The organism is Schaalia sp. lx-100, assembly GCF_021083625.1.
Taxonomy (GTDB): domain Bacteria; phylum Actinomycetota; class Actinomycetes; order Actinomycetales; family Actinomycetaceae; genus Pauljensenia.
Genome location: NZ_JAJNRP010000001.1, coordinates 288,163 through 333,749, shown reverse-complemented (window position 1 = coordinate 333,749; position 45,587 = coordinate 288,163). Strand labels below are relative to the sequence as shown.

41 protein-coding genes, 2 tRNA genes and 1 rRNA gene (1 of these 44 running past the window's edge) are annotated in these 45,587 nt (G+C 49.7%); 34 read left to right on the top strand and 10 right to left on the bottom strand.

Features of this window, described 5'->3' with window-relative positions; genetic code table 11:
- Both rrf and LRP54_RS01420 read left to right on the top strand, forming a co-directional pair.
- A 5S ribosomal RNA gene (gene rrf, locus LRP54_RS01425) occupies positions 1 to 99 on the top strand; the annotation flags it as partial.
- 906 nt (positions 100 to 1,005) lie between these two features.
- The gene (locus LRP54_RS01420) at positions 1,006 to 2,298 is read left to right on the top strand and encodes a threonine/serine ThrE exporter family protein (protein ID WP_231234690.1); all 1,293 of its coding nucleotides are present in this window, start codon (positions 1,006 to 1,008) and stop codon (positions 2,296 to 2,298) included.
- Between the two features lie 510 nt (positions 2,299 to 2,808).
- On the opposite strand, the gene LRP54_RS01415 is transcribed toward LRP54_RS01420, so the two are convergent.
- Positions 2,809 to 4,401, bottom strand: coding sequence for an aspartate:alanine exchanger family transporter (locus LRP54_RS01415; protein WP_231234678.1), 1,593 nt, complete (start codon positions 4,399 to 4,401; stop codon positions 2,809 to 2,811).
- A 326-nt stretch (positions 4,402 to 4,727) separates the two neighbouring features.
- Here LRP54_RS01415 and LRP54_RS01410 point away from each other — a divergent pair, with 326 nt between their 5' ends.
- The 5 genes from LRP54_RS01410 (at position 4,728) to LRP54_RS01390 (ending at position 10,615) form a co-directional block, all read left to right on the top strand.
- The gene (locus LRP54_RS01410) at positions 4,728 to 6,491 is read left to right on the top strand and encodes an acetolactate synthase large subunit (RefSeq protein WP_331274793.1); all 1,764 of its coding nucleotides are present in this window, start codon (positions 4,728 to 4,730) and stop codon (positions 6,489 to 6,491) included.
- Between the two features lie 2 nt (positions 6,492 to 6,493).
- The gene (ilvN, locus tag LRP54_RS01405; RefSeq protein WP_231205541.1) at positions 6,494 to 7,006 is read left to right on the top strand and encodes an acetolactate synthase small subunit; all 513 of its coding nucleotides are present in this window, start codon (positions 6,494 to 6,496) and stop codon (positions 7,004 to 7,006) included.
- A 2-nt stretch (positions 7,007 to 7,008) separates the two neighbouring features.
- Positions 7,009 to 8,034, top strand: a complete 1,026-nt coding sequence (gene ilvC, locus LRP54_RS01400; RefSeq protein ID WP_231234677.1) for a ketol-acid reductoisomerase — start codon at positions 7,009 to 7,011, stop codon at positions 8,032 to 8,034.
- Between the two features lie 190 nt (positions 8,035 to 8,224).
- The gene (locus LRP54_RS01395; RefSeq protein ID WP_231234676.1) at positions 8,225 to 9,283 is read left to right on the top strand and encodes a 3-isopropylmalate dehydrogenase; all 1,059 of its coding nucleotides are present in this window, start codon (positions 8,225 to 8,227) and stop codon (positions 9,281 to 9,283) included.
- Between the two features lie 183 nt (positions 9,284 to 9,466).
- Entirely contained in the window at positions 9,467 to 10,615 is a 1,149-nt protein-coding gene (locus tag LRP54_RS01390; RefSeq protein WP_231234688.1) for a branched-chain amino acid aminotransferase, read from the top strand.
- Positions 10,616 to 10,707: 92 nt separating this feature from the next.
- On the opposite strand, the gene LRP54_RS01385 is transcribed toward LRP54_RS01390, so the two are convergent.
- From LRP54_RS01385 to LRP54_RS01370, 4 genes are read right to left on the bottom strand one after another with little or no spacing between them, the layout of a single operon-like run.
- Positions 10,708 to 11,430 (bottom strand): type 1 glutamine amidotransferase, encoded by a 723-nt coding sequence (locus LRP54_RS01385; RefSeq protein WP_231234675.1) that lies wholly within the window; start codon positions 11,428 to 11,430, stop codon positions 10,708 to 10,710.
- 50 nt (positions 11,431 to 11,480) lie between these two features.
- Complete coding sequence (rsgA, locus tag LRP54_RS01380; protein WP_231234674.1) at positions 11,481 to 12,566, bottom strand: ribosome small subunit-dependent GTPase A; 1,086 nt, start codon at positions 12,564 to 12,566, stop codon at positions 11,481 to 11,483.
- Entirely contained in the window at positions 12,563 to 13,981 is a 1,419-nt protein-coding gene (aroA, locus tag LRP54_RS01375; RefSeq protein WP_231234673.1) for a 3-phosphoshikimate 1-carboxyvinyltransferase, read from the bottom strand. The genes rsgA and aroA overlap by 4 nt, the downstream gene beginning before the upstream one ends.
- A complete protein-coding gene (locus LRP54_RS01370) occupies positions 13,978 to 14,484 on the bottom strand; it encodes a DoxX family membrane protein (protein ID WP_231205535.1) in 507 nt (168 codons plus the stop codon). The genes aroA and LRP54_RS01370 overlap by 4 nt, the downstream gene beginning before the upstream one ends.
- 184 nt (positions 14,485 to 14,668) lie before the next feature.
- Here LRP54_RS01370 and LRP54_RS08505 point away from each other — a divergent pair, with 184 nt between their 5' ends.
- Complete coding sequence (locus LRP54_RS08505) at positions 14,669 to 14,743, top strand: 50S ribosomal protein bL37 (RefSeq protein WP_370465157.1); 75 nt, start codon at positions 14,669 to 14,671, stop codon at positions 14,741 to 14,743.
- Positions 14,744 to 14,883: 140 nt separating this feature from the next.
- Here the strand turns inward: LRP54_RS08505 and LRP54_RS01365 are convergent, their stop codons facing one another.
- Both LRP54_RS01365 and LRP54_RS01360 read right to left on the bottom strand, forming a co-directional pair.
- The gene (locus LRP54_RS01365; RefSeq protein ID WP_231205534.1) at positions 14,884 to 15,378 is read right to left on the bottom strand and encodes an Rv3235 family protein; all 495 of its coding nucleotides are present in this window, start codon (positions 15,376 to 15,378) and stop codon (positions 14,884 to 14,886) included.
- A gap of 506 nt (positions 15,379 to 15,884) precedes the next feature.
- Complete coding sequence (locus LRP54_RS01360) at positions 15,885 to 16,118, bottom strand: RNA-binding S4 domain-containing protein (RefSeq protein ID WP_231205533.1); 234 nt, start codon at positions 16,116 to 16,118, stop codon at positions 15,885 to 15,887.
- Between the two features lie 106 nt (positions 16,119 to 16,224).
- Here LRP54_RS01360 and hisD point away from each other — a divergent pair, with 106 nt between their 5' ends.
- From hisD to LRP54_RS01300, 12 genes are all read left to right on the top strand, one after another.
- Positions 16,225 to 17,541 carry a histidinol dehydrogenase gene (gene hisD, locus LRP54_RS01355; protein WP_231234672.1) on the top strand — a complete coding sequence of 439 codons (1,317 nt, stop codon included), beginning with the start codon at positions 16,225 to 16,227 and terminating at the stop codon, positions 17,539 to 17,541.
- A gap of 98 nt (positions 17,542 to 17,639) precedes the next feature.
- Positions 17,640 to 18,758: a histidinol-phosphate transaminase gene (locus LRP54_RS01350; protein WP_231234671.1), complete on the top strand. Its 1,119-nt coding sequence runs from the start codon at positions 17,640 to 17,642 to the stop codon at positions 18,756 to 18,758.
- Positions 18,759 to 18,804: 46 nt separating this feature from the next.
- On the top strand, positions 18,805 to 19,416 hold the full coding sequence (gene hisB / locus LRP54_RS01345) for an imidazoleglycerol-phosphate dehydratase HisB (RefSeq protein WP_442984579.1): 612 nt from the start codon (positions 18,805 to 18,807) through the stop codon (positions 19,414 to 19,416).
- Positions 19,417 to 19,625: 209 nt separating this feature from the next.
- Positions 19,626 to 20,237, top strand: coding sequence for a hypothetical protein (locus LRP54_RS01340; protein ID WP_231205529.1), 612 nt, complete (start codon positions 19,626 to 19,628; stop codon positions 20,235 to 20,237).
- The gene (gene hisH, locus LRP54_RS01335; RefSeq protein ID WP_231234670.1) at positions 20,237 to 20,878 is read left to right on the top strand and encodes an imidazole glycerol phosphate synthase subunit HisH; all 642 of its coding nucleotides are present in this window, start codon (positions 20,237 to 20,239) and stop codon (positions 20,876 to 20,878) included. Before LRP54_RS01340 ends, hisH begins: the two co-directional genes overlap by 1 nt.
- A 94-nt stretch (positions 20,879 to 20,972) precedes the next feature.
- Entirely contained in the window at positions 20,973 to 21,713 is a 741-nt protein-coding gene (gene priA / locus LRP54_RS01330; protein ID WP_231234669.1) for a bifunctional 1-(5-phosphoribosyl)-5-((5-phosphoribosylamino)methylideneamino)imidazole-4-carboxamide isomerase/phosphoribosylanthranilate isomerase PriA, read from the top strand.
- Entirely contained in the window at positions 21,710 to 22,714 is a 1,005-nt protein-coding gene (locus tag LRP54_RS01325; RefSeq protein ID WP_231205526.1) for an SseB family protein, read from the top strand. The genes priA and LRP54_RS01325 overlap by 4 nt, the downstream gene beginning before the upstream one ends.
- A gap of 297 nt (positions 22,715 to 23,011) precedes the next feature.
- Positions 23,012 to 23,662 carry a translation initiation factor IF-3 gene (gene infC / locus LRP54_RS01320; RefSeq protein ID WP_231205563.1) on the top strand — a complete coding sequence of 217 codons (651 nt, stop codon included), beginning with the start codon at positions 23,012 to 23,014 and terminating at the stop codon, positions 23,660 to 23,662.
- Between the two features lie 46 nt (positions 23,663 to 23,708).
- The gene (gene rpmI / locus LRP54_RS01315) at positions 23,709 to 23,903 is read left to right on the top strand and encodes a 50S ribosomal protein L35 (RefSeq protein ID WP_231205525.1); all 195 of its coding nucleotides are present in this window, start codon (positions 23,709 to 23,711) and stop codon (positions 23,901 to 23,903) included.
- Positions 23,904 to 23,924: 21 nt separating this feature from the next.
- Positions 23,925 to 24,305 (top strand): 50S ribosomal protein L20, encoded by a 381-nt coding sequence (gene rplT, locus LRP54_RS01310; protein ID WP_231205524.1) that lies wholly within the window; start codon positions 23,925 to 23,927, stop codon positions 24,303 to 24,305.
- 24 nt (positions 24,306 to 24,329) lie between these two features.
- Entirely contained in the window at positions 24,330 to 25,181 is an 852-nt protein-coding gene (locus LRP54_RS01305) for a TrmH family RNA methyltransferase (RefSeq protein WP_231234668.1), read from the top strand.
- Positions 25,178 to 26,269 carry a thiamine-phosphate kinase gene (locus tag LRP54_RS01300; protein ID WP_231234667.1) on the top strand — a complete coding sequence of 364 codons (1,092 nt, stop codon included), beginning with the start codon at positions 25,178 to 25,180 and terminating at the stop codon, positions 26,267 to 26,269. Before LRP54_RS01305 ends, LRP54_RS01300 begins: the two co-directional genes overlap by 4 nt.
- A gap of 172 nt (positions 26,270 to 26,441) precedes the next feature.
- On the opposite strand, the gene LRP54_RS01295 is transcribed toward LRP54_RS01300, so the two are convergent.
- Both LRP54_RS01295 and rpmB read right to left on the bottom strand, forming a co-directional pair.
- Complete coding sequence (locus LRP54_RS01295; protein WP_231234666.1) at positions 26,442 to 27,044, bottom strand: hypothetical protein; 603 nt, start codon at positions 27,042 to 27,044, stop codon at positions 26,442 to 26,444.
- Positions 27,045 to 27,312: 268 nt separating this feature from the next.
- On the bottom strand, positions 27,313 to 27,504 hold the full coding sequence (gene rpmB, locus LRP54_RS01290) for a 50S ribosomal protein L28 (protein WP_231205561.1): 192 nt from the start codon (positions 27,502 to 27,504) through the stop codon (positions 27,313 to 27,315).
- A 227-nt stretch (positions 27,505 to 27,731) separates the two neighbouring features.
- On the opposite strand from rpmB, the gene LRP54_RS01285 reads away from it, so the two are divergent.
- The 8 genes from LRP54_RS01285 to LRP54_RS01250 all read left to right on the top strand — a co-directional run bounded on the left by LRP54_RS01285 (position 27,732) and on the right by LRP54_RS01250 (position 35,552).
- The gene (locus tag LRP54_RS01285; protein WP_231234665.1) at positions 27,732 to 29,342 is read left to right on the top strand and encodes a DAK2 domain-containing protein; all 1,611 of its coding nucleotides are present in this window, start codon (positions 27,732 to 27,734) and stop codon (positions 29,340 to 29,342) included.
- On the top strand, positions 29,339 to 31,639 hold the full coding sequence (locus tag LRP54_RS01280; protein WP_231234664.1) for an ATP-dependent DNA helicase RecG: 2,301 nt from the start codon (positions 29,339 to 29,341) through the stop codon (positions 31,637 to 31,639). Before LRP54_RS01285 ends, LRP54_RS01280 begins: the two co-directional genes overlap by 4 nt.
- A 117-nt stretch (positions 31,640 to 31,756) precedes the next feature.
- Positions 31,757 to 32,365, top strand: coding sequence for an RsmD family RNA methyltransferase (locus LRP54_RS01275; RefSeq protein WP_231234663.1), 609 nt, complete (start codon positions 31,757 to 31,759; stop codon positions 32,363 to 32,365).
- Positions 32,362 to 32,850 (top strand): pantetheine-phosphate adenylyltransferase, encoded by a 489-nt coding sequence (gene coaD, locus LRP54_RS01270; RefSeq protein WP_231234662.1) that lies wholly within the window; start codon positions 32,362 to 32,364, stop codon positions 32,848 to 32,850. Before LRP54_RS01275 ends, coaD begins: the two co-directional genes overlap by 4 nt.
- Before the next feature lie 39 nt (positions 32,851 to 32,889).
- Positions 32,890 to 33,588: a hypothetical protein gene (locus LRP54_RS01265; RefSeq protein WP_231234661.1), complete on the top strand. Its 699-nt coding sequence runs from the start codon at positions 32,890 to 32,892 to the stop codon at positions 33,586 to 33,588.
- Positions 33,581 to 34,138: a YceD family protein gene (locus LRP54_RS01260; protein ID WP_231234660.1), complete on the top strand. Its 558-nt coding sequence runs from the start codon at positions 33,581 to 33,583 to the stop codon at positions 34,136 to 34,138. Before LRP54_RS01265 ends, LRP54_RS01260 begins: the two co-directional genes overlap by 8 nt.
- On the top strand, positions 34,135 to 34,872 hold the full coding sequence (gene rnc / locus LRP54_RS01255; protein ID WP_231234659.1) for a ribonuclease III: 738 nt from the start codon (positions 34,135 to 34,137) through the stop codon (positions 34,870 to 34,872). Before LRP54_RS01260 ends, rnc begins: the two co-directional genes overlap by 4 nt.
- 65 nt (positions 34,873 to 34,937) lie before the next feature.
- A complete protein-coding gene (locus LRP54_RS01250) occupies positions 34,938 to 35,552 on the top strand; it encodes a response regulator (protein ID WP_231205560.1) in 615 nt (204 codons plus the stop codon).
- 304 nt (positions 35,553 to 35,856) lie between these two features.
- Here the strand turns inward: LRP54_RS01250 and LRP54_RS01245 are convergent.
- A tRNA-Ile gene (locus tag LRP54_RS01245) sits at positions 35,857 to 35,933 on the bottom strand.
- Positions 35,934 to 36,152: 219 nt separating this feature from the next.
- Between LRP54_RS01245 and LRP54_RS01240 the strand changes: the two genes are divergently transcribed.
- From LRP54_RS01240 to fusA, 6 genes are all read left to right on the top strand, one after another.
- Positions 36,153 to 36,224, top strand: a tRNA-Asn gene (locus LRP54_RS01240).
- Between the two features lie 228 nt (positions 36,225 to 36,452).
- A complete protein-coding gene (gene rpoB / locus LRP54_RS01235) occupies positions 36,453 to 39,989 on the top strand; it encodes a DNA-directed RNA polymerase subunit beta (protein WP_442984576.1) in 3,537 nt (1,178 codons plus the stop codon).
- Positions 39,990 to 40,011: 22 nt separating this feature from the next.
- The gene (locus LRP54_RS01230) at positions 40,012 to 43,926 is read left to right on the top strand and encodes a DNA-directed RNA polymerase subunit beta' (RefSeq protein ID WP_269212662.1); all 3,915 of its coding nucleotides are present in this window, start codon (positions 40,012 to 40,014) and stop codon (positions 43,924 to 43,926) included.
- Positions 43,927 to 44,348: 422 nt separating this feature from the next.
- Positions 44,349 to 44,723, top strand: a complete 375-nt coding sequence (gene rpsL, locus LRP54_RS01225) for a 30S ribosomal protein S12 (protein ID WP_026460007.1) — start codon at positions 44,349 to 44,351, stop codon at positions 44,721 to 44,723.
- Positions 44,723 to 45,193 carry a 30S ribosomal protein S7 gene (rpsG, locus tag LRP54_RS01220; protein WP_231205513.1) on the top strand — a complete coding sequence of 157 codons (471 nt, stop codon included), beginning with the start codon at positions 44,723 to 44,725 and terminating at the stop codon, positions 45,191 to 45,193. The genes rpsL and rpsG overlap by 1 nt, the downstream gene beginning before the upstream one ends.
- 113 nt (positions 45,194 to 45,306) lie before the next feature.
- Positions 45,307 to 45,587, top strand: partial view of an elongation factor G gene (fusA, locus tag LRP54_RS01215; protein WP_231205512.1) — the 5' end (the start) only. It continues 1,843 nt past the right edge of the window; only the first 281 of its 2,124 coding nucleotides appear in the window; the start codon lies at positions 45,307 to 45,309; the stop codon falls past the right edge of the window.

The following is a 45,587-nucleotide window of genomic DNA, read 5'->3' as shown; positions in this document are numbered from 1 at the left end:
GGGGAAACGCCCGGACCCATTCCGAACCCGGAAGCTAAGCCCTACAGCGCCAATGGTACTGCACTCGACAGAATGTGGGAGAGTAGGACACCACCGCAACCAACCAACAAGAAGGGGGGGCAACCACACTACTGTGGCTGCCCCCCCAACACGCGCACGACAGAGCCCACACACACGCGAGGCAACACAGCCTAGCGTGCGGGAAGCAGTAAACACGCCGAACAGCAAAGAAGCATGGCAGGCGAAGAAGCGAGCACGCGAACAAAACACTGAACAAACACGGTGCCACTGAACAAACGGGCACACGCGGCAAAGACGCAGGGCGCACGCGAACAACACACTGAACAAACACGGTGCCAGTGACCAAACAACCGAGCAACCCGCGCAGGCAGTGAAGAAACACAAGCGAGCGCACAACAGCCTAACAACAGCAAAAAACAACACACTGTACGGCTGGGCACCGGACAAACACGGTGCCACTGAACAAACAACCGAGCAACCCACACAGGCAGCGCACACGCGAACAAACGTGGAACAAACAACGCGCGCGAGGCAACACAGCCTAGCGTGCGGGAAGCAGTAAACACACCGAACAGCAAAGAAGCAGGGCAGGCAGGCTGCTCGTGGGACACTGACACAAACAGCTTCGATGACCAACCCACACGGACAGCACACAAGCGAACAAAACACGCGGCAAAGACGCAGGGCGCACACGAGCACAAACACGCAGACACACGGCAAACACGCAGGGCAGTGCATACGCCAAACAAAACCCGGGAACATAAACCCAAAACAGACACAACCCACACAGGAAAAAACAAAGGTAGTAAACCACACACTCAGAATCAGACTCAAGACCTCGGTTTTTGTAAAAATGCCTGTCATGCTAAAGACATGACACAGAAAGATGACCAATCTGCACCTATGTCTGAACAAACAGACAGCCCCGTATCACAGGCTCCTGCGTCTTCAGGGCATATGGGTACAAGCCTGACAATGCACCGCATGGTCGCTCATGACCGTTTATCGCTGCAATCGGGTGTTGTGCTCAGGCTGGGACAAATGCTCCTTGCAGCCGGTGCAAGTGCCTACCGCGTCAAATACACAATGGCTGCCCTAGCTAAAGCTGTTGGTATTGAAGAACACCGTGCACAAGTCACATACACGGAAATTGTGACAACAGCCTACGCTAACGGTACATTTCGTACAGAGCTTGCAGAACAACGAGTAATGGGAGTAAACGCCGACCGTATTGACCGTCTGGTCAACTACGTATCATCATTGAAAGATCGTAAAGTACAGGTCGAAGAAGTCGCCCGTAGTCTTGACGAAATCGAAAAACACGGCCCACTGTATGGATGGCTTCCAAATGCCCTTGCCAGTGGCCTTGCCTGCGCAAGTTTCGCCTTCCTGAATCATGGGGGATGGGTCGAATGTAGCGTCGTTGCTCTTGCAGCATTTTTTGGCCAATTCTTACGACGTCAAATGCTGCATCGACGTTTTAATCACTTCGGTGTCTGGATGGCCTGCGGCGCTTTTTCAGGCCTCATCTACATTGCGACAGTTGCCTTAGCACAAACCCTTTTTGCTTTGGAACCCACACATCAAGCAGGTTTCATATCCGCAGTCCTTTTCTTAGTTCCAGGATTCCCGCTGGTAACAGGCATTATTGACCTTGTACGACATGATTTCCACGGAGGGATTGCCCGCCTCGTATATGTGGCAATGCTTGTTGTGAGTGCAGGTATGGCCGTATGGACGGTTTCTATTATTTTCAGTTGGTCAGTGACCCCTGCGTATAACTATCATCTTGCGTTGCCAGTTCTGTATCTGCTGCGTGCGATCACCAGTTTTGTTGCCGCCTACGGTTTCGCTATGCTTTTCAATTCTCCGCATAAAGTGTGTGCTGCTGCTGCTGGAATTGGTGCCGTCATTAACACAGGGCGTTTATTCCTGGTCGATGGTGCACATATGCCAGTGCAAGCAGCCGTTGGCTTAGGAGCTTTAGCTGCAGGTTTACTTGCCACAGTAGTTGCAAAGAAAACTCGTTTTTCACGTGTCACCCTGTCAGTTCCAGCAGTGGTAATCATGATTCCAGGTGTGCCTCTGTACCGTTCACTTGCTTACCTGAATAATGGAGACATTTCTGATGCACTCGCGGCGCTTTTCACCGTGGCATTCACCATCACAGCAATCGGTATTGGCTTGGCTATATCACGTATGTTTACAGATCGTAACTGGCTGATGGAGCGTCCCGTGAATGTCCCTATGCTTATCACAGAAACTCAAGAAAAATAGTGCAAGCATGAACAGAATCTTTTGGAAGAGGGTTCACACGAAATAAATAATGTTTCCCTAGAAACAAGCGAGGGAAAACGTCGCCTCCTCCAAATAGAAGAATATTCAGCTTCACCGACCTGATTTAGGGTGTCACATATACACGATGTGGCACCCTATTTCATATTCATATGACTTGAAAAGGTAACGTGCCAATAAAAATGGCTGGTCAGTCTCACATGTAACCATTCACGACACGTTACCAATAGGCATACGTGTGAGGACATAAGAAAGTAACAAATCCTCACGATGGTATACGAGCGCTACGGAAGTCACCAGATACAAAGCTCAGATTCATACTCACAACATACGGCGTCACAGATACGAAGATCCGTGCAAGAAAAATAGGTGCTTTCCACAATGAGTCAAAACAAAAAGCGGGAGGCAACGAAAGAAGCTACCTCCCTATGAAAAACTCCGGAATTTCTCAAAGCGCACCAAAGAAACGGCATATGCGCCGTAGTCCAGAAGCTATAAACCACCAAGGAACTGAGCGATCAAAATTTTAGCGATCATAGCCACCGGATACACAAGCGCGTAACCCAAAGCCACACGCGGGTCGCCATTAGTGCGTGAATTTACGAAAGCCAGAACAGCGGGCTGAGTCTGAACGCCACCAATCAAACCCGACAGCTGAGTTCCACCCATCCTGAAGAACCATCGCATACTCACATACAAACCAATAGCCATGATAGAAGTCATCAGGGCACCCACGATGAAGATATTCAGCCACGCACCTGAAGTGAAAGCCTCACTAATTTGACAACCCGCTTTTGCGCCCGCCTGAGCTAAAAAGATCAACAAACCTAACTCAGACAGCACTTGACATGCCGTAAAAGGCAAAGCCGTGACTACTGGGCCAATACGACCAATACGCCCAAAAACTAACCCCACAATTAAAGTGCCTGCCGCAGAACCGATGGAAAAATACTCACCGGAAGGTGTAAGAATCGGTAACTCGCCAATTGCAATACCTAAAGCCATCCCTAAACCCAAAGCAATTGGATTCAAATCAGATAAACCACGTGCAGAATCACCAAAAAACTTCGTGATCTCACGCATTTTCGCTGTGGGAGCTACAACACGTACACGATCACCTAGCTGTAACACAGTTTCAGGCTGAGCAACCATATCAACATCACCGCGACGTACACGTGAAATGACAGCAGAGAACTGTTTCTCCATATCAAGACTTGACACTGCGCGTCCAGCAACGTGTGGATTAGAAATTGTGACACGCCGGAAGTCCAAATATGAACGATCTTGAGTCAAAGAATGTGAGGAAGAATGACCAAGCTCTGTAGCAACACGAGCAACAAGCTCGCGAGGACCCACAACAGTAACCAAGTCACCCTCATCCAAAGTATCCGACAAAGAAGGATGAGAAATCGGGCCGGTTTCACCACGACGCAGACGTGAGAAAGTAACTTTTGATTCAAGTTTTTCGTACAGATCACCAATTGAAGGATGATCTTCACGCTCCACACGGATAGTTCGGTTTGCAATCGGGCTAGGAGTATCCTTGTCGTTCCTGCCGTAAGATAAAGCAGCCATAGCGGCAGCCATCATCCCAATGACACCGAAAAGGTAAGCAATGGAATACCCTACCGTTGCCCTTTCAAGTAAACCTGAAGCTTCACCTGCAGCAGCCAAAGCAGGAGTATTCGTCATAGAACCTGCAAAAGTCCCTGCAATTAAAGGAATATCCATACCTAAAGCTTGGCCAACAAATAAACCAGTTCCTGCCGCAAGCACATACAGAGCAAGCATTGTCAGTAAAGGCCCAACAGCTGTGCGCAGATTATGGAAGAAAGAAGCTCCCGAGTTAATCCCGATAGCAAAAGTAAAAAGTGTCAAACCAAGTGTTCCAAGCTGAGGTGTCACGCGTAATTCAATGTCATAAACCTCTGCCCACGCCGCTAAAGCAATTGCAAGAAAAAGAACCGCGGCCGCCCCTAATCCGACCCCACGGACCTTGACATGACCGAAAGCCATACCCGCTCCCACAAGGAGGAAAAGAAACAAAATAGGCTGCTCAGCCAGCAATTCAAAGACTGTAACCATGACGGTTCAACTCCATAGTTGATAAACGACATAGACAATGAAATTACATACAGTATGGCAAAAGGGCATCCGAAGAAAACGGTCTATCGTCCTAGTAGGTTACAAAAAGGCTTGAAGTATGAGACATGGACCAAGTATTAGTGTGAGCCCGCTAGGATTATTGTGTGCTCAACATTCACATTGTTAGTCGACTGCGCGTCCTCGTACGTGGGCGTGCGGCGCCTACCGTGTGAAATGGGTGGCTCGCACGCCTCGTCCCCACGCAATAGCTGCGTCAGGGGACTTTTTCATTAAGAACCACCCGAATATATTGAGAGGACCTTGCAGTGAAAGACCCTGTCGAAACCCGCACAATGACTGGCGCAGAAGCGATTGTGGCAACACTAGAGGCGCTAGGAGTTACAGAAGTTTTTGGTATGCCTGGTGGGGCTATCCTCCCTGTTTATGACCCATTGATGCATTCAACAGTGCGCCACATCCTCGTACGCCACGAACAAGGAGCTGGACACGCTGCAGAAGGATACGCCCTAGCTACAGGGAAAGTAGGATGCGCAATCGTTACCTCCGGTCCTGCAGCGACAAATGTTATGACTGCCCTAGCAGATGCAAATGTTGACTCCGTTCCAATCGTTGTGATCTCAGGACAAGTAGGCGCTTCCCTTATTGGCACAGACGCATTCCAAGAAGCTGACATTGTCGGCGCATCAGTTCCTGTCACCAAACATTCTTTCCTCGTAACAGAAGCAGCCGACATCCCCGCTCGCATAGCCGAAGCATTCCATTTAGCCGCCACAGGCCGACCAGGTCCCGTTCTTGTTGACATTACAAAATCAGCACAAAACGCTCACCTTGACTTCATGTGGCCACCAGCGCTGGATTTGCCCGGATATAAACCCGCATGTAAACCCAGCATGAAACAAGTACGCGCAGCTGCCCGTGAAATCATTTCCGCGCAAGCTCCCGTCCTTTATGTCGGTGGAGGGGCTGTCCGCAGCGGAGCCTATGAACAATTACGTCAACTCGTTGAAATTACAGATGCTGCGGTAGTTACCACGCTGCCTGCACGTGGTGTTTTCCCAGACTCAGATCCACACAACCTAGGTATGCCTGGTATGCACGGGACAGTGGCTGCGGTAGGAGCCTTGCAACGCGCAGACCTGATTGTTGCCCTCGGAGTACGATTCGATGACCGAGTGACAGGGAACCTCGATTCTTTTGCTCCCCGCGCTCGCGTTGTCCACGTTGATATTGATGCCGCTGAAATCTCAAAGAACCGTGAAGCAGATGTGCCAATCGTGGCAGACCTTAAACCTGCCTTAGACGCGTTGAACGAAGAGATTCTGCACGCACAAAAAGAAGAAGGACAACCCGACCTTTCTGGATGGTGGCGTTACCTCAACCGTTTACGCGCCCGCTATCCAATGGGATGGGCAGAACCCACAGATGGAATGATGGCACCCCAAGAAGTACTGCAAAAACTATCACGTATTGCAGGGCCTGATTCTATTTACGTCACAGGTGTAGGCCAGCATCAAATGTGGGCCGCACAATTTATCGAATACGAAAAACCACGGCACTTCTTGTCCTCATCTGGATTAGGGACAATGGGCTACTGTATTCCTGCGGCTATGGGCGCTAAAGTAGGCTGCCCCGACACAACCGTTTGGGCGATTGACGGGGATGGTTCTTTCCAAATGACGAACCAAGAACTTGCGACCTGCACAGTAAATAATATTCCCATTAAGGTATGCCTCATCAATAACAGTGTGCTAGGGATGGTCCGCCAATGGCAGTCACTGTTCTACGGAAAACGTTACTCAAATACCACACTCAATCCTGTTGAAGGCGATCAGATACCTAACTTTGAAATGCTTGCGAAAGCTTATGGAATGGAAGCACGAACCATCCGATCTATTGACGAAGTAGATGAAGCAATCGAATGGGCCATGTCCATAAACGATCGCCCGGTTCTTTTAGATTTCCGAGTATCAAAAGATGCAATGGTATGGCCGATGGTCGCTGCAGGTGTATCCAATGATGAGATTCGTTATGCTCAGGGCATGGCTCCTGATTGGGAAGTGGAGGACTGAAAATGAGTCACTTACGTACCATATCGGTGCTTGTAGAAAACAAACCCGGTGTACTGATGCGCGTTGCGTCATTATTTGCTCGCCGCGCATTCAATATCAAGTCCTTAACTGTGGGTGAAACAGAGCATCCTGAAATCTCACGTATGACAATTATTGTTTCGGTTGAGGACTCGCCTTTCGAGCAGGTCACAAAACAACTCAATAAGTTGGTTAACGTACTAAAAGTCGTTGAACTTGACCCCGAGGGCAGTGTTGAACGTCGCCTCTTGCTGCTGAAAGTACACGCAGATGAATCCTGCCGTACCAGTGTCCTGCAAGTCGTTGACTTATTCCGTGCGCATGTGGTGGATGTACAGCCGGATTCGGTTGTTATTGAATCCATTGGTTCTTTGTCAAAATTAGAGGCTCTGGTGCGCGCCCTAGAGCCTTACGGTATTAAAGAAATCGTTCAATCGGGTGCCGTGGCAATTGGACGCGGATCCCGTTCGATTACAGATCAATTGAAGGAGAAATGACAATGGCTGAGATCATTTACGATGAGGGCGCAGACCTCTGCCTCATCCAGTCCAAGAAAGTTGCCATCATCGGGTACGGGTCACAAGGCCATGCGCACGCGCTGAACCTGAAAGATTCTGGTGTAGAAGTTGTTGTGGGTTTACGCCCAGGATCTTCCTCATGGGAAAAAGCTGAAAGTGCTGGCCTTCACGTAAGCGATATTCCTGAAGCTGTGGCCGACGCTGATGTTGTCATGATACTTACCCCAGATCAAGTGCAACGTCACGTATATGCGGAACAAATTGCCCCGAATCTGAAGGAAGGCGCTGCTTTATTCTTTGCTCACGGCTTCAATATCCGCTACGGATACATCACTGCGAGTGAAGATCATGATGTCTGTATGGTTGCCCCCAAAGGCCCAGGCCATACGGTGCGTCGCATGTACGTAGAAGGAAAAGGCGTTCCTGCCCTCGTCTGTGTTGAACATGATGCTTCCGGTCAGGCATTTGAACTGGCTCTATCATACGCAAAAGCAATCGGTGCGACCCGTGCAGGTGTTATTCGCACAACCTTCACTGAAGAAACAGAAACCGACCTCTTTGGTGAACAAGCAGTCCTCTGTGGCGGCGTTTCACGTCTGATCCAGTATGGTTTTGAGACTCTCGTAGAAGCCGGATATCAGCCTGAAATGGCTTATTTTGAAGTCTTACATGAAATGAAACTGATCGTTGACTTGATTAATGAAGGCGGCATTACCAAGCAACGCTGGTCAATTTCTGACACCGCTGAATACGGTGACTACGTTTCCGGTCCTCGTGTGATCGGCCCTCAAGTGAAAGAAGCAATGAAAGAGGTTCTGGCTGATATTCAGAATGGAACTTTTGCTCGTCGTTTCATTGCTGACCAAGATAACGGTGCCCTTGAATTTAAGGCACTGCGAGCCGAAGGTGAATCACATCCAATTGAAGCTACCGGTAAAGAACTGCGCGCAAAATTTGGATGGTCACAAGTAGATGGTGACTACGTGGATGGTAGTGCAGCCCGCTGAAAATCGGGTGCAATAATTCTTGGCATAACACATGGCCGTTCCCAATAGGGGAGCGGCCAATGTGCTTTTACGCTACAACAGATCAAGTCGTCCGCAAACAGAAAAGAGTGATAGTGCGCGACCGTCTGGACAAGAAACCGACATTCGGACATTTCAACGCGAAAGACAACAGATGAGGGAAAGTCAAGATATGACAACGCTGAAACTTGCAGTAATCCCTGGTGACGGTATCGGTCAAGAAGTAGTCCCTGAAGCATTGAAAGTACTTCGTGCAGTTTTTACGCATACCCCTGTCAGTATCAACACCACTCACTACGATCTTGGTGCTCAACGTTGGCACCGTACAGGTGAAACACTGACAGAACACGACCTTGAAACACTAGCCACACATGATGCGCTTCTGCTTGGCGCAGTGGGGGACCCATCAGTTCCTTCCGGCGTGTTAGAACGCGGTTTACTGCTGCGTCTACGTTTTGCTTTTGACCACTACGTGAATCTGCGTCCAGCGAAATATTATGCAGGCGTGCCCAGTCCTTTAGTGAATCCTCACAACGTAGATTTTGTTGTGGTGCGTGAAGGAACAGAAGGACTGTACTGTGGAAATGGTGGTTCAGTTCGTACGGGTACTCCTCAGGAAATTGCTAATGAGGTTTCTGTTAACACCGCCTACGGAATTGAACGTGTCGTCCGTTATGCTTTCGAGCAAGCACAGTCACGCCCCGCGCACCACCTGACACTTGTGCATAAACATAATGTTCTTGTACACGCAGGTGGCTTATGGTCACGTATCGTCCGTGAAATAGGAGCACTCTACCCGCAAGTGAGCGTTGACTATTGTCATATTGATGCTGCCACGATTTACATGGTGACTGACCCACAACGTTTTGATGTCATCGTGACAGATAACCTATTTGGCGATATTTTAACCGACGAGGCTGGCGCTATTACCGGTGGAATTGGACTTGCCGCATCAGGAAACATTAATCCTGACGGCACGTATCCGTCGATGTTTGAACCTGTCCACGGTTCAGCCCCCGACATTGCAGGTCAAGGGAAAGCTGACCCGACAGCAACAATATCCTCACTCGCCCTCATGCTCCACCACTTAGGGTATGACCTGCAAGCTCGTGCCATTGAAACTGCCATTGAAACTGACATGGCTGCTCGTGCCGATAGCGTTACCGCAGGAAAACCTCTGGTGCGATCAACACAGGAAATAGGTGACGCCATCGTTTCTTTGCTTAAGTGACTTTATGTTTCAACTAACCCATCATCTGCCTCAATAAAAGCGTACGGATAAACAAAGTGCGCCAGCTGTCACACAGTCCGTGTGTGTATGGCTTCAAACGAGGGTCATATGATGGAAATACTCGAAAGTGCGTGAATGTGATGCATATTCTCTGTACAGGTCCTGACCATCGAAGGAAAAATGATGAAGCAGAATGAACATGTGCCCACTGAACTTGAAAAATGTGCAGCTGAACCTATCCGACCAGCGGATGAACTTGTATCTCGTTTCCCCGTGACTGCTCACCCACGGCCAGCCAACGATGAACAATACCAGGAATCCATGAAATCTCTGGCTTTCGGGAAAGTGTTCACCGATCATATGGCACATATGCGGTGGACACACGGCCAAGGCTGGCATGATCGCAGCATTATTCCCTTCGGAAATATTGAATTATCACCTGCAGCAGCAGTTTTGCACTACGGGCAGGAAGTATTTGAAGGCATCAAAGCCTATAAGCATACTGACGGATCAATCTGGACTTTCCGTCCCACTTTCAATGCGGCACGTATCAATCACTCAAGTAACCGTATGGCTATGCCCGCCATCGACCGTGAAGATTTTGTGGCTTCTCTTGCAGCATATGTTCGTGCCGATCATCGCTGGGTTCCATCCCAAGAAGGATCTTCCCTGTACTTGCGGCCTTTCGTTATTGCTACAGAACCTTTCCTTGGAGTTCATTCAGCACATCAGTTTGATTACTACGTGATCGGCTCGCCTGCGGGAAGCTACTTTGCTTCAGGTGTTGCAGGTATTTCAATTTGGGTCGTGAAAGGCTACCATCGAGCAGGACCAGGCGGTACAGGCTCAGCAAAAGCTGGGGGTAATTATGCTGCTTCGTTGCTCCCCCAAATGGAGGCAGCTTCACGTGGCTTTGATCAGATTTGTTTCCTGGACACCTACGAAGAACGCTACCTTGAAGAACTCGGTGGTATGAATACCTTCGTTGTGATGGCTGATGGGAGCGTGCGAACACCTGAACTATCCGGTGTCATCTTGGAAGGGGGAACTCGTTCAGCGATTTGCCGATTACTACGTGACCGTGGGATAAACGTGACAGAAGAAAAAATCGCTATTGATGAGATCGTCACAGGCATTGAGAAGGGAACAGTGGCAGAACTATTCGCATGTGGAACAGCCGCCGTTGTCACTCCAATTACTCGTTTAGCTGGTGAAGGCTTTGACCTATCCTTACCGGTTGGAAAAGTTATGCTTGATACTTTGAAAGCATTAACTGATATTCAAACAGGTCAAGCAACGGACCCATACGGGTGGATGTATCGGCTGGCCTGATTTTTGAGGAAGTACACCTGCCTATAAGGAAAAGAGTACGATATTTTCTCCAGTAGCCTCAGATACATCCTGAAGAAAAGATGTGTCTGAGGCTATTGAGTACACGGGCCAAGTAGCCACTGAGCTAAATGCTTGCACGTATCAAATAATGCGTCACGATGAAGCGCGTACTCATCATGGATGTCTTGTGTGTACGTCTGCGGGTCGGATTGTGCCCAGCTATGAATAATACTTTCGGTGACTTCCGGATGAAATTGAACCCCAATAACAGTCCCACAAGACATGATATGTACACAACGTTGAGACCGTGCCCATACAAGAGCATGGGGCGGAAGCTCACTGACAGCATCACTGTGATCGGCAAAAACATGCGATGTTTCCTGTAGAGAATCCCATAAAGCAGATTCATCAGCATGCAGGGTCGGGGGTTTATTTTCCCATCTGATCTGTGTAATGCCGCATTCACGATTTTCAGGGAAGGCCAAAGCGACACTCCCATTCAAAGCTGTTGCAATAATTTGGTGTCCTAAACAAATTCCGAGAAGGCGCACCTGACGTTGCGCACAGTCACGGATAAGGTGACGTGTTGCAGGAAACCAAGGGCATGCCTCATCTGCATAGGCATTCATGCGGCCACCAAGAATAACAACAGCAGAAGGAAAAGGCCGCGCCCCACATTCGATATCTTCGATAATGCGATCAACAGCTTGAGGCTTTTCCCATGCGCGCACATGCTCGTATTTTCCGCAGAGCAGCTGCTCTAAATTTCCGAGAGCGACAAGAGGATCATGCTCGATCACAAGGACAGTGCTCATAAACAACACTTTCGTGAAATTAATGAATTGAACAGATAAAAAGAAGAAGGTCACGTTCGTGAACGTGATACGTGGGAAATAGTTTGCGCATGAATAACAGCTTCTAAAAGACGACGAACAGATACGACAAGGTGAGAACGTGATGCTTTTTCTGCCTCAGTAAGAACAGAAGAAACAGCAAAGGGCCCAACTGCTTGCTTCCAGGAATCTAATGCACACGAAGGCTCAGAATCCAAATGCGTACACAAAGGCAAACACCATGTTGTTGCTTGAGCTGCATCCGGGAAAACACCGAGCACATCCTCCACACTCACATGTCCTAAACCAAAAGAACGCACCCCAGGGGTATCAACAATCCACCCACCTTCAGGCAGTTCAAAAGCCTCAGAAGAAGTCGAAGTGTGACGGCCACGCCCAGTAACCTCATTAACATGTCCGACAGTGCGACCAGCCTGCGGAACCAAAGCATTAATTAACGTGGATTTACCAACCCCTGAATGGCCGACAAGAACAGAAAAATGACCTGCCAACAAGCGGCGCACATCATCAATTCCTGCAGGAACCATATCAGCAGAACCGCACGAAGTTACCACAATATCAACATCAAAATCAGCATACAAACGGCGAAGCTCATCAGGATCACCAAGATCTGCTTTTGTGAGGCACAAAATAGCGCCCATACCCGCCTCATAAGCAGCAACAAGACAACGATCAATCATCCCTGTGCGCGGTGGCGGATCAGCTAAAGCTGTCACAATAACCATGAGGTCAGCGTGAGCAACTATTGCTTTTTCTCCCCGCTGGTCGGGAGCATCTTCTAAAGATCTGCGAAGGACATTACGGCGATCTTCAACGGCGACAATACGGCCTAAAGTATCTGGGCGGCCAGATAAATCACCTGTTAAACGAACAAAATCACCCATAATAACGCTGCCACGCCCAAGCTCGCGTGCGCGCACAGCTAAAATACGATTGCCTGTACCCTGACAAATAACGCTATAACGACCACGGTCAATTGCTATTACCTGTCCCAAAGGTTTTTGCGACCAGTCAGGCCGATTTTTCGTACGAGGACGCGAAGAAGATTGAGGGCGTACACGCACGCGCGGGTCATCAGTTCCAATATCACGCCTCATAGTTGTTCTTTCGATGAAGAAAATGTGCCAGTGAGGGTAATTTTATCTACGGCAGAAAAATCCTGAGATTGCGGTGAAGCTGTCATCACAGCGCGAGTCCATAGCTGCGGGAAATCCGGTAATGTTTTTGAAGTCGTCGCAATATTTTCAACACTGACCCCCCTAACAACAGCCCCCACAATCGCGGCGAATGTAGCCATTCGATGATCCTCATATGTTGCCATCTGAGTGGGGTGCAGGGAAGTCGGATAAATGACAAGACCATCATCAGTCTCTTGCGCTTTCCCGCCGAGAGCACATATTTGCTCGACAAGGGCGGCCAAACGATTCGTTTCATGCCCCCGCAAATGGGCGATACCGCGCAGAACGGAACGAGTACGCGCAAAAAGCATAATTGCAACCAGAGTTGGAATCAACTCGCCCACATCGGAAAAATCACCCTCAAACCCGTCATACTCTCCAGCGCCCGGACCCTGCAAAGCCAAGCCCTCATCTGTGAAAGATACGCGCGCACCTAAACGCGGCAAAATACTGCGCCACGCATCACCAGCTTGCGTGGTGAAGGAAGGCCAATGGGGGATAACGACACGCCCGCCAGTTATATGAGCCAAGGCAAGAAAAGGACCAGCATTCGATAAGTCAGGTTCAATATGCGTATCTTGTCCTCGTGGACGACACGGTTGCACACGGCAAACGGCAGCACCTAAATCATTGGTTCGGCAATCTATAGCAATGCCGCGTTGATGCAGTGCCTCTACAGTCATATGGATATGGGGGAGCGAAACAACCGGCCCAACTGAATGTATTTGCACAGGAGCTTCTAATAAAGGAGCCAACATAAGGAGTGCAGAGAAAAATTGAGATGATGATGAAGCATCAACTTCAACGATGCCTGAGGAAGGCGCACGTAAAGGACCGCAGATAGTGAAAGGTAAGAAACCTCGCTTACCTTCATATTCAATATGTGCGCCTAAAGATTCCAAAGAATCAAGTAACGGTCCTAAAGGCCGTCGGCGTGCTGCTTCATCCCCGTCAAAATGTACGGGACGGCCAGTTAAAGCTGCAATAGGTGGCAAAAAACGCATAACAGTTCCAGCTAAACCACACATGATATTCAGTGTGTGAGGTGAGCGCTGCTGGGCGTGTGGGAAAGGAGGTAAAGGCGTAACACGTAAAGAATCTGAAGCATATGGGGTGATTTGTGCGCCTAAAACACGCAGGCCCTCGGCAAATAAGGAAGTGTCACGACTGTCAAGGACCCCATGAATAATACTGGGACGATCTGCCAGAGCTGCAAGTAACAGAGCACGTACCGTGAGCGACTTAGAACCAGGAATTTCTATACATGCGTCTATTGGGCCGTGCGCATAAGGAGCGTTCCATACGGGGAAAAAAGGAACGGAATGATCCGTCACTGCTGCCCACTTTCTGACCTGCTCGAAGAAAGAGCAAGACGGTTTCCTATGCCACGTAATGTCCCCATGTGAGTCATATGCCATAAGGCGGAGGGACGTCCTTTTCGATCAACGCTGGCAAGAAGCATAGCGGCCGCTAAAGCCCCACGTAAACGCAGCTCACAAGCGTATTGTGCGCGTTCCTGTGATGTTTGTGCTGTCCAGACGGGAGCATTAATAAAAGCAACAGGTACGGCGACGGTTGCCAGAACAGCGGCGGCACTACGAGGTGCTTTACCGCATGATAAAGCGAGGGCGCTTGTGAGCGTTATTGCGCCCATTGCGCGTGTAAGGACTTCACATGTGGAATCGCTGACCTGCCCGATATAAGGCACGTTATCCGTGTTGATTCCCGCGGCTTTTATGCGAGCAACGTGGTCGCAAGGAGAGTGCAGCGCTGACCAGCCTTCAACAATGAAAGGAGCTGCTAAAAGAGGGCGAGCAATCATACGAATCAGATTCATAAGTCTATTGTCTAATTTTCTGGCTCAAATGGCTATCTTTTCCAGTCTTTATAATGCATATGCGAAGCAGATTTTATTCTTTCTCATGTGTTATGCGTCCCGCATTCAGGTATCCACTTGGTTATGCGCCTCAGAGTATGGCAAACTGTCAGGGTTGCGTTCACGTACTTGCAAGGAGAAAAAGATGTCAAAGAGAGGCCGCAAGCGCCGCGATCGTCGTAAGAATGGCGCGAACCACGGCAAGCGTCCAAACGCCTGACCTGTGAGACTTTGAATGCCCGATAGTGTGGACTATCGGGCATTTCCCTTGCGTGATTGAATGAACCGAAGCAGGCACGCATCGCCCACCATAAAGAGTTGCTGTGGGATGAGATACCTGCTGATTTCTTGCAGGGAGTATCACACAATATCAAGAGCTGTTGCTATCCATCTCCCTTCAAGTTTTTCTAAACGCAAAGCAACGACCCGCGTTGATGACCGATGCGTAACAATACATGTCGCTTCGACGACATCTTCACGAGGCTCACATGTGCGTACAGAGGAAACCTTGCATAATCGGTGTCGAGTGCGTGTTTTATGATGCGGAGCTAATTGATGCAGATAGTCATACAGTGGCGGACAAACGCAACGTTGCAGTTGTTCAACGGGGCGTATCCCAGAAAGAACCTCAACGATCCCTCGTGAAAGATGTTCTGCCCAATGTTTAGCGGTAGGGATTTCCTCTGTATGAGAGGAAGAAGAATCTGCTATTCGAACAGGTGGGGGACGTCGAAAAGCACGTGATGAGTATGTTCCCTGACCTTCCCACCGTATACAACGTCGATGAGCTGTTTTCTTCTGCGAATGAAATTGAGATGATGAATTTTCAGGCGGAATATGAGTGAAGTGAGACATTTGCGGGCCTCCTTTATGTCGATTGATAAAATGAAAGAGATGGGTAGCCTGTTACCCATCTACGTTTTGTGGTCATGAGATTCAGAAAATACGAAAACTCAATAAAAATGTGGCTTCGATACTGAAGAAAGAAAAGGACCTTCCTGCGGGAACAAGGGCATGACGTATGTGTGCAAGACGCGTAGTGCAGAAAAGCCCTAGGACGTTGAGCTGATAACAACCCAAGGAAAAGCTGTACTTATCGAGATAAAAATAATGAGAGTGGCACGTATTCTCCTCCTACTACAACAACTTTGGTGTATTCATGTGATCGTGACAGAAGGCGCTGCACGTGTCAATAACCTGTGGATAAAGAGGAAAAAGAAGAGAAATTCACTGCCGTTTTAAGATTGAACCTAGTTCCTTAGAGTCACGATTCGGCTATAGAAAATACATGTGTAAACAATATGAGAATTTATTGTTAGGATGAATTTTTTGTATTCTGAGTGCGATAGGTAAGTAAAATCTTAACGAGAATATGCCACCTGAGCGCTTTGTGTGCCCCACGGTGAGTCCACTTCTACAACCGCGAGATCAGGCAACTGAAAACCACGACGAGTTTCAACCGCGCCATTGACATACACATCGCCACCTTGAATAAGGTCACGTGCCATTGCGCCATTTTCAACCATATTGGCTAATTTCAGAAACTGGCCTAAACGAATCACATCCTGCACATGAATAACCTGAATATCTGACATCACCGGCTCCTTCCCATAAATAAATTGTACGCACAACACCACAGCGCCTATGTCCGAGCCACGAGAATATGCGACCACAACTCGGTGAACAACCTAAGCTATTTTTATGGAACGTACTGATTTGCGTGGAAAAGTGCTGACAACCTCCGAGCTGCGCCGCATACTACCGCGCGCAAGCCTTGATACCACACGCGCAACCCTCCAAGTACAACCCCTCATTGACCAGGTACGTAGTCGCGGAGCTGAAGCTTTATATGCGCTCGCTGAAAAATACGACCAGATTCGTCCCCCATATCTGCGCATTCCTCAAAAAAAGATCACTTTAGCCCTTGAAAATCTTGACCCAAATATACGTGCGGCATTAGAAACATCTATCGAAGCTGCGCGCCTTGGCCATACGCAGCAACTTCCACAGGAACGGACAACCCAGATCATTACCGGCGGAAGCATCACACAACGATGGCTTCCTGTTCAACGAGTAGGTCTATACGTACCAGGAGGCCTTGCGGTCTACCCGTCATCAGTAGTAATGAATGCCGTCTGTGCGCAAGTAGCCGGAGTACCAAGCCTAGCCATCGCTTCACCCCCACAAAAAGAATACGAAGGCCTACCACACCCCACTATCCTTGCAGCTTGCGCCCTGCTGGGGATAAATGAAGTCTGGGCGATAGGAGGCGCACAAGCAATCGCTGCATTCGCCTACGGAATAACCGACGGTCATGACACGCTTGAGCCAGTTGACGTCGTCACAGGCCCAGGAAATATCTACGTCGCAGCAGCTAAACGCGCACTCCAAGGAACAATCGGTATCGACGCAGAAGCTGGAACTACCGAAATCGCTATTTTGGCAGATGACACCGCAGACCCACGTTATGTAGCCGCTGACCTTATCAGCCAAGCAGAACACGATCCAGCCGCTGCCTCCGTTCTCATCACCTCAAGTGTGAAGCTCGCTGAAAAAATCCAACACCTCGTCGTCGAATATGCCAAGGAAACACGACATACAGAACGTATACTCACCGCACTAGCCGGCCCTCAATCAGGAATTATCATCGTCGATGACATAGAACAAGGACTGCACGTAGTCGATGCATACGCCCCCGAACACTTAGAAATCCACACAGAACACGCGAATGAGGTTGCTTTACGTGTACACAATGCGGGGGCCATATTTGTTGGCTCCTACACTCCCGTACCGCTCGGAGACTACCTTGCAGGCTCCAACCACGTGCTCCCCACAGGAGGAACTGCACGATTTGCCTCCGGACTTAACGTCATGCAATACCTACGCAGCCAACAAGTTGTTGAATACACGCAAGAAGCTCTGAGCCAAGTAAGCGACCACTTAATCACCCTCGCTCACGCAGAAAACCTGCCCGCACACGGATTCGCCGCCGACATTCGTCGTCGAAACTTACCGTGAAGTGCGGCAAATGGCGAAACCCCTCGTTAATACGCAGAAAAACGTGAACTATCCACCAAGGGACACAGCATATGAACGACAAAAGATAGGCAAATAATATGAGCATAACCTTGCCGCTACGAGCAGACCTAGCAGGTCTTTCCCCATACGGCGCACCTCAACTTGATATTCCCGTATGCCTGAACGTGAACGAAAACCCTTACTCGCCTTCTGAACACATCATCGCGGATATCGCGCAGGCGCTCTCACAAACAGCAGCAGGGCTGAACCGTTACCCTGACCGTGACTTTTGGCCGCTTCGTGCCGCACTCGCAGACTACTTGAGGGCAGAATCGCATGTTCAAGTGAGTACAGAGAAAATATGGGCTGCAAATGGTTCCAATGAAATCATGCTGCACATCCTCCAAGCATTTGGTGGCCCCGATCGCTCGGTCCTGTCATTCACGCCTACATATTCGATGTACCACGAATATGCGAGAGACACACATACTCGTTGGGTTAGCACTCCGCGTCGCTCAGATTTCACATTGGATATAGACGCAGCAATTCGCACGATGCGCCAGGAAAATCCAGCAGTCGTTATCATCGCAAGCCCAAATAATCCAACAGGAACAGCGCTCCCACTGGCAGACATCGCTCAGCTGCTTGAAGCGGCGCGTGATACAGGGCCACTGATCGAGGGAAAACGCAGTGCGACTCTAGTTGTTATTGATGAGGCATATGCGGAATTTCGTCGCGTAGGCATGCCCTCAGCACTTGAACTTCACGGCGCACACCCGCACCTTATTGTCACGCGAACCATGTCAAAAGCCTTCGCAATGGCAGGTCTGCGTTTAGGGTACATGGTTGCTCATCCTGAGGTCCTTGAACAGATTCTGTTGATCCGTTTGCCTTATCACTTGTCCGCAGTCACGCAGGCGGTAGCGCTGGTCGCAATAAAACACGCAGATGAACTTATGTCACAGGTTGCTGCAATACGGGCTGATCGTGATGCCATGGCGCAGTGGCTAGTTGAACAAGGCTGTAAAGTCGCTGAATCTGATGCAAACTTTGTGCTTTTTGGTCGATTTGACGACAGGGACGCTATTTTTCGCGCCTTAGTGGAACGAGGCGTGCTCATCCGTGCGATTGGTCCTGAAGGATGGCTACGTGTCAGCGTGGGAACACCCGCAGAAAATACTCGCTTTCAGTCTGCTCTACTGGAGGTTTTGCCATGACTGGTTGTGTAACTCAAAATTCACCTGCAGGAGGAAAACCGTGGATATTCAAGAAATAACTCACCGAAGCGCCGTCATTGATCGCACCACCACAGAATCGTCCATTCACCTCGAAATTCACTTAGATGGAACAGGAAAGTCAGATATTTCAACGGGTGTGCCTTTCTACGACCATATGCTCACCGCTTTAGCGAAACACTCCCTGATTGATATGCATATCCGAGCAGAAGGGGACATAGACGTAGATGTGCACCACACGGTCGAAGACACCGCCATTTGTCTAGGAAGTGCATTGAAAAAAGCATTAGGAGACAAGCGCGGTATTCGTCGTTTCGCTGATGCAACTGTGCCTTTAGATGAGGCCCTTGCGCGGGCTGTCGTCGATGTGGCAGGGCGCGCCTATCTTGTTCATGAAGGTGAGCCAGCGGGACAGGAATACCATTTAATTGGCGGTCATTTCACAGGATCTTTGACAAGGCATTTCTTTGAGTCTTTCACTTATAACTCAGGGATTTGTTTGCATGTGAATGTACTGGCTGGGCGAGATCCACATCATATTGTGGAAGCGCAATTCAAAGCATTCGCCCGAGCCTTGCGAGTCGCTGTGGAAGAGGACCCGCGGGTGAGCGGTATTCCCTCTACTAAAGGAGCTTTGTAAGGATCCTCAAAGAATCTTCATTCCTGATCCTTCACAGATGGATACGCAGTGACCTGCTTACGCTCATCGTTTGTGACCTGTAGGGTAAGGGTGTTGCTACAAGTACACAGTGAAAGGCAACGCGCCTATGTCACAGCCTGTGAGAGAACATCGTAAAATACTGTGGTCGGTTTGTCTGGAATAATCCTGAGAGCATATAAGGAGGGCGCATGAGCTCTGAAGAAGATATTGATGCTCAATTTCGTGACCTCGTAGCGCATTTAGGGCAAGAGGATTTACTGGACACTCCAGTTGATGAAGGCTTACACCTTGACGGAGGCCGATTATCAGTAGCACTGGTGCTTGCCCCGTTACCGTCCCCGCAGGCTCTGCACTCCTTATTGTCTTTTGCGGGCCTACGTGCCACAGTCGTCCGCTTAAAACCGTGGACTGCTGTGTGGCTGCCGGTTGAAACTCAACCAACAGATGAAGAAGAACTGGATGCGCTGCTGACAGATACTCGTGCTATGCCGCAAGAAGTTGATGAAACGGCGCGAGTTATTTCGCGTTTATCGAAATACGGCGCGGTTGCACTGATGTCGTGGCTGGTGGAAGGTGACGGTGTTGAGACGGGGGTTTCTGGGCGTATCAGCGCTCGCCGTTATGTGCAGGGTGCTCCTGAAGAAGAAATTCCTGCAGGCTTGTTATTAGGTTCTATGCCCCAAGCGGCCGAAGATTTACTGCTGGGGAGGACTAAGCCTTCAGATTATGATGACACTATTTCCAGTGACGGTTCGCATCGGCGTCGTCCGGGACCTTTTGGATGGTTAAGGAAAAAATAATGTCACAGCGTCCCACGGTTGTTGTTTTGGATTATGGTTCCGGTAATGTGCGTTCCGCGTGCCGCGCTTTAAGCCGTGTGGGTGCTGAGGTTGAATTAACTGCCACGTCAGAAAAGGTACTGCAAGCTGACGGTATGCTTTTGCCAGGTGTGGGAGCTTTTGCAGCAGTGATGCAGCAATTACGGGCTGTAGATGCACCTCGTCTGATCGATATGCGTTTAGCTGGAGGCCGTCCTGTACTGGGGATCTGCGTGGGCGAGCAGGTGCTTTTTGAAGGATCTGCTGAAAAAGGTGATTGTGAAGGTTTAGGCCAGTGGCCGGGGCACGTGTCGTTATTAAAGGCTCCAGTTGTTCCACATATGGGGTGGACGCATGTGGAAGTTCCACAGGGATCGCACTTATTCGCAGGTGTGGAAGATCAGCGTTTTTATTTTGTGCATTCTTATGCGGCTATGTGCGATCCTGCTCAGTTGATGACTAAGGGACCAACAGCTTTACCGCTGACCACATGGGCTGAGCATGGCTCTAGTCGTTTTGTCGCGGCAGTTGAAAACGGTCCATTGTGTGGTACGCAATTCCATCCGGAAAAATCTGGTGAGGCCGGTCTGACTTTGCTGGAAAACTGGGTAAAAATGCTGTAAAGCTGGAAGGGAAATACGCCTCTATTGCAGGGTGTGTAAAAAATATATACGCATATCTTTCTGCCGGTGTGCGTTGCAAAAGAAAGGAATGAATATGATTTCCGAATTAGTGCTATTGCCAGCGGTAGATGTAGTAAATGGTCAAGCAGTGCGTTTAAGGCAAGGCGAGGCTGGAACTGAAACGGCCTATGGTCATCCTCTGGAAGTTGCTGAATCTTTTGTTGCAGCGGGTGCGCAATGGCTGCATCTTGTTGATTTAGATGCTGCTTTTGGTCGGGGTTCTAACGCGAAACTTTTGCAAGAAATAACTGCTCGCTTACCTATCTGCGTGGAGTTGTCCGGTGGTATCCGTGATGACGCCTCATTGGAATCCGCTTTGGCTTCGGGTGCTCATCGAGTGAATTTAGGGACCGCTGCTTTAGAAAATCCTGAGTGGACTGAAAAAATTATTGAGCAATACGGTGATCGTGTTGCTGTGGGTTTGGATGTGCGTGGTGAAACCCTGTCAGCTCGCGGTTGGACAAAAGATGGCGGAAATTTGTGGGAGACGTTGGCTCGTTTAGATGAGGCAGGGTGCGCACGTTATGTGCTCACTGATGTGACTCGTGATGGGATGTTGAATGGGCCTAATGTGGCTTTACTTGAACGGGTGTGCGAGGTGACTTCTCGGCCAGTGGTGGCTTCAGGAGGGGTGTCTTCGCTTGCTGATATTGCTGTTTTGCGCGCGCTTGTGTCCTGTGGCGTTGAGGGAGCAATCATAGGTAAAGCCTTATATTCGGGTGCTTTTACTTTGGAGGAAGCTTATAAGGTTGCGCGTGGAGAGTGCGCGGAATGAGTGATAAAAGCCGCTCCTCTTTTACGCATGATGGGCAGGAAAATTCGGTTGCTTTAACTGAAGAACAGAGAAAGAAACTGCGTTCTCGCATACATATTCGTGGCGTGGATCGTTCTGATCGGGGGGATACTTTCCCTTTGACTGCGGCAGCCTTGAGTATTCCTACGGATAGTGATTGGGGTGCGCAGCGTTTAGAAGCACTTGTTGAGGCTCTGAGTCTTGAACGTGTAATTGTTCCTGTTCAGGTGGAAGTGTTGTCAGGAGAGAAAAAGTTACAGGAACTTGTGCGGGCTGACAGTGCTGATACGGATTGTGTGACAGAAGGGGAAAGCATTCATGAGCAGGCGATTTTCCCGTTGAAAAATGATGAGACGAGCTTTCAGGAAGAAAACTTCGATGGAATGCTGAAAGACTCTCATCCGGATGTCCATGCTGGTGAAGAAAATGAATATAAGCGAGTTGGGTGGGTGCGCCGTCAGACACCAGATGGACCAGCTTTGGCTGTATATACCAGTGTCGAGCAGTTATATGCGGATTGCCCGCAGGCTCGTCCTATGCCTTTGGCTGCCCGTAAAGTTGCTTTAACCGCTTTAGTGGAAACATCTGGTCGAATAATTATTGATCCTGTGGGTGCAGCGGTTGTGCTTCCGCGTCCTGCAACGGCTGCGCTTGCGCAGGGGGATCAGTGGCTGCCTGCCTGGAAAGATTCTGAACTGTTACGACAGCTACACGTACTTGCTGGTGTGGAAAAAGCGCATGTGACAGAAAAACTCCCTGAAAATTTACCTGAAGCTGAACCTTTTCCGTGTTCATGGTTGCAGCGTGTGCAGGTGGAATGTGGCCCGCAGGGCTGCGTGTATGTGCGTATTGTGTGTGACCAGCAGATTATGAATGATCCGCAGGGACGTGCCCGTGTGGGCCGTGTGATTGCGCGTTGTTCTCAAAGTCCTCGGCTTCGTGCGGCAAGTGATCGTGTTCAGTTTATTCCTGTATTTAGCTAGGTTGGCAGATAGGCTACTTTGTAGCGACCTGTGAGGTAGTCCACCGTAAAGGTGAGGAAAGCGATTCGATGAATAAGAGTGCGTAATGTTAGGATGTGAGTAAATAACCGGACGTATGTCTGGGGTGCAAGCGGAGGAAACTCCCACCTTGATACCCGTTAAGAATCCTATGAGGTTCTTAAATATCGGTTTAACCGAGTGAGGGGATCGGGTTCTGTACAGTCACCGTGGGTGAGCTATACGGGCCTTCGTGCGCACTGAGTGCTACGAGGGCCTTCTTTGTAGCACGGAACGGAACTGTGGAAGGAGCTCCTCATCAGCGAGCCTCGTATTAACGATCGGATTCGGGTACCTGAGGTACGCCTCGTAGGTCCCGGTGGAGAGCAAGTAGGCGTTGTCCGTGTAGAGAACGCTTTGCGTCTTGCTGAAGAAGCAGGGTTAGACCTTGTGGAAGTTGCTCCCGACGCGAAACCGCCGGTTGCTAAACTTATGGATTACGGCAAATACAAGTACGAAGCGGCGCAAAAAGCCCGTGACGCACGTCGTAATCAAGCAAATACACAGTTGAAAGAAATCCGTTTCCGCTTAAAGATCGACGATCATGATTTTGGTGTGAAAAAGGGTCACGTTGAGCGTTTCTTGCAGCAAGGTGACAAAGTCAAAGTCATGATTATGTTCCGTGGCCGTGAACAGTCCCGTCCTGAAGCAGGTGTTCGCTTACTACAGCGTTTAGCTGAAGAAGTGGGTGAACTTGCGATAGTTGAGTCTATGCCTCGTCAGGATGGACGCAATATGACGATGGTGCTTGCTCCGACCAAACGTAAAGCTGACGCTATGAGTGAACAACGTAAGCGTCGTCAAGCTGAACGCGAAGAACGACGTACAAAGCGTACTGAACGTGCGGCCCGCGATCAGGCTCGTCAGGCCGCTTCTACGGAACAAGCCTGAAAGGGACTGGCCTCCCCGCTCCCTGTGGAACAGTAAGGAAAGAGACATGCCGAAGAATAAAACCCATTCCGGTGCTAAGAAGCGTTTGCGCGTCACCGGTTCAGGTAAGATCATGCGCGAACAAGCGGGTGCGCGTCACCTTCTTGAGCACAAGTCCAGCCGTAAGACCCGTCGTCTGGCAAAAGACCAAGTACTGGCAACTGCTGACGTGAAGAAAGCACGTTCGCTGCTGGGTATCTGAGGCGAAAAGGAGAGTTAAGAAATGGCACGTGTCAAGCGTTCCCTCAACGCCAAGAAGAAGCGTCGTACAGTCCTTGAACTCGCTTCAGGCTACCGTGGTCAGCGTTCACGTATGTACCGCAAGGCAAAAGAGCAGGTTACTCACTCATTTGTCTATTCATACCGTGACCGTAAAGCCCGTAAAGGTGACTTCCGTCGTCTGTGGATTCAGCGTATTAATGCTGCTTCTCGTGCACAGGGACTTACATACAACCGCTTTATCCAGGGCCTTGGTTTAGCAGGTGTCGAAGTTGACCGTCGTATGCTGGCAGAACTTGCCGTTAACGATATCAACGCTTTCAATGCCCTCGTTGAGGTTGCAAAGAAAGCTTTGCCTGCTGACGTCAACGCTCCTCGCGCCTGACATTTTCAGGAGGTAGTGCACCTCGTGCATGCTTATGCAGAACGTCCGCCACTCATGGCAAATCCTCACGCTGATCGCGTGAAAAAGATTGCTGGTTTGGTTGGGCGTTCTGCGCGTTCACGCGCTCAATTATTGCTCATTGAAGGTCCTCAAGCTGTACGTGAATTGGTAACATTTCGTCCCGCAACGGTGCGTGATATTTACATCACTGATGAAGTAGCTGAACGTGACCCTGAACTTTTTTCCCGCCTCTGTCAAGCCACCCGTTGGGTGCATCCTGTGACTCCTGAAGTTGCCCACACGATGAGCCGTGATGCACAAGGCATCCTAGCGACAGCGACTCCGGACTGTATCGAATCAGAATTACCTGACAATATAAGAATCGGTGGAACACTTGTCATCATCGCCCAAGGACGTGATCCGGGTAATGTTGGGACAATTATTCGTACATCCGATGCAATGGGTGCCCAAGCGGTTCTCACAGTGCGAGGAACGGTGGATATTGCTTCACCGAAAGTGATACGAGCAAGTGCCGGGTCGCTTTTCCATCTTCCTGTTGTTTCTTTCCCTTCTTTTCATGATGCTGTGATTACCGCAAAACAACGGGGCGCACGTATTTTGGGAACTTCAGGATCAGCTGTGGCGAGGGATCTGACAGATCTTATGTGTGAGGGTATTCGTGGAACTGGACTCCTTACTCACACGCATGCATGGGTGATGGGTAATGAAGCACAAGGAATGTCATATGCGGAAATGGAAGCATGTGACGAATTGGTTCGTATCACGATGAGTGGGCATGCAGAATCAATGAATGTGGCTATTGCTGCCGCTATGTGCCTTTACGCTTCACAAACTGTTCGTATGAATCGTATTTGAAGGACAACATCGTGTTACGTGTACGCGATATTGATGAGAATGAGCTTATTGCGCGTTTCCGCAAGGTACTTCCACCGGGAAAACGAACGGATATAGGTTCAGGTGATGATTGCGCTGTCATTGCTGCTCCTGAAAAACATTTTATTGTCACAACGGATGTTCTTGTAGAAGGCCGTCACTTTCGTACAGACTGGTCGCAGGCCCATGACATTGGTCGTCGCGCGGCTGCTCAAAATCTTGCTGACATTACAGCTATGGGAGGACAAGCAAGCGCCCTTGTTGTTTCTTTAGTTACCCCGCCGGATATATCAGTGGATTGGTTGGTTGATTTAGTTTCCGGCTTTGGTGAATGTACGGCTCGCGTGGGAGCTGAAGTTGTTGGTGGCGATTTATCGTCTGGTGACTCGCTCGTTATCGCTGTCACAGCTATGGGTTATTGTCCTCATGGGATTATTACCCGTTCAGGCGCTCAGGTAGGCGACATTGTGGCAGTTGCAGGAACACTGGGATATTCGGCTGCAGGGCTGGACTTGCTGAGCAAAGGCTATTGGGATCCTGCTGCACTGAGCAGAGCAGAAAGACTGGACATCAAATCGCAGGACGCTGAGGTAAATACAGCGACACAAAAACAGCACATACGGGACAATACGGCAGTCAGTGCTGTAAGTGCTGAAGAAGCCGTATCAATCTACCGTGTTCCTAGGCCCCCTGTGGAAAGCGGAATTGAAGCTGCTCTCAAGGGCGCACATGCCATGATGGATATTTCTGATGGCCTTCTTATTGACGGACAACGTATGGCTCAAGCCAGCAATGTGCGTATAGATTTGTCATTCCATTTATTAGAGCCGTATATTTCAGCATTAAAAGATCTTGCAGCTGTGTGCGGTACAGATCCAACGCGATGGGTACTGCAAGGCGGAGAAGATCATTCACTTCTGGTGATTTTTCCACCAAATGTGACGCTCCCTGCGGGAATGAAACCTGTTGGCATGGTTCGGGAAGTGAATACAGATCAAGGGGCAGGGGTTTATATTGAGGGCGAAAAAGTAACAGGCATAGGCGGCTGGGATCATTTTGCACACAGCTGAAAGTACAGTTCTCAAAGATTTTCTATGGAACAGTGTGGTGCATTTTATTTTCACGTATGAAAAAGCTGGTGGCTCCTCCCGAGCCTAAGGAGGAGCCACCAGCCGGCGTTTGAGCCTATATGAACTTAACGGGAATTGAAGGGCAACACCTCAATTGGCCGATAAGCGATTTTCAGATGAAGCGACGGCGAAGAACTAAAGCGCCCGCGCCAGCGGCAACGAGAGCAGCTGTTGAGCCGCCAACCAACAGAGCGGTTGTACCGGTCTTTGCCAGAGCCATGGAGGAATGGCCAGCCTTCGTTCCTTCAGCTTTTGTTTCGGCAGGTGCAGGAGCGGCTGGAGCCTCAGCGTCGTTCATGGGAGTTTCCGTCATGGCAGCATCCGGTTGCCCTGCTTCGGCATCGGTAGGAGCAGGAATGGCAACGCCACCGGCAATGGTCGGAGCGATAACTTCAGGGTTGATTAAACGGCCGCCAGGAACTGGATCAGCAGGAGTAGGTGTGGAAGTGTGGGTTACTCCGCAGTCAGCAGTGGTGGCATCGTCACCACAGAAGGTGCCAGTATTTGGGCCAATGCCGGGAAGTGGTGTGCCTTCGGGGGCAGCTTCGGGAGCGACAACAGCGTTGCCGGTCACAGGTGAATCGGCAACTAATTCATTTGAGTTGGGGGTGGTGTTGTTATCGTCAACATCTGCAGCGAAGGCCGCAGGAATAGCGAAAGTTCCCATGAGGGCAACGGCCGCGGTGAGTGCGGCAACTCGGGTGCGAGCAGTCATTTGTATCTCCTGTGTTGTTTCATTTGGGTATTGCTGGCGGGATGCTCCCCAAACCAGATGTGTTTACCGTAGAACGTGCCCCCCCCCCTGCAACTTTTGTGATTTATTTCATGCTTAAATCTTTTGAGTGGGGAAGGAAGGAGAAGTGTGAAAATGCGATTTTTTCGCATTTTTACGTCAATAACTGAAGTGGCGAACGAGGTGCCACATAATGAAAAGCTCGTCGAAAAATTCGACGAGCTTTCCTCTGCTAGGCCAAAAACGCAGATCAGATGTTACGAGTCACCCGATCCGACTTGAGGCACTTGGTGCACACGTTCAGGCGCTTGGGAGTGCCTTCAACAATCGCGCGCACGCGCTGAATATTCGGGTTCCACCGGCGGTTCGTGCGCACGTGTGAGTGCGACACACTCTTGCCGAAGCCAGGTCCCTTACCGCACACGTCACAAACGGCAGCCACGATATCTCCTCGGTCTAAAATCCTATTCACTCACCTAGTGTGAGTCAGCCTGCTGCAACATACCTCGCTGAAACAAGCAACCACAAAAGAATAGCCGATAAACGCACATAGTCCAACTCACAGAGCCTTTTTTGCGTGTCAGGTGGCGCACATATGCTCTGCCGCAGAGAATAAATAAAAGAAAACTGTCACGTGAATTAAAGCATTCACATTCTGAAAGGGAACACGTGCCGCTCACCGCGCAGACATTTTGTCGTGCATTACATATTGCAGCAGAAGAAACCGGACGCCTCGCACGTTTCCTTGATGACCTTGACGGGTGGGGTCAGGGGGATTGTGACACAGGCACTAATGCCTCACGGACTTTCTATGCCATTACATGCGAACTTGAACGCGAGAACCCGCGCACACTACCTGAAGCACTGGAATTAGCTGTACACGCTGGAATACGGCACAGCGTTGGGCATATAGGAATCCTCATTACCTCAATTTTTTCCGCTTGGAACACGCAGATTAAAGAGAACGAGCATAGCAGTGAACTCACACCATTAGAGACCCGACGTATGCTCTGTGCTTTTCCAGAGTCACCACACGTACATATCACTTTAAATCCAGCAGTCCAGCGAGTTCTCATAGAAGCACAGACAGAAATACAACAGCTCGGAAGTACACTTCCAGAAGTCAATGAACTTGTCAGCATTTTTGCAAGCCAAGCGCAATTTGGCCTTGTAGAAGCTGACACTGCCGTCGGCGGGCGAACAGACCCAGGTGCCGCAGTCATCACCACACTATACTCATGTCTTGATGCGGCCGTACGTGACGACACAGCACTCCTACACGACTTAACACGTATGCTCGCTGACCTTGCAGCACAAGGAGAAAGCCCAACACCAACCGTCCCAATTCCAGAAGCAACCCGAGCATTTACAGTCGATGTCCTCCTTGAAGGAATGGAAGACGATGCCGCCGCGTTCACACGCACTTTGACAGCACTAGGAACCCACTACACGTCAATAGGGATAACAGACCTATTCGGAATAGGAATCTGGCGATTCCATATCGACACGTCAGCGCCCCTCGCTGTTCGACCGCGTCAAGGGACGATTGTGCGATTCCAAGTCATTGACTCACGCCCAGATGAGCTTATCGGCGAAGATACGCTTTCAGATGGAGTGACTCACAGAGGAATCCGACTACTTGAACGACGACCACGCAAACGTGTCGAAAGAGCCACAGTTCTCACATGCACACGCACCCCAGGACTAGTAGAAGACTTAGCGCGCAGCGGAGCTATCGTCTTGCTGTGCCCAGACGTGCGCGATAAAGATTCACTGGTGCATATAGGGTACGCAGCTTCCAACGGTGTGGCTGTCCTTGTGTCATGTGACCTCACTACCTTGCGATTTACCCAAGCTGTCGCCTCCGACCTTGAAAAAATGAAGATTCATACAATCCTGAGTCGTAGCACGGACGAACTCACAGCACTTGCGATAACACGTGCCTGCGCACCTGTTTTTGTTCCACAACCCGATGGGAAAGAAAATAATCTGCTATTCAAAGCCATTTTGGTGGAAGCTATACATGCTGTAAGTCAACGACATGCTGTACTTCCTGTCCCAGATACGTCACCGGAACAGGCGCTACCTGATGCGCTTCGAGAAATATTCACACACGCCCCCACACATATTCGACTCCTCCTCGCTCAAGACGCTGACGCGGCCCTCGCACCTGCACTCAGACAACTACTTGAAGCCCACGTTAGTGACTGGTGGCCTGTGCCTTTGGAAATTATCGATGGCGCAGGACCTAGCCCGACCCTCATTCAAGGGATCCAATGACTTTCCTGCACACCCCCCTGAACCTGCGTCTACCTGCACGAACAGCAAAAAAATTCCATGACGCAGGAATTGAAACAATAGGGGATTTACTGTTTTACGCACCCCGACGTTATTACCACTGGGGACGATTAACACCTATGAGTGCTTTGCATGAAGGTGAAGACGTTACTTTGCTAGCTGAGGTGCTCTCGCAACGCCTGATCCCTCACCGCACACGTTCAGGTGTACGTTTAGAAGTCATACTCACCGATGGCGTACGTCAGATGAACGCGACTTTTTTTGCTGCGAATGAATATAAACTCATCCCACACCAAAAAATCCTTACCCCAGGTGGACAGTATCTTTTCGCTGGGAAAGTAGGCTCATATAAAGGCCAACTCCAACTCATCCACCCCGAATTTGAAGATATTGATACTCCAAAAAAACTCGTAGAAACGACAAATACACCTAGCGAATACCCTGATGAAAACAGTACCCATCATGCTGAGAATATGGAGCAGATACGCCAACGTACACAGCGTCCTATCCCTATTTACGCAGCTAAACATGGCTTAACCTCATGGGTGATTCAACGAGCAATCACCCTTATCAGCGAGGAAATCAACGACACGACTATTCCAGATATCATCCCAGAACACGTGCGAGAAAAATATGGTTTAGTTTCTCGTGCCACGGCAATACGTGATCTCCACCAACCCGCAAATGATGAAACAGTTAAACAGGCACGACACTCACTAGCTTGGATAGAAGCTTTCACCCTGCATATCGCCTTACTGAGTATGCGTGAAGCTACCCGCAATGCTTCGGCCCCGCAAAGCCCGAAAGAAAACAATGCCCTTGTGAACAAACTGTTAGATTGCCTGCCTTTCGCACTCACTGACGCTCAAAAAGAAGCTCTTAATACCCTCAGCTGTGAACTAGAAAGTAGCAAACCAAGCCAACGTTTACTCCAAGCCGATGTGGGAGCGGGTAAAACAGTGGTTGCCCTTGCTGCGCTGACGCAAGTCGTCGGGGCAGGACATCAAGGCGCTTTACTTGCTCCAACCGAAGTTTTAGCGCAGCAACACTATGCCTCACTCCAACGCTTGACTGAACCGATGCAAGGCGCGCCAGAAACAGCTTTCCCCTTGTACTTGCTGACAGCGACAACACCACCGGCCCAGCGCCGTCACATTCTGACTGAAATAAATAATGGGCAGCCAAGCATTGTTATAGGAACACATGCTTTACTCAATGAGGATGTGAAATTTGCTGACCTTGCCCTTGTTGTAATAGATGAACAACACCGTTTTGGGGTGAGCCAGCGCGACCGTTTACGTCAGGCCTCACGTAGCGGAATACCGCATCAAATTGTTATGACAGCCACTCCGATTCCTCGAACTATCGCAATGACTGTTTTTGCAGACCTTGAACAAACTCATATGAAAGGACTCCCAGCTGGTCGCCACCCTGTATCTACTTACCTTGTTGATGCAGAGAAAAAGCTGTGGTTTGAACGTATATGGCAGCGAGCGCGTGAAGAAATTACTTCAGGAGGCCGTGTGTACGTGGTGTGCCCTCGTATTGACTGCGAAGATACCGAGGAAGATCCAGAAAATAACACAGCTGATCTTCGTGACGATTTGAACGAAAAACGCATGGTATTCCCTCAGGAACACGCAGGAAAAGGGGAAAGAACGCGCCAAGAGGTGGCGAGTGTTGAAGGCATTTCTGCTTACTTAGGGAAAATACCTGCGCTACAAGGAATTGCTATCGCCACACTGACAGGACGCAACACTACTGAAGAAAAAACACGTGTCATGTCTGATTTTGCTTCAGGAAAAATGCCATTGCTGGTCGCAACAACAGTGATTGAAGTGGGAGTTGATGTCCCAGAAGCAACGATGATGGTCATTATGGACGCGCAGCAGTTTGGCCTGTCGCAATTACACCAGTTACGTGGCCGCGTGGGGCGCTCGTCGAAACCTTCAGTATGTATGGCTGTTCATCGTCATGGAATCGCAGACGTATCATTGCGTCGCCTTGAAGCATTTGCTGCAACACAGGACGGTTTTCAATTGGCTGAGGCTGACCTTGCACTTCGTCGTGAAGGAGACGTGATTGGGGCTGAACAATCGGGGCGTTCGTCAGGGCTTCAATTCCTGTCTGTTATCCGTGACGGAATAATTATCGAGAAAGCTCGTGAAGCTGCTCTTATCCTTATCGAGGATGATCCGGCTTTGCAAAAATACCCGCTTTTACGTCAAGAATTACGCGCTCGCGATAGTGAGGAAATCATGTGGATGGAGCGTAGCTAAACGTATAAGCAGCAAGGAATATGCGCAGGCACCTCAACAATATGTGCGCGTGCTGTGCAGAAACCATTTTTCGTATTCCTTTTGAGCCACTCATATGTAGGTGCGTAGGATACGCACATGAGTAGGATTGTGGCAGGTGTTGCGAAAGGTCGTTTGCTGTCGGTGCCAGCAAAGGGAACACGACCCACATCAGAACGTGTCCGAGAAGCATTATTTTCACGTCTTGAACATTGGGATGTGTTGGAAAATGCTTGCGTGCTCGACTTGTATGCGGGTAGTGGCGCACTTGGGCTTGAATCTCTTTCACGTGGTGCAAGCAGTGCAACTTTTGTTGACCAAGCACGAAGCGCTGTAGCCTCAATGAAAACGAATATTGCTGCCACTGCTTTGTACGGACGTATTGTGGCCAAAGATGTTGGTTTTTTCTTGCGTACACGCCAATCTATGCCGCTTTTGTCGGGAGAATACACCCTTGTCTTTGTTGATCCTCCTTACGATTTACCTGAGGGGGAGCTTGAAAAAGTACTCAATGATCTTGGACCGTGGATTATGCCAGATACATTGGTTGTCATTGAACGTTCGTTGCGTAGCCCAGAACCTGTGTGGCCAACTTTTTTGCAATGTGAGGACATATCCACTTGGGGGGAAACACGATGCTGGTTCGCGGGACCGCCTCTCCAAGAAATGAAACACGATGAGGATATTGATATGCGAGAGCACGTATGACTCGTCCATCGATTGCTGTTTTTCCAGGGAGCTTTGACCCTTTCACATGCGGTCATCTTGATTTAGTTCAACGTGCATCCCAATGTGTTGATGAACTCGTTATCGCGGTTGGAACTAATCGCGCGAAAACACACACCTACACTGCGTCTGAGCGTGTAGAAATGATTCGCTCAGTAATTGCCGGCATTGCGCATGTGCGTGTGAAAGAAATGCGAGGCACTGTGGTGAATTTTTGTCATGAGGTGGACGCGCGTTTTGTTATAAAGGGGATACGAGGAAACGATGATGTTAGCGCAGAAATGCCGCAGGCCGTGGTGAATCGTGAAATCGGAGGAGTAGAAACGTTGTGGATTCCAACGGCCCCAGAATATGCTCATGTGTCTTCATCGCTGGTGCGTGAACTTTTTGCATGGGGAATGGACATTTCTCGGTATGTTCCTCCTCAAATTTACTCTTTTATGAGGGACAATAGAGCAAATGTGTAGGAATGCCGTTCACTCGGCTTACAGCGACCTGGAGGACTGATGTCAGACACTGAAGCTCAGGAATGGGATGACCAAACTGTTTACGGACCTTCAACGGTGATTGCTGTACTTGACCGTATTGAAGATCTTATTGAGGATGCTCGTGTAGTTCCGCTTTCTGCTCTGGTTATGGTGAATAAAGCAGAAATCTTGGATCTTTTAGATCAGGCGCGTGAAGCATTACCTGAAGATCTGGTTGCTGCTGATGCTGTTGTTGCTGATGCTGATGCTGTTCTTGGTCGCGCTGATTCTGCTGCCGAAACTACGATTGCTGAAGCCAATGCGCGCGCTCAATCCACGTTGGAGGAAGCGCGTACTAAAGCTGAGCAACTGGTCAATGATGCTTCGGAACAATCGCATACTTTGCTGACGCATACCGAAGAGGAAGCGCATGATCTGCTTGATAAAGCTCATGAGGAAGCGCAGCGAATCCGTGAGGAAGCTCAAGCACAAGCAGAACGTATGATGAGTCAAGAAAATATTACTCAGATGGCTCATGATCGTGCGCATCAAATTGTTGCAGAGGCTCGTCGTACAGATGCGCAATTGCGTTCAGGTGCGGATGAGTATGCGGCGCAGTGTTTAACTGAATTGTCTGCCTTGCTTAAAGATCTCCAACGCCGTACAGACGCGGGTCGTCGAACGATTGCGGAGCGTACAGGTGTTGATCGTACAGATATTGATGTGAAACATGACTGAACAATCTCTTGAAATTTCTCTTGTTGATCTGCCTCGTCATATAGGAGCACGTAAAGAAACAATTCTTCAATGGAATGTTCCTGATGATTTGGGGACTCCTGTGATGAGTGTGCCCACGGGGACGGTGCTGACAATTGAAGCGGAAATTACTTCAGTAGATAATGGTGTGCTTCTTCGCGCATATACGGATGTGATATTGCATGGTGAATGTGTGCGATGTTTAGATCCTGTTGAGCGTGAACATCGTGTGGAAATTGCGGAAATGTTTTTTGAACACCTTCCGCCAGATGCCAGTGATAAGGAAACAGACGAAAACTACGTGTACCTTATTGGCTCTCACGATACGCTTGGCATCGAACCATTGTTACGGGATGCTATTGTGACTTTGGTGGAGGACCGACCTTTGTGTTCTCCTGATTGTTTAGGTTTATGTTCTGACTGCGGCGAAAAATGGGAGAATTTGCCGCCGGACCATGAACATGCTGTTATTGATTCACGTTTCGCTGCTTTAGCTGAACTTCTTCATGGTAATGAAAGTGCTGATGCATGAGCCGTAAGTCAAAACTACCTCAACCACCACAATCAGACCCGAAACTTCTTTTAGAAACCTGGGGTGTTTCGGTTGACGCGGAACTGTTGGACCTTGCTTTGGTGCATCGCTCATGGGCAAATGAAGCCGGAGGCCTACCTAATAATGAGCGTTTAGAGTTCTTAGGTGATTCCGTTTTGTCGATTGTGACTGCTGAATACCTGTACACGAAACACCCTGACTTGCCAGAGTCTGATTTGTCCCGTATGCGTGCGGCAACAGTCGCGCAGGAGCCTTTAGCTTTAGCGGCACGTCGTATTCATTTGGGTGACTATATTCGTTTGGGTCGTGGTGAACATGCATATGGTGGGCGTGATAAGGATTCGATTTTGTCGGATACCTTTGAAGCATTGGTGGGGGCCACCTATCTGACGCATGGTTTTGCGGTGGCACGAATTGTGGTTTTGGAGCATCTGGGTTTCTTACTTGAGCGCGCGGCTCATAAAGGTGCAGCTCAGGATTGGAAGACAACATTTGTTGAATATGCGCTTGCGCATGATTTAGGGCAGGTGCGTTACGAAGTAGAAGGTCGTGGTCCTGACCATTGTCGTGAATTTACTGCTTATGCGTTTGTTGAGGCGTTGGATGAGGCTGTTGGCCAGGGGAGTGCGACCTCAAAGAAACATGCTGAGCATGCTGCGGCACGTGCAGCAGTTGAGTTTTTACGAAAAAATAAAGCAGAAAAGACAGCGTAACCGCTGGGGCCGTTAGGATGGAATACGTGAGCGAAACTGAAAAAATGCATGAGATTATTCGTGTAATGATCGTTGACGATCATGAGATTGTTCGTCGTGGAATTGCTGAGATTATTGATCGTGATGAGGCTTTAGAGGTTGTCGCTGAAGCTGGGACTGTTGCTGATGCAGTGCGTCGTGCTGAATTGGTTCGTCCGCATGTGATTCTTGTGGATCTGCAATTGCCGGATGGGACGGGCATAGATATCATGCAGGCTTTGCATGAGAAGGCTCCGGAAGTTTTACCGGTTGTGTTGACTAGTTTTGATGATGATAAAGCCCTTGCAGAATCATTGGGGGCTGGGGCGCGTGCTTATGTGTTGAAAACTGTGCGTGGCGCTGAAATTACTGATGTCATTAAAGCGGTTGCAGAGGGTCGTGTTCTTTTGGACGAACGCACATTAACACGCCGTCGTGCCGATCATGATGATCCGACGGCGGACCTTACTCCTTCAGAACGTAAGGTGTTAGACCTGATTGGTGATGGTTTATCTAACCGTGAAATCGGTGAAAAACTTGGTGTTGCTGAAAAAACTGTGAAGAATCATATTACGTCGCTTTTATCCAAAATGGGTTTGCAACGTCGTACGCAGGTGGCAGCATGGGTTGCTGGTCAGCGTGCTTCTGCTTGGCGAAATTAGGAATTTGACTGTGAGATGAGGTTCGACATGTATAGTGTCGGACCTCTTTCTTTTTTCTTTTTGGAGTGTTTGCCTTTGGGGTGTTCCCTTTTGAGTAGTGGTTCCTGAAGTTCACTTACGACACATTGCCAATAGACAGGTATTTTGAGCTTTGGCTCATAAATATGAGCATAAAAGACACGCTCGGTTTTGAGATGCTCTGTATGGGAAGCTGAATGAGAAGTTTGCTTGTCTAATTACGTGTCGATTTTCAATAAATAAAGCCCGGAAGATCAGCGATTTTTCGTTGATATTCTAGGCTTTTTGGTGCCCCAAGTCGGGCTTGAACCGACGACCGACGGATTATGAGTCCGTTGCTCTGACCGACTGAGCTATTGGGGCGTGTACATTTTACAGCCTTGTGAGGGTTTTGTGTAAGTAATACAGAAAGTCCATATGTGGAATATGGATATCTGAGGAATTGAATAGGTGAATAACCTGCGTAAAATGGCGAAAAAAGACGAAAATTTAGGGAAGTGGTCGCATTTGGTGATCTGTTTCCCTTTTTTTGATTTGCGCGAAGGGGAGTTCAGTCGCTAAAGTTCTTACTTGCGTAAGCATTCCTGCGTAGCTCAATGGCAGAGCATCCGACTGTTAATCGGACGGTTGTTGGTTCGAGTCCAACCGCAGGAGCTTTTATTACCCTAATCCCTGTGATTAGGGTTTTTATATGAGTACTTCCTGAGTGTGGATATTATGAGTCTCTTCGCACCCTGTTAGTGAGAATGGGCACAAAGTGCTGTGTCTATTGAAGAAATAAGCGGAAAAGCCTAGCATGAGAGTTTGTGCCTTGCTATGTCCGAGGTGACCCGTATCTACCCGCCGTAACAGGCGCTTGGCGGATAAGAACGGAGTCAGGTAATGGTCCGCAAGTGCGCACGCGCATCGAAAACGCAGGGAAGGACCCCCGTGGCTGACAGTCACTCCGCTTCCGAAACTTCTCACCAGCTGAGGACTCGTATCTCGTTCGCGAAACTAAGCGAACCGCTCCAAGCCCCCAATCTTCTTGGCCTCCAGATCGAGAGCTTTGATTGGCTCCTCGGTAATGATGCTTGGAAAGCTCGTGTTGAAGCAGCACAAGCTGCCGGACGTAATGATGTCCCCGATGTTTCTGGTCTTGAAGAAATCTTCGAAGAAATTTCTCCTATTGAAGATCTTGGTGGAACTATGGCCCTGTCTTTCAGGGACCATCGCCTCGAACGACCTAAATACACGGTCGAAGAAGCAAAAACCAAAGACTATACCTACTCAGCACCCATGTACGTGACCGCTGAGTTCATGAACTACATGACCGGTGAAATCAAGTCACAGACCGTCTTTATGGGTGATTTCCCCTTAATGACGCCACGTGGCACATTCATCATTAATGGCACTGAACGCGTAGTTGTTTCCCAGTTGGTACGTTCCCCGGGTGTGTACTTTGAACGTACATCAGACCGTACTTCTGACAAAGATGTGTTCGGAGCCAAGATCATTCCATCACGCGGTGCATGGCTCGAATTTGAAATCGACAAACGTGACTCTGTAGGCGTACGTATTGATCGCAAACGTAAGCAGTCTGTGACTCATTTCCTTAAGGCTATCGGCATGACCGAAGGCGAAATCCGTGACGCATTCGCGGACTACCCTGTTTTGCTTGAAACCTTAGAAAAAGACACGGTCCACACTCAGGAAGAAGCTCTCACCGATATTTACCGCAAACTGCGTCCCGGGGAGCCTGCCAACGTGGATGCTGCTCAGACGCTTTTGAATAACTTCTACTTCGATGCTAAGCGTTACGACTTAGCTAAGGTAGGACGTTACAAGATTAACCGTAAACTTGCCCTCGATGCTTCTCCGAAGGAATCAACCCTCACACTTGAGGACATCGTAGCGACGGTGAAATACCTGCTTTCACTCCATCAAGGTGATAAGGCTTTCGCGGGTATTCGTAATGGGCAATCCGTTCAGGTACGTGTTGAAGCTGACGACATTGACCACTTTGGTAACCGTCGTATCCGCGCTGTTGGTGAATTGATTCAGGCGCAGGTGCGTGTGGGTCTTGCCCGTATGGAACGTACCGTACGTGAACGTATGACCACTCAGGAAGCGGATTCCATTACGCCGCAATCCCTGATTAATATTCGCCCGGTTGTGGCAGCTATTAAAGAGTTCTTCGGTACTTCACAGCTTTCACAGTTCATGGATCAAAATAATCCGCTGGCTGGTTTGACTCACAAGCGCCGCCTGTCAGCACTTGGTCCGGGTGGTTTGTCGCGTGACCGTGCAGGCATGGAAGTGCGTGACGTTCACCCCTCCCACTACGGTCGTATGTGTCCGATTGAAACCCCTGAAGGTCCAAACATTGGTCTGATTGGTTCACTTGCAACATTTGCTCGTATTAACCCCTTCGGTTTCATTGAAACCCCGTACCGTGTGGTGCGTGAGGGCCGAGTGACAAATGAAGTAGCTTATTTGACTGCTGATGACGAATTTGGTCACTTTATTGCTCAGGCATCATCTCGTCTGAATGATGATGGTTCCTTTGCTGAAGAATTTGTTTTGTGCCGTGTTGCCGGTGAAGATCCGACTCTGGTTGCACGCGACCGCATTGACTACATGGACGTTTCCGCACGTCAGATGGTGTCTGTTGCGACAGCTTTCATCCCCTTCCTTGAGCACGATGACGCAAACCGCGCATTGATGGGTGCGAACATGCAGCGTCAGGCTGTGCCTTTGCTGACAACTGAAGCTCCTCTTGTGGGAACCGGTATGGAACGCCGTGCGGCGCAAGACTCCGGTGAAATGGTCCTTGCCAGCCGTCCAGGTGTCGTTACTGAGGTAAGTGCCGACCTGATTGTTGTCGCAACTGATGACGGTGGACGTGACACGTACCGTTTGGAAAAGTTTGAGCGTTCTAACCCGGGTAACTGCACGAATCAACGTGTCATTGTTGATGAGGGTGACCGCGTGGAAGTTGGAACTGTCCTTGCTGACGGTCCTGCAACCGATCATGGCGAAGTTGCTTTAGGTAAGAACCTACTTGTGGCTTACATGTCCTGGGAAGGTTTGAACTACGAGGACGCGATTATTTTGTCGCGTCGTGTCGTGGAAGAAGACATCCTCACCTCGATTCATATTGAAGAATACGAAGTCGATGCTCGTGAAACGAAGCTCGGTGATGAGGAAATCACCCGCGATATTCCGAATGTGTCGGAAGAATCTCTGGCTGATTTGGATGAACGCGGCATCATTCGTATCGGTGCTGAAGTTACTGCTGGCGATATTCTTGTCGGTAAGGTGACACCGAAGGGTGAAACTGAACTGACCTCAGAAGAACGTTTGCTGCGTGCAATTTTCGGCGAAAAAGCCCGCGAGGTACGTGACACCTCTTTGCGTGTTCCTCACGGTGAAGAAGGTATCGTCATTGGTGTCCGCGAATTCAATGAGGACGAAGACGAACTGAACCCCGGAGTACGTCAAACTGTACGCGTGTACGTGGCCCAGCGTCGCAAGATCACCATTGGTGACAAGATGGCCGGCCGCCACGGAAATAAGGGTGTGGTTTCAAAGATCCTGCCGGTTGAAGACATGCCGTTCCTTGAGGATGGTACACCGGTGGATATTATCTTGAACCCGCTTGGTGTTCCCGGTCGTATGAACGTGGGTCAGGTGCTTGAATATCACCTTGGCTGGCTTGCGCATCAAGGATGGGATGCTACTGAAGCTGTTGAAGCAGGGGAGGAGTGGACAACTCACCTACCTGCAGAAGCAGTGAAGGCTGCTCCGAATAGTTTGGTGGCAACCCCTGTCTTTGATGGTTTGGAGGCTGGGGAGCTTTCTGGTCTGCTTCGCTACGTGAACCCCAGCCGTGACGGCGGTAAACTCACGAATGAATACGGTAAGGCCCGACTCTTTGATGGGCGTTCGGGTGAACCTTTCCCGTATCCGATTGCTGTGGGTTATGCGTACATGCTGAAACTGCATCACCTGGTTGATGACAAGATTCACGCACGTTCCACAGGCCCATACTCAATGATTACGCAGCAGCCATTGGGCGGTAAGGCTCAATTCGGTGGCCAGCGTTTCGGTGAAATGGAAGTGTGGGCGCTGGAAGCATACGGTGCTGCCTATGCGCTGCAAGAATTACTGACTATCAAGTCCGATGACACAACCGGTCGTGTGAAAGTCTATGAAGCAATTGTGAAGGGCGAGGATATTCCTGAACCGGGTATCCCCGAATCTTTCCGCGTCCTTATTCAGGAAATGCGTTCCTTGTGCTTGAATGTCGAAGCTCTCGACGCTGCAGGTAACGTCATTGATCTGAAAGATGAGGACGAGAACTTCGATATGCGTGAAGACCTCGGCATCTCTCTTGAAGCCCGTCCGAATGCTGCTGCCACGATCGATGCGATCTGAGAACTGACGAGGAGAAAAGACGTTGTTGGACGCAAAGACTTTCGACAGCCTGAAAATCACCCTAGCAACCGCCGATAATATTGGTCCTGTGACCCAGGGCGGTTGGTCATGGGGTGAGGTGAAGAAACCTGAAACTATTAACTACCGTACCCTCAAGCCTGAGCGTGACGGCCTATTTGGTGAACAAATTTTCGGTCCGACACGCGACTGGGAATGTGCGTGCGGTAAGTACAAGCGCGTACGTTACAAGGGCATTATTTGTGAAAAGTGTGGTGTTGAGGTCACGCGCTCAAAGGTTCGTCGTGAACGTATGGGCCATATTGATCTTGCTGCACCTGTCACACACATTTGGTATTTCAAAGGCGTGCCTTCTCGTTTAGGCTACGTGCTGAATCTGGCACCTAAGGACTTGGAAAAGGTCATCTATTTCGCTGCCTACATGATTACTGAGGTGGATGAAAAGGGCCGTGACGAGGACCTTGCAGATCTGCGCGGTGAACTTGAAGTTGAAAAAGGTCATTTAGAATCTCAGCGTGATGCCGCTATCAATGAGTGCGCAGAACAGGCTGAGGCGGATCTGGCTGCCCTTGAAGCAGATGGTGCTTCAGCGGCTGAGCGTGAGAAGATCCGTAAGAATCTCGACAAAGAGATGGCACGTATTCGTCGTCGTTATGATGCTGATATTGAGGGTCTTGAGGCTGTGTGGGAACGCTTCAAAGATCTGAAAGTGGGCGATCTTGAAGGCGACGAGCGTCTGTACCGTGCGATGAAAACACGCTATGGCACTTACTTCAAGGGAGATATGGGGGCGTCTGCTATCCAAAAGCGCCTGCAGACCTTTGACCTTGAAGGTGAGGTAGCGGCATTACGCCAGATTATCCAGACGGAAACTGGTCCACGTAAAACCCGGGCGATTAAGCGTTTGAAAGTAATTAATGCTTTCATTGCGACGGGGAATGCTCCTGAGTCGATGGTGCTGACAAATATCCCTGTGATCCCGCCGGATTTACGTCCGATGGTTCAGCTTGATGGTGGCCGTTTTGCTACCTCAGACCTGAATGATTTGTACCGTCGTGTGATTAACCGTAATACTCGTCTGCGTCGTCTGCTTGAGTTGGGCGCACCTGAGATCATTGTGAACAACGAGAAGCGTATGCTCCAAGAGTCCGTGGATGCGTTGTTTGATAATGGTCGTCGTGGTCGTCCGGTTGCCGGCCCAGGTAACCGTCCGCTGAAGTCGATTTCTGACATGCTGAAAGGTAAGCAAGGGCGTTTCCGTCAGAACTTGCTGGGTAAGCGTGTGGATTATTCAGGCCGTAGCGTTATCGTTGTCGGTCCTCAGTTGCGACTGCATCAGTGTGGTTTGCCTAAGCAAATGGCTTTGGAACTTTTCAAGCCTTTCGTTATGAAACGTCTGGTGGAAAAGAATTTTGCGCAGAATGTGAAGGCAGCAAAGCGTAAGGTTGAGCGTCAGCGTCCGGAAGTGTGGGACGTGCTTGATGACGTGATTCGTGAGCATCCTGTATTGCTGAACCGTGCACCTACGCTGCACCGCCTCGGTATTCAGGCATTCGAACCTCAGCTCATCGAAGGTAAAGCAATTCAGCTGCATCCGCTGGCTTGTGAAGCTTTTAACGCTGACTTCGATGGCGACCAGATGGCTGTTCACTTGCCTTTAGGTGCGGAGGCTCAAGCTGAGGCTCGTATCCTTATGCTGTCAACGAATAACATTCTTAAGCCTTCTGATGGTCGTCCGGTGGCTATGCCTTCTCAGGACATGATTATTGGTTTGTTCCACTTGACGTCAGAGCCTGATCCGGCTGTTGCGTTAGCTCGTGATGAGCAGGGCAATGAGGTTATTCCGTCCTTCTCCTCTGTTGGTGAAGCAATTATGGCTTTCGACAATGGTGATCTGGACTTGAATGCTCGTGCCCTGATTCGTTTTGATGACATTGTTCCTCCGGTGGATTGGCAGGCTCCTGAAGGCTGGTCTGCGGGTGATGATGTCCTACTGGAAACTTCATTGGGCCGCGCGATTTTCAATGAGCAACTGCCTGTGGACTTCCCGTATGTTAATGAGGTTGTTGGTAAGAAGCAGCTCGCAAATATCGTGAACTCTTTGACGGAACGCTATCCCAATGTTCTGGTAGCGGAAAGTCTTGATGCTCTTAAGAGTGCTGGCTTCCACTGGTCCACGTGGTCGGGTATTACGATTTCTTTCTCTGATATTCAGGCTTCTCCTCGTAAAGAGTCGATTTTGGCTCAGTATGAGGAACGAGCAGCTCAGATTCAAGATCAGTACGAAACCGGCTTCATTTCTGAGGACACTCGTTATGAGGAACTTGTGAAGTTGTGGTTGGAGTGTACGGAAAAGGTCGCTGACGATATGCGCGCGAACTTTGACGAACGCAACACCGTGTACCGTATGGTTTCCTCTGGTGCTCGTGGTAACTGGAGTCAGGTCCAGCAGCTTGCAGGTATGCGTGGTCTGGTGTCTGACCCGAAGCAGAAGCTTATTGAGCGTCCAATTAAGGCAAATTACCGTGAAGGTCTGACGGTTCTTGAATACTTCATTGCGACGCACGGTGCCCGTAAGGGTCTGGCTGATACGGCTTTGCGTACTGCTGAGTCAGGGTATTTGACTCGTCGTTTGGTTGACGTCTCGCAGGATGTGATTGTGCGTGAGGCTGACTGTGGTACGCGTGGTGGTATTCGTATTCCGATTGCTCAGCAGGACGAGTCCGGCCAGTGGGTTGCTCTTGAAACTGTGCAAACTACTGCTTACGCCCGTACTTTAGCGCGTGATGTTGTCGCTGAGGATGGCACTGTTTTGGCTTCTGCCGGTATGGATTTGGGTGACGATTTGTTGTCTGCCTTGATTCAGGCTGGTGTGGCTGAGGTTGTGTGTCGTTCGGTGCTGACCTGCGAATCTCAGGTGGGGACGTGTGCGACATGTTATGGTCGTTCACTTGCTACAGGTAAGCAGGTGGATATCGGTGAGGCTGTCGGTATTATTGCTGCTCAGTCGATTGGTGAGCCTGGTACTCAGCTGACGATGCGTACCTTCCACACGGGTGGTGCGGCTTCTGCAGCTGACATTACGCAGGGTCTGCCGCGTGTGCAGGAATTATTTGAGGCTCGTACACCGAAGGTTGAAGCTAAGCTGGTTGAGGCTGCTGGTCGTATTCATATTGATGATGAAGATCCGGCTGTGCGTCGCGTGGTTGTGACACGTGATGATGCGAAAGAAGATCTTGTTATCGAGTTGTCTCGTCGTCAGAAGCTTTTGGTGAGCGAAGGCCAGCATGTGGATGCGGGAACGCCGTTGACTGAAGGTCAGCTGGACCCGAAGGAAGTTCTGCGTATTATGGGTCGTAATGTGGCTCAGAAGCAGCTTGTTGATGAGGTTCAGAAGGTGTACCGCGATCAGGGTGTAGGTATTCACTCCAAGCATATTGAGGTGATTGTCCGCCAGATGCTGCGTAAGATCACGATTCTTGAGCCGGGCGATACGTCCTTTATGCCGGGTGAACTGGTTGATCGTATGCTCTATTTGGCTCAGAACCGTAAGGTTGCTGCTGAGGGTGGTCAGCCTGCGTCAGGTCGTCAGATGCTTATGGGTATTACGAAGGCTTCGTTGGCAACGGATTCGTGGCTTTCTGCTGCGTCCTTCCAGGAAACCACGAAGGTTCTGACTGAGGCTGCCATGAATGGTAAGTCAGATTCTTTGGTGGGTCTGAAGGAGAATGTGATCCTCGGTAAGCTCATTCCTGCTGGTACAGGTTTGGCTCGTTACAACGATATTCGTGTGGAGCCAACACCGGAGGCTTTGGCAAATTCCAACTATTCTGAGTTGGATTTCCAAGATGGTGAGGTTTCAGAGGATTTCCTTGAAGCTCTGGGCAACATTGATTTTGGAATGTCTTTCCATGAGTGATTGAGCTGTCAAGGAGGATTCTTCTTGGTAGCAGGGGCCCTGGAATGCTTAGGTGTTTCAGGGCCTTTCTCGTAGGTGGGTGTGGTACGTGGAGATTGTTATGTTTTCTAAGGTGTGTGGAATCACGTTATCTCGCCTTGACCTGTCTGGCCCTGGCAACTAATGTTAGGTGAGGTAGCCCGCTATGTCGGGTTCCTTTTCCATGTTATTCGTGGTGCCTTATGTATGTGAGGTATGCGGGTTCCGTTCCGTCGGAGCTCCGGGTGTCATTCTCTGATTACCTTCATGTGGGTTTTCATCATGGCATTCCGGCCCTGTGACGGATACGTGTGTCCGTTGAAAGGGGCAAGATAAGCGGCAGACTGACCTATAAGAGTTGAGCAGAATGCTTAGCTAAAGACGGAACAAGAACTGGAGTCCCAGTGCCAACTATTCAGCAGCTCGTCCGCAAGGGTCGCAGCTCGAAGCGCTCAAAGGTGAAGACCCCTGCGCTGAAGGGTTCACCCCAGCGTCGCGGCGTATGCACTCGTGTGTACACCACCACCCCAAAGAAGCCGAACTCGGCTTTGCGTAAGGTGGCTCGTGTACGTCTTTCCTCTGGTATTGAGGTTACGGCATATATTCCCGGTGAAGGCCACAATTTGCAGGAGCACTCGATTGTGCTCGTTCGTGGCGGTCGTGTAAAGGACCTTCCTGGTGTTCGTTACCGCATTGTTCGCGGTTCCTTGGATACTCAGGGTGTTCGTAATCGTAAGCAGGCTCGTTCCCGCTATGGCGCAAAGAAGGAGAAGAAGTAATGCCTCGTAAGGGCCCCGCTCCCAAGCGTCCTTTGGTTGATGATCCGGTTTACGGCTCAAAGATGGTGACCCAGCTGGTCAACCGTGTTCTTTTGGACGGTAAAAAGACTGTTGCTGAGCGTATTGTTTACGGCGCGTTAGAAACTGTTCGTGAACGTACAGAGCAAGATCCGGTTACCGTTCTCAAGCGCGCTATGGACAATATTCGTCCTGCTCTGGAAGTTCGTTCACGCCGTGTTGGTGGTGCGACTTACCAGGTTCCGGTTGAGGTTCGTCCTGCACGTGCAACCACGCTTGCTTTGCGTTGGTTGGTGGACTACTCACGTCAGCGTCGTGAAAAGACAATGACTGAGCGCCTCGCGAATGAAATTCTTGATGCCTCCAACGGCTTAGGTGCTGCTGTCAAGCGTCGTGAAGACATGCATAAGATGGCAGAGTCGAACCGCGCTTTCGCTCACTACCGCTGGTAATCGTCTGGATAAGTGGGCTTATATTCTGCTGTATGCGATTGTGGGCTTCACTTATCGTCAGAGAATTAACGAACGACAAACCAACTGAGTAATACGAACGAAGGATTGACTCCGTGGCACTTGAGGTGTTGACCGACCTGAAGAAGGTCCGCAACATCGGCATCATGGCTCACATTGATGCCGGTAAGACCACCGTGACGGAACGTATTTTGTTCTACACGGGTATTAACTACAAGATTGGTGAAACGCATGATGGTGCGTCCACCACTGACTGGATGGAACAGGAAAAAGAGCGTGGTATCACCATCACCTCGGCAGCTGTGACATCTTTCTGGAACGGCAACCAGATTAACGTGATTGACACCCCCGGACACGTGGATTTCACCGTTGAGGT

What these genes read in the sequence shown, in the direction of transcription:
- LRP54_RS01420 (WP_231234690.1), top strand. Translation starts at nt 1,006, where the DNA reads ATGGTCGCTCATGACCGTTTATCGCTGCAATCGGGTGTTGTGCTCAGG.
- LRP54_RS01415 (WP_231234678.1), bottom strand. Translation starts at nt 4,401, where the DNA reads ATGGTTACAGTCTTTGAATTGCTGGCTGAGCAGCCTATTTTGTTTCTT.
- ilvN (WP_231205541.1), top strand. Translation starts at nt 6,494, where the DNA reads ATGAGTCACTTACGTACCATATCGGTGCTTGTAGAAAACAAACCCGGT.
- ilvC (WP_231234677.1), top strand. Translation starts at nt 7,009, where the DNA reads ATGGCTGAGATCATTTACGATGAGGGCGCAGACCTCTGCCTCATCCAG.
- LRP54_RS01395 (WP_231234676.1), top strand. Translation starts at nt 8,225, where the DNA reads ATGACAACGCTGAAACTTGCAGTAATCCCTGGTGACGGTATCGGTCAA.
- LRP54_RS01390 (WP_231234688.1), top strand. Translation starts at nt 9,467, where the DNA reads ATGAAGCAGAATGAACATGTGCCCACTGAACTTGAAAAATGTGCAGCT.
- LRP54_RS01385 (WP_231234675.1), bottom strand. Translation starts at nt 11,430, where the DNA reads ATGAGCACTGTCCTTGTGATCGAGCATGATCCTCTTGTCGCTCTCGGA.
- rsgA (WP_231234674.1), bottom strand. Translation starts at nt 12,566, where the DNA reads ATGAGGCGTGATATTGGAACTGATGACCCGCGCGTGCGTGTACGCCCT.
- LRP54_RS01370 (WP_231205535.1), bottom strand. Translation starts at nt 14,484, where the DNA reads ATGAATCTGATTCGTATGATTGCTCGCCCTCTTTTAGCAGCTCCTTTC.
- LRP54_RS01365 (WP_231205534.1), bottom strand. Translation starts at nt 15,378, where the DNA reads ATGTCTCACTTCACTCATATTCCGCCTGAAAATTCATCATCTCAATTT.
- LRP54_RS01360 (WP_231205533.1), bottom strand. Translation starts at nt 16,118, where the DNA reads ATGTCAGATATTCAGGTTATTCATGTGCAGGATGTGATTCGTTTAGGC.
- hisD (WP_231234672.1), top strand. Translation starts at nt 16,225, where the DNA reads ATGGAACGTACTGATTTGCGTGGAAAAGTGCTGACAACCTCCGAGCTG.
- LRP54_RS01350 (WP_231234671.1), top strand. Translation starts at nt 17,640, where the DNA reads ATGAGCATAACCTTGCCGCTACGAGCAGACCTAGCAGGTCTTTCCCCA.
- LRP54_RS01340 (WP_231205529.1), top strand. Translation starts at nt 19,626, where the DNA reads ATGAGCTCTGAAGAAGATATTGATGCTCAATTTCGTGACCTCGTAGCG.
- hisH (WP_231234670.1), top strand. Translation starts at nt 20,237, where the DNA reads ATGTCACAGCGTCCCACGGTTGTTGTTTTGGATTATGGTTCCGGTAAT.
- priA (WP_231234669.1), top strand. Translation starts at nt 20,973, where the DNA reads ATGATTTCCGAATTAGTGCTATTGCCAGCGGTAGATGTAGTAAATGGT.
- LRP54_RS01325 (WP_231205526.1), top strand. Translation starts at nt 21,710, where the DNA reads ATGAGTGATAAAAGCCGCTCCTCTTTTACGCATGATGGGCAGGAAAAT.
- rpmI (WP_231205525.1), top strand. Translation starts at nt 23,709, where the DNA reads ATGCCGAAGAATAAAACCCATTCCGGTGCTAAGAAGCGTTTGCGCGTC.
- rplT (WP_231205524.1), top strand. Translation starts at nt 23,925, where the DNA reads ATGGCACGTGTCAAGCGTTCCCTCAACGCCAAGAAGAAGCGTCGTACA.
- LRP54_RS01295 (WP_231234666.1), bottom strand. Translation starts at nt 27,044, where the DNA reads ATGACTGCTCGCACCCGAGTTGCCGCACTCACCGCGGCCGTTGCCCTC.
- LRP54_RS01280 (WP_231234664.1), top strand. Translation starts at nt 29,339, where the DNA reads ATGACTTTCCTGCACACCCCCCTGAACCTGCGTCTACCTGCACGAACA.
- LRP54_RS01275 (WP_231234663.1), top strand. Translation starts at nt 31,757, where the DNA reads ATGAGTAGGATTGTGGCAGGTGTTGCGAAAGGTCGTTTGCTGTCGGTG.
- coaD (WP_231234662.1), top strand. Translation starts at nt 32,362, where the DNA reads ATGACTCGTCCATCGATTGCTGTTTTTCCAGGGAGCTTTGACCCTTTC.
- LRP54_RS01265 (WP_231234661.1), top strand. Translation starts at nt 32,890, where the DNA reads ATGTCAGACACTGAAGCTCAGGAATGGGATGACCAAACTGTTTACGGA.
- LRP54_RS01260 (WP_231234660.1), top strand. Translation starts at nt 33,581, where the DNA reads ATGACTGAACAATCTCTTGAAATTTCTCTTGTTGATCTGCCTCGTCAT.
- rnc (WP_231234659.1), top strand. Translation starts at nt 34,135, where the DNA reads ATGAGCCGTAAGTCAAAACTACCTCAACCACCACAATCAGACCCGAAA.
- LRP54_RS01250 (WP_231205560.1), top strand. Translation starts at nt 34,938, where the DNA reads ATGATCGTTGACGATCATGAGATTGTTCGTCGTGGAATTGCTGAGATT.
- rpoB (WP_442984576.1), top strand. Translation starts at nt 36,453, where the DNA reads ATGGTCCGCAAGTGCGCACGCGCATCGAAAACGCAGGGAAGGACCCCC.
- rpsG (WP_231205513.1), top strand. Translation starts at nt 44,723, where the DNA reads ATGCCTCGTAAGGGCCCCGCTCCCAAGCGTCCTTTGGTTGATGATCCG.